The sequence below is a fragment of the Clostridium sp. SHJSY1 genome, assembly GCF_031626875.1.
Classification (GTDB): Bacteria; Bacillota; Clostridia; order Clostridiales; family Clostridiaceae; genus Clostridium.
Map to the genome: position 1 here is coordinate 1 of NZ_JANDMF010000027.1, position 57,671 is coordinate 57,671.

63 protein-coding genes and 2 riboswitches are annotated in these 57,671 nt (G+C 29.8%); of the genes, 3 read left to right on the forward strand and 60 right to left on the reverse strand.

Annotation, left to right across the window (positions count from 1 at the left end):
• Positions 1–182: 182 nt before the first annotated feature.
• The 25 genes from NNC19_RS12735 to NNC19_RS12850 all read right to left on the reverse strand — a co-directional run bounded on the left by NNC19_RS12735 (position 183) and on the right by NNC19_RS12850 (position 20,598).
• On the reverse strand, positions 183–551 hold the full coding sequence (locus tag NNC19_RS12735) for a cyclic-phosphate processing receiver domain-containing protein (protein WP_310939042.1): 369 nt from the start codon (positions 549–551) through the stop codon (positions 183–185).
• Between the two features lie 81 nt (positions 552–632).
• Positions 633–932: a hypothetical protein gene (locus NNC19_RS12740; RefSeq protein WP_310939043.1), complete on the reverse strand. Its 300-nt coding sequence runs from the start codon at positions 930–932 to the stop codon at positions 633–635.
• A gap of 93 nt (positions 933–1,025) precedes the next feature.
• Positions 1,026–1,574: a hypothetical protein gene (locus NNC19_RS12745; protein WP_310939044.1), complete on the reverse strand. Its 549-nt coding sequence runs from the start codon at positions 1,572–1,574 to the stop codon at positions 1,026–1,028.
• 160 nt (positions 1,575–1,734) lie between these two features.
• Positions 1,735–2,628, reverse strand: coding sequence for a hypothetical protein (locus NNC19_RS12750; RefSeq protein WP_310939045.1), 894 nt, complete (start codon positions 2,626–2,628; stop codon positions 1,735–1,737).
• Between the two features lie 13 nt (positions 2,629–2,641).
• Positions 2,642–2,962: a hypothetical protein gene (locus NNC19_RS12755; protein ID WP_310939046.1), complete on the reverse strand. Its 321-nt coding sequence runs from the start codon at positions 2,960–2,962 to the stop codon at positions 2,642–2,644.
• Between the two features lie 255 nt (positions 2,963–3,217).
• Positions 3,218–3,472: a hypothetical protein gene (locus tag NNC19_RS12760; protein WP_310939047.1), complete on the reverse strand. Its 255-nt coding sequence runs from the start codon at positions 3,470–3,472 to the stop codon at positions 3,218–3,220.
• Positions 3,473–3,687: 215 nt separating this feature from the next.
• Positions 3,688–3,897 (reverse strand): hypothetical protein, encoded by a 210-nt coding sequence (locus tag NNC19_RS12765; RefSeq protein WP_310939048.1) that lies wholly within the window; start codon positions 3,895–3,897, stop codon positions 3,688–3,690.
• 27 nt (positions 3,898–3,924) lie between these two features.
• A complete protein-coding gene (locus tag NNC19_RS12770) occupies positions 3,925–4,419 on the reverse strand; it encodes a hypothetical protein (protein ID WP_310939049.1) in 495 nt (164 codons plus the stop codon).
• Positions 4,416–5,621 carry a peptidoglycan-binding domain-containing protein gene (locus NNC19_RS12775; RefSeq protein ID WP_310939050.1) on the reverse strand — a complete coding sequence of 402 codons (1,206 nt, stop codon included), beginning with the start codon at positions 5,619–5,621 and terminating at the stop codon, positions 4,416–4,418. The genes NNC19_RS12770 and NNC19_RS12775 overlap by 4 nt, the downstream gene beginning before the upstream one ends.
• Before the next feature lie 44 nt (positions 5,622–5,665).
• Positions 5,666–5,869 (reverse strand): SH3 domain-containing protein, encoded by a 204-nt coding sequence (locus NNC19_RS23510; protein ID WP_396136424.1) that lies wholly within the window; start codon positions 5,867–5,869, stop codon positions 5,666–5,668.
• Positions 5,870–5,901: 32 nt separating this feature from the next.
• Positions 5,902–6,354: a hypothetical protein gene (locus NNC19_RS12780; protein ID WP_310939051.1), complete on the reverse strand. Its 453-nt coding sequence runs from the start codon at positions 6,352–6,354 to the stop codon at positions 5,902–5,904.
• 32 nt (positions 6,355–6,386) lie between these two features.
• On the reverse strand, positions 6,387–7,733 hold the full coding sequence (locus NNC19_RS12785; protein ID WP_310939052.1) for a peptidoglycan-binding domain-containing protein: 1,347 nt from the start codon (positions 7,731–7,733) through the stop codon (positions 6,387–6,389).
• A gap of 429 nt (positions 7,734–8,162) precedes the next feature.
• Entirely contained in the window at positions 8,163–8,294 is a 132-nt protein-coding gene (locus tag NNC19_RS12790) for a hypothetical protein (protein ID WP_310939053.1), read from the reverse strand.
• 158 nt (positions 8,295–8,452) lie between these two features.
• Positions 8,453–8,821, reverse strand: coding sequence for a hypothetical protein (locus tag NNC19_RS12795; protein WP_310939054.1), 369 nt, complete (start codon positions 8,819–8,821; stop codon positions 8,453–8,455).
• Between the two features lie 12 nt (positions 8,822–8,833).
• Positions 8,834–13,603: an SH3 domain-containing protein gene (locus NNC19_RS12800; RefSeq protein ID WP_310939055.1), complete on the reverse strand. Its 4,770-nt coding sequence runs from the start codon at positions 13,601–13,603 to the stop codon at positions 8,834–8,836.
• An 8-nt stretch (positions 13,604–13,611) separates the two neighbouring features.
• A complete protein-coding gene (locus NNC19_RS12805) occupies positions 13,612–13,854 on the reverse strand; it encodes a hypothetical protein (protein WP_310939056.1) in 243 nt (80 codons plus the stop codon).
• A 267-nt stretch (positions 13,855–14,121) separates the two neighbouring features.
• Entirely contained in the window at positions 14,122–14,763 is a 642-nt protein-coding gene (locus NNC19_RS12810) for a precorrin-8X methylmutase (protein WP_310939057.1), read from the reverse strand.
• An 11-nt stretch (positions 14,764–14,774) separates the two neighbouring features.
• Positions 14,775–15,299: a cob(I)yrinic acid a,c-diamide adenosyltransferase gene (locus tag NNC19_RS12815; protein WP_310939058.1), complete on the reverse strand. Its 525-nt coding sequence runs from the start codon at positions 15,297–15,299 to the stop codon at positions 14,775–14,777.
• A complete protein-coding gene (locus NNC19_RS12820; RefSeq protein WP_310939059.1) occupies positions 15,296–16,801 on the reverse strand; it encodes a cobyric acid synthase in 1,506 nt (501 codons plus the stop codon). Before NNC19_RS12820 ends, NNC19_RS12815 begins: the two co-directional genes overlap by 4 nt.
• A gap of 86 nt (positions 16,802–16,887) precedes the next feature.
• Positions 16,888–17,220, reverse strand: coding sequence for a hypothetical protein (locus NNC19_RS12825; RefSeq protein WP_310939060.1), 333 nt, complete (start codon positions 17,218–17,220; stop codon positions 16,888–16,890).
• Between the two features lie 9 nt (positions 17,221–17,229).
• Positions 17,230–17,991, reverse strand: a complete 762-nt coding sequence (locus NNC19_RS12830) for a class I SAM-dependent methyltransferase (protein WP_310939061.1) — start codon at positions 17,989–17,991, stop codon at positions 17,230–17,232.
• A 58-nt stretch (positions 17,992–18,049) separates the two neighbouring features.
• Positions 18,050–18,556 (reverse strand): AAA family ATPase, encoded by a 507-nt coding sequence (locus NNC19_RS12835; protein ID WP_310939062.1) that lies wholly within the window; start codon positions 18,554–18,556, stop codon positions 18,050–18,052.
• A gap of 64 nt (positions 18,557–18,620) precedes the next feature.
• Positions 18,621–19,595, reverse strand: a complete 975-nt coding sequence (cbiB, locus tag NNC19_RS12840) for an adenosylcobinamide-phosphate synthase CbiB (protein ID WP_310939063.1) — start codon at positions 19,593–19,595, stop codon at positions 18,621–18,623.
• Positions 19,596–19,610: 15 nt separating this feature from the next.
• Positions 19,611–20,201 carry a histidine phosphatase family protein gene (locus tag NNC19_RS12845; protein WP_310939064.1) on the reverse strand — a complete coding sequence of 197 codons (591 nt, stop codon included), beginning with the start codon at positions 20,199–20,201 and terminating at the stop codon, positions 19,611–19,613.
• The gene (locus tag NNC19_RS12850) at positions 20,194–20,598 is read right to left on the reverse strand and encodes a bifunctional adenosylcobinamide kinase/adenosylcobinamide-phosphate guanylyltransferase (RefSeq protein ID WP_310939065.1); all 405 of its coding nucleotides are present in this window, start codon (positions 20,596–20,598) and stop codon (positions 20,194–20,196) included. Before NNC19_RS12850 ends, NNC19_RS12845 begins: the two co-directional genes overlap by 8 nt.
• A gap of 194 nt (positions 20,599–20,792) precedes the next feature.
• Here NNC19_RS12850 and NNC19_RS12855 point away from each other — a divergent pair, with 194 nt between their 5' ends.
• Positions 20,793–21,104, forward strand: coding sequence for a hypothetical protein (locus NNC19_RS12855; protein WP_310939066.1), 312 nt, complete (start codon positions 20,793–20,795; stop codon positions 21,102–21,104).
• A 30-nt stretch (positions 21,105–21,134) separates the two neighbouring features.
• Here NNC19_RS12855 and NNC19_RS12860 read toward each other — a convergent pair whose 3' ends face one another.
• The 16 genes from NNC19_RS12860 to NNC19_RS12935 all read right to left on the reverse strand — a co-directional run bounded on the left by NNC19_RS12860 (position 21,135) and on the right by NNC19_RS12935 (position 37,194).
• Positions 21,135–21,902: an adenosylcobinamide-GDP ribazoletransferase gene (locus NNC19_RS12860; RefSeq protein WP_310939067.1), complete on the reverse strand. Its 768-nt coding sequence runs from the start codon at positions 21,900–21,902 to the stop codon at positions 21,135–21,137.
• A gap of 63 nt (positions 21,903–21,965) precedes the next feature.
• A complete protein-coding gene (locus NNC19_RS12865) occupies positions 21,966–22,562 on the reverse strand; it encodes a hypothetical protein (RefSeq protein WP_310939068.1) in 597 nt (198 codons plus the stop codon).
• A 69-nt stretch (positions 22,563–22,631) separates the two neighbouring features.
• Positions 22,632–23,159: a bifunctional adenosylcobinamide kinase/adenosylcobinamide-phosphate guanylyltransferase gene (locus NNC19_RS12870; RefSeq protein ID WP_310939069.1), complete on the reverse strand. Its 528-nt coding sequence runs from the start codon at positions 23,157–23,159 to the stop codon at positions 22,632–22,634.
• Between the two features lie 10 nt (positions 23,160–23,169).
• Positions 23,170–24,258: a nicotinate-nucleotide--dimethylbenzimidazole phosphoribosyltransferase gene (cobT, locus tag NNC19_RS12875; protein WP_310939070.1), complete on the reverse strand. Its 1,089-nt coding sequence runs from the start codon at positions 24,256–24,258 to the stop codon at positions 23,170–23,172.
• A complete protein-coding gene (locus NNC19_RS12880) occupies positions 24,255–25,622 on the reverse strand; it encodes a cobyrinate a,c-diamide synthase (RefSeq protein WP_310939071.1) in 1,368 nt (455 codons plus the stop codon). Before NNC19_RS12880 ends, cobT begins: the two co-directional genes overlap by 4 nt.
• On the reverse strand, positions 25,598–27,601 hold the full coding sequence (gene cobK, locus NNC19_RS12885; RefSeq protein ID WP_310939072.1) for a precorrin-6A reductase: 2,004 nt from the start codon (positions 27,599–27,601) through the stop codon (positions 25,598–25,600). The genes NNC19_RS12880 and cobK overlap by 25 nt, the downstream gene beginning before the upstream one ends.
• On the reverse strand, positions 27,594–28,325 hold the full coding sequence (gene cobJ, locus NNC19_RS12890) for a precorrin-3B C(17)-methyltransferase (protein ID WP_310939073.1): 732 nt from the start codon (positions 28,323–28,325) through the stop codon (positions 27,594–27,596). The genes cobK and cobJ overlap by 8 nt, the downstream gene beginning before the upstream one ends.
• A complete protein-coding gene (locus NNC19_RS12895; protein ID WP_310939074.1) occupies positions 28,318–29,355 on the reverse strand; it encodes a cobalt-precorrin 5A hydrolase in 1,038 nt (345 codons plus the stop codon). Before NNC19_RS12895 ends, cobJ begins: the two co-directional genes overlap by 8 nt.
• The gene (gene cobM, locus NNC19_RS12900; protein ID WP_310939075.1) at positions 29,355–30,110 is read right to left on the reverse strand and encodes a precorrin-4 C(11)-methyltransferase; all 756 of its coding nucleotides are present in this window, start codon (positions 30,108–30,110) and stop codon (positions 29,355–29,357) included. The genes NNC19_RS12895 and cobM overlap by 1 nt, the downstream gene beginning before the upstream one ends.
• Positions 30,111–30,794: a precorrin-2 C(20)-methyltransferase gene (gene cobI / locus NNC19_RS12905; protein ID WP_310939076.1), complete on the reverse strand. Its 684-nt coding sequence runs from the start codon at positions 30,792–30,794 to the stop codon at positions 30,111–30,113. It abuts the gene before it with no gap.
• Positions 30,795–30,944: 150 nt separating this feature from the next.
• Complete coding sequence (cbiD, locus tag NNC19_RS12910) at positions 30,945–32,105, reverse strand: cobalt-precorrin-5B (C(1))-methyltransferase CbiD (protein ID WP_310939077.1); 1,161 nt, start codon at positions 32,103–32,105, stop codon at positions 30,945–30,947.
• A gap of 193 nt (positions 32,106–32,298) precedes the next feature.
• Positions 32,299–32,482: riboswitch (cobalamin riboswitch) on the reverse strand.
• A gap of 233 nt (positions 32,483–32,715) precedes the next feature.
• Positions 32,716–33,624 carry an MBL fold metallo-hydrolase gene (locus NNC19_RS12915; RefSeq protein WP_310939078.1) on the reverse strand — a complete coding sequence of 303 codons (909 nt, stop codon included), beginning with the start codon at positions 33,622–33,624 and terminating at the stop codon, positions 32,716–32,718.
• 137 nt (positions 33,625–33,761) lie between these two features.
• The gene (locus NNC19_RS12920) at positions 33,762–34,673 is read right to left on the reverse strand and encodes a cation diffusion facilitator family transporter (protein ID WP_310939079.1); all 912 of its coding nucleotides are present in this window, start codon (positions 34,671–34,673) and stop codon (positions 33,762–33,764) included.
• A 344-nt stretch (positions 34,674–35,017) separates the two neighbouring features.
• Complete coding sequence (locus NNC19_RS12925) at positions 35,018–35,815, reverse strand: peptidoglycan-binding protein (RefSeq protein WP_310939080.1); 798 nt, start codon at positions 35,813–35,815, stop codon at positions 35,018–35,020.
• 161 nt (positions 35,816–35,976) lie between these two features.
• Positions 35,977–36,717, reverse strand: a complete 741-nt coding sequence (locus NNC19_RS12930) for an NADPH-dependent oxidoreductase (RefSeq protein WP_310939081.1) — start codon at positions 36,715–36,717, stop codon at positions 35,977–35,979.
• A 105-nt stretch (positions 36,718–36,822) separates the two neighbouring features.
• Positions 36,823–37,194: a DUF1304 domain-containing protein gene (locus NNC19_RS12935; RefSeq protein ID WP_310939082.1), complete on the reverse strand. Its 372-nt coding sequence runs from the start codon at positions 37,192–37,194 to the stop codon at positions 36,823–36,825.
• 809 nt (positions 37,195–38,003) lie between these two features.
• Between NNC19_RS12935 and NNC19_RS12940 the strand changes: the two genes are divergently transcribed.
• Positions 38,004–38,324, forward strand: coding sequence for a hypothetical protein (locus NNC19_RS12940; protein ID WP_310939083.1), 321 nt, complete (start codon positions 38,004–38,006; stop codon positions 38,322–38,324).
• Positions 38,325–38,752: 428 nt separating this feature from the next.
• On the opposite strand, the gene NNC19_RS12945 is transcribed toward NNC19_RS12940, so the two are convergent.
• Positions 38,753–39,256: a hypothetical protein gene (locus NNC19_RS12945; protein ID WP_310939084.1), complete on the reverse strand. Its 504-nt coding sequence runs from the start codon at positions 39,254–39,256 to the stop codon at positions 38,753–38,755.
• A 524-nt stretch (positions 39,257–39,780) separates the two neighbouring features.
• Here NNC19_RS12945 and NNC19_RS12950 point away from each other — a divergent pair.
• On the forward strand, positions 39,781–40,782 hold the full coding sequence (locus tag NNC19_RS12950; RefSeq protein WP_310939085.1) for a choloylglycine hydrolase family protein: 1,002 nt from the start codon (positions 39,781–39,783) through the stop codon (positions 40,780–40,782).
• Between the two features lie 429 nt (positions 40,783–41,211).
• Here the strand turns inward: NNC19_RS12950 and NNC19_RS12955 are convergent, their stop codons facing one another.
• The 18 genes from NNC19_RS12955 to NNC19_RS13040 all read right to left on the reverse strand — a co-directional run bounded on the left by NNC19_RS12955 (position 41,212) and on the right by NNC19_RS13040 (position 57,599).
• A complete protein-coding gene (locus NNC19_RS12955; protein WP_310939124.1) occupies positions 41,212–41,319 on the reverse strand; it encodes a hypothetical protein in 108 nt (35 codons plus the stop codon).
• A 196-nt stretch (positions 41,320–41,515) separates the two neighbouring features.
• The gene (locus tag NNC19_RS12960) at positions 41,516–42,607 is read right to left on the reverse strand and encodes an AAA family ATPase (protein ID WP_310939086.1); all 1,092 of its coding nucleotides are present in this window, start codon (positions 42,605–42,607) and stop codon (positions 41,516–41,518) included.
• Entirely contained in the window at positions 42,607–43,935 is a 1,329-nt protein-coding gene (locus NNC19_RS12965) for a hypothetical protein (RefSeq protein ID WP_310939087.1), read from the reverse strand. Before NNC19_RS12965 ends, NNC19_RS12960 begins: the two co-directional genes overlap by 1 nt.
• A 9-nt stretch (positions 43,936–43,944) precedes the next feature.
• Positions 43,945–44,295, reverse strand: coding sequence for a hypothetical protein (locus tag NNC19_RS12970; protein ID WP_310939088.1), 351 nt, complete (start codon positions 44,293–44,295; stop codon positions 43,945–43,947).
• Between the two features lie 24 nt (positions 44,296–44,319).
• A complete protein-coding gene (locus NNC19_RS12975) occupies positions 44,320–45,993 on the reverse strand; it encodes a cation diffusion facilitator family transporter (protein ID WP_310939089.1) in 1,674 nt (557 codons plus the stop codon).
• Positions 45,994–46,926: 933 nt separating this feature from the next.
• On the reverse strand, positions 46,927–47,085 hold the full coding sequence (locus NNC19_RS12980; protein WP_310939090.1) for a hypothetical protein: 159 nt from the start codon (positions 47,083–47,085) through the stop codon (positions 46,927–46,929).
• A 159-nt stretch (positions 47,086–47,244) separates the two neighbouring features.
• Positions 47,245–47,748, reverse strand: a complete 504-nt coding sequence (locus NNC19_RS12985) for an Imm6 family immunity protein (protein ID WP_310939091.1) — start codon at positions 47,746–47,748, stop codon at positions 47,245–47,247.
• Between the two features lie 11 nt (positions 47,749–47,759).
• Positions 47,760–48,269: a hypothetical protein gene (locus tag NNC19_RS12990; RefSeq protein ID WP_310939092.1), complete on the reverse strand. Its 510-nt coding sequence runs from the start codon at positions 48,267–48,269 to the stop codon at positions 47,760–47,762.
• Between the two features lie 330 nt (positions 48,270–48,599).
• The gene (locus NNC19_RS12995; protein ID WP_310939093.1) at positions 48,600–49,037 is read right to left on the reverse strand and encodes an SMI1/KNR4 family protein; all 438 of its coding nucleotides are present in this window, start codon (positions 49,035–49,037) and stop codon (positions 48,600–48,602) included.
• Between the two features lie 212 nt (positions 49,038–49,249).
• Positions 49,250–49,603 (reverse strand): hypothetical protein, encoded by a 354-nt coding sequence (locus NNC19_RS13000; RefSeq protein WP_310939094.1) that lies wholly within the window; start codon positions 49,601–49,603, stop codon positions 49,250–49,252.
• Between the two features lie 45 nt (positions 49,604–49,648).
• Complete coding sequence (locus NNC19_RS13005) at positions 49,649–50,008, reverse strand: hypothetical protein (RefSeq protein ID WP_310939095.1); 360 nt, start codon at positions 50,006–50,008, stop codon at positions 49,649–49,651.
• A 57-nt stretch (positions 50,009–50,065) separates the two neighbouring features.
• Entirely contained in the window at positions 50,066–50,299 is a 234-nt protein-coding gene (locus tag NNC19_RS13010) for a bacteriocin immunity protein (protein WP_310939096.1), read from the reverse strand.
• Positions 50,296–51,159 (reverse strand): ATP-grasp domain-containing protein, encoded by an 864-nt coding sequence (locus NNC19_RS13015; protein ID WP_310939097.1) that lies wholly within the window; start codon positions 51,157–51,159, stop codon positions 50,296–50,298. Before NNC19_RS13015 ends, NNC19_RS13010 begins: the two co-directional genes overlap by 4 nt.
• Before the next feature lie 199 nt (positions 51,160–51,358).
• A complete protein-coding gene (locus tag NNC19_RS13020; RefSeq protein WP_310939098.1) occupies positions 51,359–51,580 on the reverse strand; it encodes a PC4/YdbC family ssDNA-binding protein in 222 nt (73 codons plus the stop codon).
• Positions 51,581–51,744: 164 nt separating this feature from the next.
• Positions 51,745–52,374, reverse strand: a complete 630-nt coding sequence (locus NNC19_RS13025) for a PilZ domain-containing protein (protein ID WP_310939099.1) — start codon at positions 52,372–52,374, stop codon at positions 51,745–51,747.
• A 410-nt stretch (positions 52,375–52,784) separates the two neighbouring features.
• Complete coding sequence (locus NNC19_RS13030; RefSeq protein ID WP_310939100.1) at positions 52,785–53,966, reverse strand: nucleoside transporter C-terminal domain-containing protein; 1,182 nt, start codon at positions 53,964–53,966, stop codon at positions 52,785–52,787.
• A 398-nt stretch (positions 53,967–54,364) separates the two neighbouring features.
• The gene (pflB, locus tag NNC19_RS13035; protein ID WP_310939101.1) at positions 54,365–56,593 is read right to left on the reverse strand and encodes a formate C-acetyltransferase; all 2,229 of its coding nucleotides are present in this window, start codon (positions 56,591–56,593) and stop codon (positions 54,365–54,367) included.
• 282 nt (positions 56,594–56,875) lie between these two features.
• Positions 56,876–56,956, reverse strand: a riboswitch (ZMP/ZTP riboswitch).
• A 181-nt stretch (positions 56,957–57,137) separates the two neighbouring features.
• Positions 57,138–57,599, reverse strand: a complete 462-nt coding sequence (locus tag NNC19_RS13040) for a ribonuclease H-like YkuK family protein (protein ID WP_310939102.1) — start codon at positions 57,597–57,599, stop codon at positions 57,138–57,140.
• Positions 57,600–57,671 lie beyond the last annotated feature (72 nt).

Genomic DNA, 57,671 nt, shown 5'->3' on the forward strand with positions numbered 1-57,671 from the left:
ATGCGCTAAAAAAGAGAATTCAATTTTGAATTCTCTTTTTTTATCGGATAGTATCAAATTTATTTTGATACAGCCCCCTTTTTTATTCAAGTCCATTTCCATCAGTTTCAGGAATATAGAATACAACATATTTAGATTTTTCTAATTGATATATATCCTTATTTAATGAAGTTCCTACAATTTTATTCTACATATCCTGAATATTGATTTGGTACAAGTGGATATTTATAAATTAAAACCTTGTCATCTATAAAGCCCCTTTTTTGTGCTCCTAACAAAGTATAGTACATATTTTCTCTTCCAACTGGATTATCAGTATGTATATATATTTTATCAATTTTCAATCCATTTTCACAAATGTATTTAACCAATTCATATCCTGTAGGTAAAAGATTTCCTTGCTCATCTACACCTAAATCATGATCAAGAGAAATTATTTCAATATCAAATTTAGCTAAGTAATATTTAGCTTGTTCTATATTTCTTGCTATTTGAAATCCTTCTGGACAATCTCGCAAATCATCGACATATAAATTAATCTTTTTATTCATATCTCTATCCTCCAAAATTAATAATATTCCTCAAAAGAAAATGCTGATATTTTTTCAGATTTACTCCTTGCTAATTTTACATCAATTGCCGCATTTATAGACATACTTTAATTCATTCCTTTTGTAATTGGTACAAATATTTTTCAAGCTTACATTCTGTAAAAATTTAAGCGTAACATCACCTGTCATCATTGAATTTAATACTTTTGTTTCTCTTCCATAAGAGCTCATTTTTTCAATTATACATGGAATTTTTTCCTCATATCTATTTTTAACATATAGGACATCTCCAACTCCTATGTCAATATATGCTCTTCCTCTAACAATCACATCTTCAATTTCTTCTACTATCTCTACAATCATAAATGCTTCAATTTCCATTATTATCTTCCTATTCTTCATTTAATTAATACTATCTAATACTTTCACATTGCTACTTTTTTTTCAAAAATTCTATTGTTTTTCACACATATTTTAAGATGAATGATTTAAGAGCTTTAGACAAATATCTATCTCTTCTAGAACTTCTCTGGAATTCTCATACTTAATTTTTAAGTTTTCTAGTATTTCTTTTGACTCAACTCCGCCAATTTGACTTAAAGCATCTACTAAAGCTATTATTTCATCATCACTTAAATTTTCTTCTAATAATAATGGTTTTAATAATTCAATTCCATCTATATCTTCTAAGCCACCTATTACGTCAATTATCAATGCTCTTGATTTAGAAAAATGAAGCATTTCTTTTAACTTTAGCAAAAATTTTTTTGTATCTTTTTTCCCAACAAAAGTTATAGCATCTACCAATTCACCAGTGAACTCGTCAAAAGGTATTGGCTTAATATCTTCATCTTTAGGAGGATTTAACAATATGTCAAATAACACATCTATTGAGCTTTCTTCAATAGTACTATATCTTTCATTATTTAAATTCACAAAATCTTCAAAAGTATCAATAGTTACAAATGGTCCTATTGGCCCAGCCCAATCTTTTATCTTATTAATCATTTCCGTTCTTTTCATATAAATCACCACCTCTAGTTGTATTTTTAAATTAAAGCTTTTATTCAAATACTAATTCATATATTGCCATCCATCTTCTTTAGCATGATAAACTCCATTTTTCCCCCCCAAAAAAATCCAAACTTTTCAAAGAATTTAAGTACTACAATTTCAATAATACTTAATTCTTATTCTCTAAAAAAATCAATTCATCATCTTTATCAATTATCATTCTCCTAAATCTAGCTTCAGATGTAAAAAACATTAATTGGGCTTTGGGTAATATAGGCTGAAAATATCTTTTTAATTTTCTTAAATCCTCATCTAAAACTTCATCTGCTTTCTCCGTTAATTGTAAATACACACCATTATCACTTAAGGTTTTAACTAAGAACACAGGAGCTTCTTTTTTAATTTTTTCTATTCCTCCCAACAATTCCACATGTTTTTTACTTAAGTAATTTCCCCAGCTATAACCTCTGAAATATTTATGAAAGTTCTCTGAAGCATTCATATATTCAAGTCCCATATGCCTTTCATGTGCACTAAATGAACAATATGCTGACATTGTATCAATTGTAATAAATCCCCCTACACAATCTATATTAGATATGACCTTCTCAATTATTTTTTCATATTCTGAGCAAATATATTGAGAATTATTCTTTGCACAAGTCCATTTATTTATTGAAAACTCTATAAGACTTGCCCTCTTAGTATTACTAACATTAGATAAAATGTTTAGGTTAATAAGCTCTGGAAATATGTTTGCCTCTGGACAATCTATTCCATTTATTCTTGCTTCAATTGTACTCTTATCAAAATGAACAAAACTAATTTTTTCTACTTTTCCTTCACTTATTAATTTTTTTGTTTTTTCCCAGTTAGAACTGTTATACTTATATTTCTTTTTCTCTAGATTAACCCTATATTTCAAATCTTTATCTATTGGTTTTACTATTTTTTCTATAAACTCCTCTATAATATCAATTATTACTGAGCCCTTAGTTAATAAAGAATCATATGTTGAGATACATCCATAAATGCTATTCGTATAATTTTCTATTTTATTCATGTTCAACCTCTTTTTATATATTTTTTTGTGGCACTGGTATAAAATTTCTTGGTGGAAATAATACCCTAGCCCCTTCTGATAGTACTAAATATGCTACTAGAGCTGCACCAGAAAGCCCTGTTATCTTTTCTAAAGTATCTTTTGATATTAGATTTTCATCAAGTTCTTTTACTGTAGAGGGACTTGGTTCTTCCTGCTCTTGTTTCCTTTTTCTTTCCCAATAATACAACATGCCAGGATTTTGTTCAAATGATGCAACTACAATCTCTGTTTTTTCATCTTTATTAAAAGAAAATGTACTTATAAATCCACCTGCTAATGCATAAGCACACATTTCAAATGCTCAAACAACTATTATATTAGGTAACGATCTAACCAAAAATAAGGAATGAATTGTAAAGATATAAAAAAATATGTTTGCTGCATTCCATTTTTTTAATGGCTCTACTACAAACATATTTCTTTTATATATACTTTATTTTTCTTTTAATATTTGTTTAAAAATAATCTAAACAAATATTAATTTCTTGTAATACTTCTAAAGGACCATCCTTATATTCACTCTTAATTTTTTTAGTATTTATTTTGCTTAAAATCCAGGTATTTCGCTTAAAGTATATGCTATATCCATTATTTCATCATCACTTAACTTTTCTTCTAATAATAATTTTAATAGATCAATTCCCTCTACATCTTTTAGCCCGCCTATTATGTCAACTATTAATACTCTTGATTTAGGAATGTCAATCACTTCTTTTAACTTTAGTAAAAATTTTTTTGTATCTTTTTGTCCAATAAAAGCTCGAATATCTACTAATTCAATATTGAAATCCTCAAAAGGCATTGGATTTATCTCATCATATCGGGGAGGATTTAATAATATATCAAATAATACATCTGTTGAACTTTCTTCAATAGTACTATATCTTTCATTATTTAGATTTACATAATCTTCAAAAGTATCAATATTTACAAATGGGCCTATTGTTCCAACCCAATATGAAGTATATTTTACTAAATCCTACTTTTACCATTAATTACTTGTTTTTAAGATCTGTTTTAATGTGATGGATTTGATATTCCTATGAATGGCATTATATCAAATCCTATTAAAGATAAAATTATTTGTTTTAGTACTACACCAACTATAAATATTATAATAATCGCAAAAGCATATTTCAATAAACGATAAACTCCTTCAAATATTGGAACATTTTTTGAACCATAATAAAATGTAGTTCCTAATCCCAATGCAGTAGCAATACTCAACCAAATAAAACTTCCATCTATCTTCTCTTATAATTCTTCTACTTTTATTGCTCCTGAAGCCAACAAAAGCCATTCTAGAGCCCCCCATGCGAAGGGATAATCTTCAGATTGTACAGTTACAATTAGTATATTTTCATCAATAATATTACTTTCCCACCAATACCACTGTTTTTCATTAGGGTTTAACCAATATATCCAAGAACTTAATGCCCATCCTTCGTTTTTACTAATCTTTATTCTTTCTTCTAATGATAAAGTTAACCTTTGTTCTGCTTCTTCTTGTGTAATCTCATCAGCACAACTCTCAATAAACCATTTAGGGAGTGTACACTTCCACTCTTCTACTGTTAACCATCTTTTTACATCTTGTTGTAGAACTATCTCTAAAACATCTTTAACTCTATTTAAAACGCCTTTTGAATTTCCATTACATTGTACTTCAAATCTTGTCAAAAATACTTGATCAATTTTATAGTTATTAACATTATTATTCATTAACCGTTTAAGTTCATCATTTATCATTTTATTATCACTCCTTTCGAAACTTTTCCTGATCCTCTAATAATTTCTTTTTCAAGTATCTTTATTTGCTCAGAGCGTAGTCCAAATTGATTTTCAGCTTTTGTAATATCTACCCTAAGTGGTCTTCCTGGAAATTTTGAAACCTCTGATTCTAGCACTGCTTCTGCATTGATTTTATCAAAAAACTCTTTTGGCACCTCAAAGGATTTTATACTTACATCACCCATACCTTGGCTTAAACGCTTTATAAGAAAATCATTAGCTCGTTGCTTATCTCCAAAGTTTAGGAATAAGGTCTTATTGCTATCCTGAATAACTACTTCTCCACTTTTCCCAATTGTAATTCTTTCATTAATTGTCCCTTCTGCACCATAAACTCGTACATTACTTGAATCATTAATCTCAATATTTTTTACCTGTCCAGCGATATAAGTTTCTCTAGCTGCCAATAAATTATCAAGTCTTTTATCTAAATCATATTGACTTACTCCTGCCATAATAAGAATTGATCCTGTTACTAACCCTTCTCCCACTAATTCATTTATAGCTTTTTGAAAAAGACGTAAAACCACGCTATCATCCGTATTATCTCTAATATCTTTTATCTTAGATTCTATATTAACTCTTTCACTTTGTGTTGCTGCATTAAGCCATTGTTCTGATAAATCTAATAATTTTATTTGTGTAGAAATTGCATACTTACTAGGAGCTTTATTAATATCATATAATATATTTGATATATCTATATTAATTGTCTTATTATTTTCACTTACTGGTATACCATTTAAAGCTGCCCAAGTATCAGATCCAACAACACCATCCTGCTCTAACTTATTAGCTTTTTGAAAGGCAATAACAGCATCATAAGTTCCTTGTCCAAAGTCACCATCAGCACCATATTTACCACAACTATATCCTTTATTAATTAATAAGTTTTGAAGTCTTTTTACTTCTTCTCCTTGACTTCCCATTCTTAAAGTTGAATTGTTTCCTGATGTCCCTGGGTTTGAGGGACTGCCTCCAGTTGAAGATCCTTGATTATTCTCTATCTTACTATTATTCTTATTAGAGAATCCAAAAAATGCATTTGCTTCATTTCTTATTGCTGTTTCACTTAGCAATATAAATCCATCATCTTTTACGTCATCAATTATTTCCCCATCATATATATAATATTCATTCCATCTATGAGGATCATACACTTTAAAATATACTTTACCATTAATTGTTGTCCATCCTGCAAGAACTATATAATGTCCTTGTCTTGTAACATGACCTGTCCTAGTATTGTTACTACTGTTCCATGTCTTAAGCTTCCTATTACGCTTGTATCCGTTGATGGTCCGCTTCTAAAGTTTAAGCTACTTGATGGATCTTGTAATCTTATTGTTCCTGTTCCACTTGCTGAACCTCCATTTATTAAATTAAATGTATCGAGTAATACATACAGGTATAGTTTTGTGGCAAATAATTATATTCAAACTAGCAATATTCCTCAAAAGAAAATGACTCTACAATGTAATTATTCTTTTGCAACAATGGAATTATTTTTTCTACATACCAATTTACATCAGTAATACTTCTATTATCTAAATTATTAAGTTTTTTTCTATTAATACTACAAGAAAACGATAGCTCCAATTCTGAATGAATAAGTAAGTTTACTCCTATTTCTGTTGTATCCCATAACATTATTAAACCAATTACTTCTCTTCGTTCCTCTTTTTTATCAACTATATCCATTAATTCATTTATTGATATTTCATCATACTGCCAATCAAAATCATCATCATCACCTAATGGTAAATATGATATTTTACCATTATCTTGTAGTCTCCACTTATCTGAAATTAATATACTAATTAGTTTTTTAGCAGATATCTTTTCATTATTATTCCTTGCTAATTTTACATCAATTGATGCACTTATAGACATGCTTTAATTCATTCCTTTCATATTTATACTTTTTAGTCTAACAATTCTGTAAAAGGTATTCCTTTCTTTGTTAACCAATCTTTTATAGATTGAGGTATTCGAGCGTTAGTTAACAATTCATATGTTGCTCCATTATCCTTAGCTATCCTTAATCTATCTCCCATTGAATCTTTGAATTTATTTAATTGTTTTTGGTTATTCATTATCATATCCCAATAACCTCCTGATTTTGCTTCCCACCATCTATTTCCTATTCCACCATCAAAATCTCGTCCACCTTTACTAAACGAGCCTTCTCCACCAATTATCTTAGTAAGATAATCTTCAAAATCTTTTCCTAGTAAACCTTTAGCTGAAGCATTTCCTGCCCCCTTAATAATACTTGCAGCTGCTTCATCAATAGCTACAGTAGTTTCAGTACATCCAACTTTTTTGGCAAATAAGCTTCCTACATATTTTGTAGCTCCACTAACAAAACTATCAATAGTTTTTCCTGCTGGAATTACAAATGGTGCTGTATTCAGAAACAGTTTGAAATTTGCTTTTAAATTCTCCAAAGTAAATGGCTTTGTTTCTGTTACTGCTTTAAATGAATCAAGTGTACCCAATGTCCAAAAATTTATTTCATCATATAAAATATTTCCTGAAGTTTGATGTTTTTTATATGCATCTATAAATTTCTGAAAAAATGAGGTTTCATCCTTTGAATTATCCGACTCCTGATTACCTGTACTAGTTCCTTGATTATTGTTACTTCCCCCTGAGTTTCCTGACCCTGATGAACCATTTAAAGCTGCCCAAGTATCAGATCCAACAACACCATCCTGCTCTAACTTATTAGCTTTTTGGAATGCAACAACAGCATCATAAGTACCTTGTCCAAAGTCGCCATCAGCACCATATGGACCACAACTATAACCTTTGGAAATTAATAAGTTTTGAAGTTTTTTTACTTCTTCTCCTTGACTTCCCATTCTTAAAGTTGAATTATTTTCTGATGAGCTTCCTGATGTTCCTGGATTTGAAGTACTGCCTCCAGTTGAAGATCCTTGACCATTGTCTATCTTACTATTATTTTTATTCGAAAATCCGAAAAGTTCAATTGCTTCATTCCTTATTGCTGTTTCACTTAGCAATATGAATCCATCATCTTTTACATCATCAATTATTTCTCCATCATACTTATAATATTCATTCCAGCAGTGAGGATCATATACCTTAAAATAAACTTTTCCATTTACTGTTACCCATCCTGAAAGTACAATAAAATGTCCTTGCCTAGTAACATGACCAGGTGCCATCCTAGCTATAACCAAATGTGCTCCATCTGATAATAAAGATTTTGCACCACTTGTCCCACTAACACCTTGACAATTCAAACTATACCTTGAAGAACTTGTTGCTGCAAGATTAAATAATAAGGAATCAAAAAAACCTTTTGAGTTAGGTTAATTACCATACTCAAAAGGCTTTAGATTCTATCTTGTATCGGTTTAAATTTACTAATAAAATTAGTAAATTTAAAAGTAACTTTTGTTACTGTGAAAGAAGTTCTTTTCTAACAGCTTTCTTGGCACGGCAAATACCTTGTAAAGTTTGGCTTATCAGTGTAACGGCAAATTACATTGATAAGAGTTAAATAAGAGCTTTTTTATATTCTTTTTTTATTAATGTTTTAATTCTAATGTTTAATTTACAATATTGCAAGAAAATTTTTCTATAAGTCATATAATTATGCTCTATTTCACTAAATTCTACTTTTATGGGGAGCACCAACATATTGATTTCAATTTTGAATGTCTTATGTTTTAATAACAATCAATAATCTTTTCAAAATCTTCTCTTATTTCTTGTAACAAATCATCAATATTATCAAACATCTTAGTCTTACTCGTAATAAGATTTTCACTTTCAAATTCAACAACCATTAAATCATACATATGCAAAAACATAAATATAAGAAATCTAATGATTTTAATTTAAAATCATTATTCATTAATATTTCCAATCTAAAAGAAATAAGCCATCAACTTTTTCTACAAGATTCTACACTCCTTAGCTTGACGGCTATGGGTTGTACCCGTATAACAATGAAAACTTACTTACTTTTTAAAATTTTAACTGTTTTATCTTCTTTAAAACAATCTTCTAATAGTCCTTCTAGATATTTACTTATATCATATTTATAAGATTCTACATTATTGCCAAATATATCATTAAAATATGGAACACGTATTTCAAGAATAAACCTCTCATCTTCACCATAGCCACTATATCCATTCAGTATTACACTTAACCCTAATATCTGATTTTTAATGAATATTGCTGGAACTTCCTCGTAAATACTTAATTCTTTTCCTTGAAATTCTAATCCTCCAAATAATTTTTTTGATATTATTTCTCCTGCTTCTTCTAAACTTTTATCTGTCTGAAAGGCAGCTCCACCTTTTATATCTGGAATTTTCATATTTTCATACTCCTAATCAATTAATTTTGCTCCATTTGGTTTTACTTTTTTTAAGTATTCTTCTTCTGTCCAAACCCTAAAAGTAAAAGGTTTTCCTGATTCAACTCTATATCCATCAAACCTACTTTTAAATATTGATTCCAATTCATTACAAACACTGGTAAACCCATCTAAATCTCGTGCATTTCTAAAGAATGTATTGGATGAAAATTTTGATGCAAGTTCATCACTTACAATAAATGCATCTACATCAAAATCTGTTGAGTCAAATGGCCCTCCAGTACTGTGCTTAATTCCTGTTGATAAAGAACCTCTATATCCTATCTTAACATCAGTATACTTTGTTCTTAGTTTATTAACTGCATCTAGCAAAATATCATCTACTTTTGCTGATATTATTTTCCAAGCATCACTGATCCCATCATTTAAATTGTTCCTAATCCAACTATAATAGGTATTTTTACCCGTTTCATCCGCTGCTTCAAGCATTTTAGCTTCATCAAATCTAAGTCTACCACATCCAGCAAACTCTACCTCTACAAAACCATCCGTTCTTGAATATACTTTAGTTATAATACTATTTAGGTTATCAACAGATGTTTTAATTCCATTTCGCATTTTAGTCATTGCTTCAGCCAGCATCTTATGTGTAATTACCTTTTCACCTACACCCACTGCACTTTTGACAATAGATACTCCAGCAGCTGCCATGTCAATGATTAAACTTGCTTGATCACCTAATTCATATTCAAATAAATTGCAAAGTTCATCAATAGATAAAACGCTCACATCAATTCCTTGCTGTGACATATACATCAACCTATTTTGAAACGCAGCTACAACAATTGCAGAATACCTTGGGTCATCAGCATACTTTATCCCTGGATGTGTATCCCACCATTTTGTATAAGCAATATCAACTTTTCTATCTCCTGTATCTACTGCTAGATTACTGTCACTACTACTTCCTTCTGATGAAGATGAACTACCTCCAGTACTTGACGTTGTAGAAGAAGATCCAGTTGATGAGCTTCCTGATGTTCCAGAGTTTGAAGAACTGTTTCCTTCTGTATTAGTTCCTTGATTATTGTTACTTTCGCCTGTACTTCCATTTCCACCTGTTGAAGAAGAATTATTTAAAGCTCCCCAAGTACCAGACCCAACAACACCATCCTGCTCTAAACTATTAGCTTTTTGGAAAGCAACAACAGCATCATAAGTGCCTTGACCAAAGTCACCATCAGCACCATATGGACCACAACTATAACCTTTGGAAATTAATAAGTTTTGAAGTTTTTTTACTTCTTCTCCTTGACTTCCCATTCTTAAAGTTGAATTATTTGATGATGAGCTTCCTGATGTTCCTGGGTTTGAAGGATTACTTCCAGATGAAGGATTACTTCCAGATGAAGTACTGCCTCCAGTTGAAGATCCTTGACCATTGTCTATCTTACTATTATTCTTATTTGAAAATCCAAAAAGTTCAATAGCTTCATTCCTTATTGCTGTTTCACTTAGCAATATGAATCCATCATCTTTTACATCATCAATTATTTCTCCATCATATATGTAGTATTCATTCCATCTATGAGGATCATACACTTTAAAATATACCTTACCATTTACTGTTACCCATCCTGAAAGTACAATAAAGTGTCCTTGCCTAGTAACATGGCCTGAAGCCATCCTAGCTATAACTAAATGTGCTCCATCTGACAATAAAGATTTTGCACCACTTGTACCACTAACACCTTGACAATTCAAACTATACCTTGAAGAACTTGTTGCTGCACGCTTAAACAAACTTGACTCTGTTCCATTGTTATCTGTTCTAAGTCCATTTGCTAATGCATATGCACACATTTCTGTTGGTGGAACATCTATATTATTTAATGTTGATACCACTATAGAAAATGCTGCTGGACCACAAGCTGAATTTGCTATAGTCTGAGTTGGATCACCATGATTACTATACATCACATTTCCATACCTTGGATCATCTTGAGCATAGTATCTTATATAAGATTCTTTAAGTGAAGCTCCATAAGTTCCTTCATATGATGCACTTCCACTTGATCCTCCTGGTACTAAGAAGTCATTTCTTACATAGCCTATTTGTCCATTATAACTTATCTTGTACCAATTGCTTTCTGTTCCTAGTATTGTTACTACTGTTCCATGTCTTAAGCTTCCTATTACGCTTGTATCCGTTGATGGTCCGCTTCTAAAGTTTAAACTGCTTGATGGATCTTGTAATCTTATTGTTCCTGTTCCACTCGCACTTCCACTTGCTGAACCTCCAGCTACTAAGAAGTCATTTCTTACATAACCTGTTTGTCCATTATAACTTATCTTGTACCAATTGCTTTCTGTTCCTAGTATTTGTACTACTGTTCCATGTCTTAAGCTTCCTATTACGCTTGTATCTGTTGATGGTCCACTTCTAAAGTTTAAGCTACTTGATGGATCTTGTAATCTTATTGTTCCTGTTCCACTCGCACTTCCACTTGCTGAACCTCCAGCTACTAAGAAGTCATTTCTTACATAACCTGTTTGTCCATTATAACTTATCTTGTACCAATTGCTTTCTGTTCCTAGTATTTGTACTACTGTTCCATGTCTTAAGCTTCCTATTACGCTTGTATCTGTTGATGGTCCACTTCTAAAGTTTAAACTGCTTGATTGGTCTTGCAGTCTTATTGTTCCTGTTCCACTTGCACTACTTCCTCCTGATGAACCTCCAAGTACTACAAAGTCATTTCTTACATATCCTATTGTTCCATTGTAATTTATCTTGTACCAGTTACTTTCTGTTCCTAGTATTGTTACTACTGTTCCATGTCTTAAGCTTCCTATTACGCTTGTACTTGTTGATGCCCCACTTCTAAAGTTTAAACTGCTTGATTGGTCTTGCAGTCTTATTGTTCCTGTTCCACTTGCACTACTTCCTCCTGATGAACCTCCAAGTACTACAAAGTCATTTCTTACATATCCTATTGTTCCATTGTAATTTATCTTGTACCAGTTACTTTCTGTTCCTAGTATTGTTACTACTGCACCATGAGTTAGGCTTCCTATCACACTTGTATCTGTTGATGGCCCACTTCTAAAGTTTAAACTGCTTGATGGATCTTGTAGTTTTATTGTTCCTGTTCCAGAAATTGAACCCGCTCCCTGGGTTAGGAAATCACCTCTAACATAACCACTAGTTCCATTGTATTCTACATTATACCAGTCACCACTTTGTCCCAAAATCTTTACTGAAGCTCCATGTGGTAAACTTCCTATTACACTAGTATCAGTAGATGGTCCACTTCTGAAATTTAAGCTGCTTGATGGGTCCTGCAATTTTACAGTTGCATAGGTTCCTGCTGCATATTCAAAAGGCTTCTCATTATAATCATCACTATATGAATTTTTATATTTGTTATAAGATTCTTCTATGTCTGTTAAATCTCTTAACTCTATATTAAGCTCTTTTCTAATCTCATTTTCTAAGTTTCCTGCATAAAGCTCTTCTTCTAACCTGTCTTTTTTACCTTGTTGACCTCTTAATCCATGTATAAGCTCATGAATTAAAACTATTGACATTTCACTATTTGAATTATTATCACTTAATATTACTAATTGATCTGTAGCTTTTCCCCCAATAGTAACACCTTTATTTTCAGCACTAAAGGTTTTGTGTACTACTTTTTGTGATACTGCATCATATTCATCCCATCCATCACTTCTGCCAATTATCAATAACTTATCACTACTTATAAGATTATCAATAATTTCAGAACTTGACTTAGATCCTGAATTTTTAGTTACTCCTTTTGATTTTAAAAATCCATTTTCATCTATGTAGTATTCCTTATCTGCAATTTGGTTAACTAGATTTAAAACAAAATCTCTATTTTCTTTTAATATCCATACTCCACTGCCTTCTGGAATTTTATTTTTTACTTTTAATATATTTTCATAAGTCAGCTCAGTATTCTTTTCTCCTAAAAGCCCTACTATAGCTGTATCAAACATATCAAAGTTTTTAATTACCTCTTTGTCCTTATCATCTACAATCTCATCTTTTGATTCTTTCTTTTCTTCTTCCAAAGGAGGTTGTTCTTTGTTTTGAATTTCTTCCTCTTTTGTATCTTTTTCTGTATCTTTTGTATTTACAATGTCTTTTTTAAGTTCTTCTGTAACTTTTTCTTTTACAGATTCAACATCTTTTCCTTTTAGTACATGAACAAGCTCATCGATTAAAACTAATGACATTTCATTGTTTAGGTTATTATCACTTAGTATTACTAATTGATTATTTGCATTTTCTTCAATATTAATTGCTTTTTTATCATTATCAAAAATTTTATAAACTACTTTTTTTGATTGTATGTCATATTCATTCCATCCATTACTTCTACCTATAATCAGCTTCTTATTGCTGTTTATAAGGTTGTCTATAATTTCAGAACATGATCTAGAACCTGTATTTTTAGTTATTTCTCTAGATTTTAAAAATCCATTTTGATCTATATAATATTCTTTATTGGCAATCTGGTTAATTAGATTTACAACAGCCTCTCTATTCTTTTCTAATACCCATATTCCATTACCATTTGGAATTTTATTTTTTACTTTTAATATATTTTCATAAGTTAGCTCAGAGTTTTCTTCTCCTAGAAGTCCTTCTATAGCAGTATCAAACATACTAAAGTTCTTAACTATATTTTTGTCCTTATCTTCAACAAGATTTTTATCTTTAACATTTAAAGTCTCATCTTTTGCTTTTTCCATTTCTTGAATTAAAGTTTTTGGTTTTTTTCAACTACTTTTTCTGATGGAGTTTCCTCTTTTTTAATATCATCAGTAACTTGTCCATCATAATGTAATACATTTCCTAAATCTAATTTTGGTCTAGTATTTTTTTCAGTTTTTAATAAAACTGCACCTTCTGCTATGTTTATAGGAATCACATTAATTATGAAAACTATAAACATAAGAATGGAAACAAGCCTAATCTTTGTACTTTTTTTAGTTTTTTCCATTTATTTCCTCACCCCGCTTTTTAGTATATATTCTCATTGGTTAGTAATATTAAATTATTTGTCGTTATCACTCCTTTTCTTGATTATATTGTAAATACTTGCAGATTATATCATGGATTATAATGGTTATCAATATATATTTTGCATTATTGATTAATAATTTATAAAATTATCAAAAAAAAACACTTATGAAATTACTCATAAGTGCTTTTATTATTAAAGTTTACATTTGATAAAACATTTTTATACCTTAAATATTTCCTTTTCCTATTCCCTATCATCATTTATCATATATAAAAGTGCATTGCAGATAGCAGCTGCTACATTGCTTCCACCCTTTCTGCCTCTTGCTACTATAAAATCTACTCCTGATTCCATAATAAGTTCCTTTGATTGAACTACATTTACAAAACCAACTGGCACTCCTATTACAAGCTTTGGATTAATTTTACCTTCTTTAATAAGTTCATATAATCTTACAAGAGCCGTTGGAGCATTTCCAATTGCAAATATTAATTCCCTATCAATCTGTGATGCTTTATCCATACTAGCAGTTGCCCTAGTTGTTCCATTCTCTTTTGCTATGGCAGCTACATCTTCATCAGACATAAAACAAAAAACTTCCCCACCATACTTTGCAAGTACTTTTTTATTTATTCCTGACTTAGCCATTTGAGTATCTGTAACTATACATGCTCCATTTTTTATGGCTTCCATAGCCTTCTTAGCAGCATCTTCTGAAAATTTCAAGCTATCTATATATTCAAAATCAGCAGTTGTATGAATGACTCTCTTTATAATTAATTCTTTATCTGGATCTAATTTTATGTCACCTAATTCTTCTGTTATAATTTCAAAACTTCTCTTTTCTATATCTCTTGGTAATACATTTTCAAGTTCAATTTTCATATTCATATCTCCTACATTTCTATTCCTTTTCTTGCAAAAATACCTTTGTCATAAGGATGTTTTATCTTTTGTATATTTGATACATAATCTGCAAGTTCAATAAGTTTTTCATCTGGATTTCTACCTGTCATAACCACTTCAAGCTTTTCAGGTTTATTTTTCAAAAATTCTATTAACTCATCTCTATCAACTAAGTTATAATTATAAGCAGCCATAATCTCATCTAAAACAAGCATATCATAATCTGATTCCTTACTTTTCTTTAAAACACTAGTTAATAAATTGCTATATACTTTTTTTGCCTCTACTTTTTGCTCATCAGTCATATTAAAGAAAAATCCAAAACTCTCTTCACAGGGTATTAAATCAATGTTTTCTATACTATTTAATATTTTTAACTCGCTTGAATCATTATTCTTTAAAAATTGTGTAAAGATAACCTTCATTCCATTACCTGCAGCCCTAACACTAAGACCAATTGATGTTGTAGTTTTTCCTTTACCTTCTCCACAGTAAATATGTACTAAGCCCCTCATACTCCTGCCTCCAAAATCTCATATATTTTTTTCATATCTAAACTTTCTCTTAAGCCTTTTGCTAGCAAATCATATTGCTCTTCTTTATAATTTGCAAAATCAAAGGTTTTAATATTTTCATAATCTAAGCCTTTATTTTTGAAAAGGATAGATATTATCCCCTTAACAACTTCCTCTTCATCAAAAATTCCATGCACATATGTGCCATATACATTATTTAAAGCTACTCCATCTACCTTTATTTTGCCTTCTATATCAGTAATCTCATTCATTGGAGCTGACTCATTTGATAATTCTGTTATTCCCATATGAATCTCATATCCTTGGAAATTAATATTTGTTAGTTCTTTTAATGGTCCATCTATATTTCTAAAACTTCCCTTTACTCTAGTTCTTGTTTTTTCTTTTTCAAAAGTAGTTTTAATAGGTAATAGTCCAAGTCCTTTTATACTTCCTCCAGATTCAACATGGTATGGATCAAGCAAGTTTTGTCCAAGCATCTGATATCCACCACAGACACCAAAAATTATTTTTCCTTTTGAAGCTTCTTTTAAGATGGCTGCTTCTACTCCTGATTGTCTCATCCACATTAAATCTTCCATTGTATTTTTAGTTCCTGGTACTATTATCATATCTGGATTTTTAATGTCTTCTGCTTTATTTACATATCTTAAAGATACTCCTTCTATATTTTCTAGCATATTAAAATCTGTAAAGTTTGATATTCTAGGAAGTTTTATTACTACTATATCAACAAGTCCTACACTTTTTCCTTTTGTAAATCTCTCTGATAAACTATCCTCATCTTCAATATCTACATGCATATAAGGTGTAACCCCTACTACTGAAATTTTACTCATATCTTCAAGCATTTCAATACCTGGGTCTAATATGGTTTTATCCCCTCTAAACTTATTAATTATAGTTCCCTTAATCATAGATTTTTCATCATCTTCAAGGAGCATTATAGTTCCAATAAGTTGAGCAAATACTCCACCTCTATCTATATCTCCTACTAATAAAACTGGGGATTCTGCAAGCTTTGCCATTCCCATATTTACAATATCATTCTCTTTCAAATTTATTTCTGCTGGGCTTCCAGCTCCTTCTATAACTATAATGTCATATTTTTTTGCTAATGCATTATAGGCTTTCATTACTTCTGGTACAAGACTTTTCTTATACTTAAAGTAATCTCTAGCATTCATATTCCCTAGAACTTCTCCATTCACTATTACTTGTGATCCTATATCATTTGTTGGCTTTAGTAAAATAGGATTCATTAAAACAGATGGTTTAATTTTTGCTGCTTCTGCTTGCACAACTTGAGCCCTTCCCATTTCTAAACCCTCTTCTGTTATATAAGAGTTTAAAGCCATGTTTTGTGATTTAAATGGTGCTACTTTGTATCCATCCTCTTTAAAAATCCTACATAGTCCTGCAACTACTAGGCTTTTACCTACATTAGACATAGTTCCTTGTATCATAATAGACTTTACCATATATTATCCTTAATGAGAGTACATTTTATAGATATAAAACTCTCACTAAATTCACCACCTTTCGCTTAATTTACTTTATAACAATATTACGATTTACGACTTATTAATAAAAAATCTTGTTTTAAATCAAAAATTATAGGCGAGCCTTTTTCTTCAGGATTCCACCCTTTATTTATGGCTTGAGAAATTATTACTTCTGCATCCTTAGGTTTAATAATCTTCAAATTCAATTCTTTAACACATGGGAAACTTCTCCAAAGCTTATTAATATCAGAATCTATATAAACTTCTAATCTTCTTCCTTTAAAATCATCTTGTTCAGCAACAAAAACTATATATCCATCATCAGGTGAAATTGTCCACCTATAAGTTTTATTTCCTATAACTATCTTTCTAGAGTTTTTATTTGGTATAGTCATATATTCCCTCTAATCTCTATAAATAATTTTAATTTTCTTAGCTCTTATAAATAAGAACTGTGGTCTTTTTGTTAATTTATCATATGTAGCTTGATTATTAATTTTAAATTCTTCTGTTGGCATTGGTTCTAACAACTTCTCTATTACAAAACCTGAACCAGTTACTGCTTCAATAATATTACTTAATGGTCTTCTGTAAAATTGTACTTTTACTTTTCCATTAGTAGTATTCCATTCATCTTCTAATAATTCTGTAAGAAAATAATTTTCTCTATTAAATACTGTAAAATCCATAAAAGGATGATGAACAGAAAAAATAAGTTGTCCCCCATCTTTTAGGATTCTGTGAAATTCACCCATTGCTATATCCCAACTTTTTAGATAATGAAGTGTTAATAATGATACTATAATATCTATGGATTTATCCTCAATAAAGTCTAATGTATTATTCAAATCCGCTCTTATGATCTCAGCTTTGTTTCCTACTCTTTTTTTAGTCATTTCTATCATATTTTCACTAAAATCTATTGAGATTACTTGTGCTCCATTATCTAATAACCATTTGGTATACCATCCAGCTGCACAACCTGCATCTAATACTCTTTTGCCTTTCACATCTGGAAGTAATGACAAAGTTCCTGGCCTTTCATAAAATGCGTTATGAGGCTTTGTATCCACATCATTAAAATAATACTCTGCCATTTCATCATAAGAATCAAGTGAAACTGAATCCTTATTTATAATCTGTTCTTGATTTGAAAAATTGCTCATCATAATCCCCCCATTAATCTAACTATTCCCTTAACCTTTTATTCCTGTAATATTATACTCATAATAAAAACTTATCATCTTGTATAATTTCCTTAACTGTTTCTTCTACGTTTAATAATGTTGTATCAAGATAGTATTTTTTACTATAGTCCATTGCTTTAAACTCATTCAATAATAGAACAGACCGTTCACCCATCTGACAATCTAACGGACGCATTTTATCACGTTTTATAATAGTTTCTTCATCAACCACTAAAATGCTTAATTTTATTTTTGTATTTCTAATTTTATTTCTTAAGTACTCCACATCTTCAGGCGTACATATATAATTAAAGACCACATCATATCCTCTATTAAGAAAATTCTTAATTATGTCTGTGCAATTTTCCCAAAACACTTCTAAATGATTGCCTTCAAGCCATGGTTTTACATAGCCTCCACACACTAAGTGATAGATATCATCACCTTCTATTAATGCTGACTTTTCCTTTTTTTCTGCTAGAACTTTAGAAATTGTTGATTTTCCCACCCCTGGAGGCCCAGTAATGATATATAAACAACTCATTTATTTTCTCCTTCTATTTATAATTTTTCATAGGAGTTTCCTTAATAGAATTCATCTTTTCCCCCTATTTAAGTACTAAATAAATAACCATAAGTTTGATAATTGAAAATAAAACAACTCCCATTGTTGATGTTATATATAACAATCTATTTGTTATTTTTATATCATCATACCTAATTTCCCTTATACAGTCCCCAATAGTCTTCTTCTTATAAAGTTCCCCAAAATAGTAAGCATCCCCAGCAAGTTGTACCTCTAATGCTCCTGCACAAACTGCTTCTGTTTGAGCTGAATTGGGACTTGCATGATTAAATCTATCTCTTTTAAAAATTCTATACGCATTTTTACTGTTTAGTTTCATAAATAAAGATGAAACTATCATTAAGTAGGCTGAAACCCTTGAAGGAATAAAATTTAAAACATCATCTAACTTCGCAGCTACTCTTCCAAAGTAAAGATATTTATCATTTTTATATCCAACCATTGAATCCATAGTATTTGCAGCTTTATAAAATACTCCAAGAGAACCTCCCCCTATTACCATAAATAGCATGGGAGCAATAATTCCATCTGAAATATTTTCAGCAATTGTCTCTACTGTAGCTTTAGTTACTCCTTCATTGCTCAAACTTTCAGTATCTCTTCCAACTATCATAGAAACCTTCTTCCTAGCCTCCACTAAGTCATCTTTTTCTAATTCTTTATAAACTTTCATACTTTCATCTTTTAAAGATTTTGTTGCTAAAAGCTGATAACAAATTAGACTTTCTATAAATAACTTAAAATAAATATTTATCTTTCCTGCTAAATATAAAATAAAAATAGAGATGCCAGTAGATATGGATAGTACAAATAAAACTAAAAATACTCCTCCTATAAGCTCACCTTCTCTATTCTTAGGAAATATTCTCCTTAATATTTTTTCTATTATACTTATTAAATTTCCTATTGCTCTAACAATATGTGGCATCCAAATTGGGTCTCCAAAAAGCAAGTCTAATATAAACCCTATTATTAATGCAACTAATGATAATAACATAAATCTTCTCCCATTCTAAATTTCAGATACAACCTTAACTTTTTTCTCTCCACTTATCCACAATTCTTCATTAATTTCTATAAGATATCCACAACAATTTTCCACCTGCCAGTTATAAAAATCTTTATGAGGATAAGAATACTTTTCTAAAATAGCCATAATAGTTCCACCATGAACAACCATTGCAGCCAAATTAAACTTTGACTCAGTAATATTATCCACAACTTCATCAAAAGCTCTTACACATCTTAGTTTAAAGGTTTCATGTTTTTCTCCTTTTGGAAAAGCTATTGTTCCATTACTATCAATCCATTTTTGATAGTATATATCATCTTTTAAATCTTCATAATTCTTATTTTCAAAATCACCAAAATCACATTCACTTAAATCATCATATATAATTGAATTCATATCTTTGTAGATTAACTTTGAAGTTTCTACACATCTTTTCATAGGACTTGAATAAACAACTTGAACCGCTGGAAACTCCTTAGATTTTATTATCTCTATTCCTTCTAGTGATAATTCTTCATCTGTTTTACCTATATATCTTTTATATAAATTCCCCTGTGTTTTTGAGTGACGAATCAATATAATTTTAATCATTTCTATCTTCCTTAATAATATTTCCTATTCCACAAACTACTCTATGTACTTCTTTTGCCTCTTTAGCAACTTCACAGCATATTCTGCCTGTAACCTCTCTATATTCCCTATCAAATTTTTCAATAGGGACAATTCCATATCCTATTTCATTAGATATTATGACAACTTCAGGATTATCTTTAATAATATCTCTAACTATACCTTTAATATATTCTATATCCTTTTTCTCACCTAAAAGTCTTCTAATGAATAAATGAAAATTATAAATAATAGGTTTTGAAAAAAACTTTTCTAGATCATCCTTTGAACCATCTGCTATGTTGCTTTCATCATACCCAGTCAAATCTAAAGCATATTGTAATTTTCCTTGAAATTTACCACCAATAATAAAAATCATTATTTATTTTCAATGAGAGACTGTACTCCCTCACCAAAACTCCCTTCTCTTTATACTATTTTTTTCATATAACATATTATTCACTTTATTAAAATTCACCATATTTTAATATTGTAAAATAAAAGTCTTATTATATTAATGAATGTATATTTTTATCAAAACTTCACAAAATATTGGACAGAGAGGTGTATAAAATGAAGTTAAGAATATTTATAATAGTTTTTTTAATATCTACATTTGCTTTTACTGAAAGTCCAAAAGCAATTTTTGTATCAAATACCTATAAACAAGGTATCTATAACATTTCTGAATCCAAAGAATTTTTGGCTACTGCTAAACTTATAAAAAACCCTCCTACAACCTTTATAATAATTGATTCAAATGGTAATCAAAAATATTTCAAAAAGTTTGATAATTTTGAGGAAACTATAAATCTAGGTTATATTAGGGATGGAGATCTTATCATAGTAGCTGGTAATGGAGAAATAGCTGTAAGTAGGTCATAATATTACATTGAATAATATACATATTATTCTTTACAAAAAAGCATAAATTAACTTACTTAAAATCACAACTGTAAAAGTCATTACAAGTTCACAAACTTGCAAAAAATATCCTGCTAAATCTCCTGTAATCCCTCCAAATTTTTTAATAGACATATTTTTATAATATATAAATGTTAATAATGCACTTAATAAACATACACTACCCAAAATCTTATTTACTAAAATCATGGATATACCACATAACACAATATACACATATGCAGCATACTTAACCCTATTCTTTTCAGAAGCCTTTGAAAAACTTGAGGCTAAACCACTATTCTTTGCACAAGGTATAGTTACAATTCCTAAGCTGCTTAAAGCTCTTGATAAAACAAATCCTATTCCAAGAATTATTAGAGAATCTCCCTTAACTTCACTCCATACTCCTAAAGATAATAAAAAATATATAACACAACTAATAAGTGCAAAAGCTCCAATATGTGAGTCCTTTAAGATTTCTAATTTTCTTTCTATTGGCTGATATGAATTTATAGCATCCATGGTATCTACAAATCCATCTAAATGAATTCCTCCTGTTACTAATACAGGTATAACAACATACCCAATCACTCTTAATATATCTCCTATGAGTAATTTTTCTGATATAAATGACCACAATACCAATAGCATTCCTATAACAAGCCCTACAAAAGGGAAAAATATCATTGCATATTTCATATTTTCCTTATTCCAATCTGTTTTTGGCATTGGAATCTTAGAATACATTGAAAATGCTATTTTAAATGAATTCCACATAATTTATATTTAGTGAAAGAGTGTATTACAAGTTACCAAACTCCCACTAGTTCACCACCTCTCTTATACTTCTTTATAATATGTTTCTGCAATAAACTCAAAATTAACATCTTCTTTACTTACAAAAATTGTACTATTATTATACTCACTTAAACAAATACCTGTAATTACATCAACTATCTCAATTTCAACTAAATCAAATTCAACTTTATGTGCTTCTTCAACATCAAGTCCTCCTGTTAAAAAGTGTCTTCCATCGCCAAAAGCTTTAAATACAAGCAATTTATTTAATAAGTCTTCTTGCCTTAATACATTCCAACTTCCATTTACTAATACTCTTAAATATAAGGATTTTGGTATACATTCTATATGATTAAATCTCTCATAACAACTAAATGGAATATTATAAGTATGACTTTCTTTCTCTAATACAGTTATCCCATATTTATATTGAAAAGTAACATAAACCATTTGATAAAACAAAGGTTCAACAATATCATCCCATGAATCATAAGCAAACGCAATTATTGGAATCAAATGTGGGTATAAACTTTTTAGAGTGTTACAGAAATTCAGTAAAATTTCTGTATCGCTTAAAAAGACTAGTGCTTCTTCTATCATTTCATAGTTATAATTTTTTATCTCTCTTCTATCAATCATTTATTTACTCCTCCCTTAAAATTTAAGAGAAATGATTTTCACTTAAATTTTATATATACTCTCTAATAATCAAGATTTCTCTTTCCATTTATGAAATATAGGAATAGAATAAACCACTTCAATTACGCTATCTGCTTGTTTACCAATTGAAGAATTTATTTCACCAATATTCTTTATATATTTTTGAGTTTCCTCATCATAGTTCATTCCATCCGAAAAAACTTCATTTGATACTATAACTAAGTTATCAGAGCATTCTTTAATCCATTCTACTCCCTTTAAAATCTCTGATACAGTTAACTCTTTTGCTCCATCTTCCAAATACATTTCATTAGCAACTAAATTAGATATACATTCTAATAGCACTGTTGAATTTTTGGGTATCTCTATTTCTTTTAAATTAATAGTTTTTTCTATTGTTAAGAAATTCTTTTCTTTTCTTAGTTCCCTATGCCTCTCTATTTTCTTCAAACATTCATCATCATAAGGAAACATAGTAGCTATATAAATTAAATTCTCAGATTTAAATGAAACAGAAATTTCTTCAGCTCTTTCTGATTTTCCACTTCCACTTCCACCAGTTATTAATACAAGCATCTCTACTCCTTTAAACTTTTGGTGTATATTCTTCTATTTCTATATCTCCAAAAGTACTCATCTTTTCATATACTTCACAAGCCATATTTAAAATAGGGAAAACTGCAACAGCACCTGTCCCCTCTCCTAAACACATTTCACATGTTATAAAAGGCTTTAATCCAAGAGATTCAATTAACATATTTCCTGCTGGCTCTTTAGATACATGAGATGGTAATATATAATCTATAACTAAAGGTTCTATCTTTACTGCAACAAGTGCTGCCACTGCTGATATAAATCCATCTATAACCACTGGAACTTTAGCTACAGCTCCACCGATAAACACTCCAACAAGCCCAGCTATATCATATCCACCAACCTTAGCTAATACATCTATAGCATCCTTAGAATTAGGCTTATTTATTTCTATTCCTCTTTTTATAGCATCTATTTTTCTTTCCAATCCTTTTGAAGATAATCCAGCACCTCTTCCAGTAACTGTTTCTACTGATTCATCTAAAAGAACAGAAGCTATAGCACTACTTGTTGTAGTATTTCCAATTCCCATTTCACCAGTTGCAATAATATTGTAGCCCTTACTCTTAAGTTCTATAGCTAAGTTTATACCAATCTCTATAGCTTTTATTGCTTGCTCTCTTGTCATAGCAGGCTCTTTAGCTAAATTCTTAGTTCCATAAGATATTTTTCTCTTTAAAACATGAAGAGGTTTTATCTCACTTTCTTCATCTAAAAACTCTTCTGTATCACTTACCATTCCAATATCAACAGGATAAAGATCTGTCCCAGCTAATTTTGCCATAATAGCTACACTTGTTTTTTCTTTAGTAAAATTCTCTGCAACTATTCTAGTTACTTCACTATCAGCTTGAGTAACCTTCTCTTCAACTACTCCATTATCTGCACACATAATAACCAAGGCTTTTTTCTTTAAACTTACATTGCTACTCCCTGTCATACCTGCTATTTTTATAATAGTTTCCTCTAATAGTCCAAGGCTTCTTAAAGGTTTTGCTATACTGTCCCAACGTCTTTGACTTTCTTCCATAACCACTTTATCTAGTGGAGTAATACTTTTTAATGCTTCTTCTAAATTCATGATAGACCCCCAAATTCTATACATCTTTTTATAAATTTCTGTGGTATTTCAATATTAGAATAATAATATAAATGCGGAAACCCAGCTAATAGATTATTAGTTGTATTTATACACTTCCAACTTCTTTTCCTTAAAGGCTTTTCTGCAACAAAGCTTTCTCCACAAGATTCACTATCCCAATAATGAAATTCATGAGCTTTTATAGACACACCTTCTTTGCAAAGAAAATTATCTTTTGTAGCTTTTAGATTTATGTATCCGAATCGTCCAAGCTTTGAAGTTTTATATGCCTTTCCTCTTATTGCACCTACCATATTATGAAATTTCTTTTCATTATCCTCCATACTTTCATGTAAATACATGAAACCTCCACATTCAGCTATACATGGAAGCCCTTTATCTATAGCATCTTTTATCTCTTCCTGCATTACCTTATTATTACTTAAAGCTTCTGCATAAAGCTCAGGATACCCTCCCCCTAAGATTAATCCACTAATATTTTTTGGTAGTTTTTTATCTCTTATAGGGCTAAAATACTCTATTGTAGCTCCCATTTCCTTTAGTATCTCTATATTTTCTTCATAGTAAAAACAAAAAGCTTCATCATATGCTACTGCCACTTTAGGGTTTCCTTCTAACTTTAAAATCTCTGGTTTATTATACTCCAATTCCTTTGTACTATTTGCAAGGTTAATTATTTCTTCTATATTTATAGTCTTCTCCAATTGATTAGAAAGTTTATTTAATTTCTCTTTTAAATCTACTATCTCATTTGGCGTTACAAGACCTAAATGTCTACTTTCAATAACTAAATCCTTTAATACTGGAACATACCCAAATACCTTTATACTTAAATTTTCTTCTATTAATTTCTTAATCTGAGGATACATCATTTCAGAAATTTGATTAAGTATAACTCCTTTAATCCAGCTGTTTTCTTTAAACTCTAAAAAACCTTTGATTATAGGAAGAATAGAAAGGCTCATACCTCTACAATTAACAACCAAGATAACTGGAGTATTAGTAACATTTGCAACATCATATGAACTAGCCTCAGTTGATATTCCAGCAAGGCCATCATAATAACCCATTACACCTTCTATAACTGATATATCCATATCTTTTGTAGCTTTATTTATCAAATAATAAATTGTATTTTTATCTGCAAAGAAAGTATCTATATTTCTTGATTTTGTTCCAATTACTTTTGAATGAAACATTGGATCAATATAATCTGGTCCACATTTAAAAGATGTAACTTTCATTTTTCTATTAACAAGTGCTTGCAACAATCCACATGTAATCATAGTTTTTCCACTTCCACTTGAAGTGGCTGCAATCATAACTCTTGGACTTCTCCCCACTTCATATCATCCCCTTTACATGTGATTATGTATATTGGATTTTGTCCAATCATCATATTATACTTTCCTAAGGCTTTTCCTTTTGATATAGCAACTTGCACTATTTCTACATCTACCAAGTTAAATTCTTTAATACACTCAATAGATTCTGAAATAGTCTCTAAAGTAATAGCATTAATAACTATTTTAACCTTTGGATTCTTTTCTAATAATTTTCCTATTATACTTCTTAAATTACCTGATGTTCCTCCAATAAAAGCTCTAGTTGGAGGAGGTAATTCTTCCATCATGTCAGGTGCAACCCCTTCTATAATCTCAAGATTAGAAGTCATAAACTTTTTCTTATTTTTCCTTAAAAGTTCAATTGCTTTAGGATTTTTTTCAATAGCAAATACCTTTCCTTTGCCAACCCTTAAAGCCATTTCTACAGAAACAGAACCTGTTCCAGCCCCTATATCATAAACAATAGACTCTTCCTTTAAACTCATTTTAGAGATAGAAATAGCTCTTACTTCACTTTTTGTCATTGGGACTTCACCACGTATAAATTCTTCATCTGTTAATCCATGAGTAGCTGAACTATCTATAAACTTATCATTATCTATAAGCATTACACTAAGTGAATCAAAATCTTGTGAAATAAAACTTCTTGCTAATCCTTTATGTATCTTTTCATTTTCATAGGATAAATTTTCTCCAATAGCTACCTCTAAATTTCCTAAACCATACTCTACTAACTCTTCACATATCTTTTTGGGACTATAATCTCCTCCAAGTAATAGAAATGTTTTCTTGTTATGCTTTACTGCATCTAAGAAATTTTCTTCTCTTCCATGCAAACTTAAAAGTTTAACATCATCCCAAGACGTACTGAGCTTTGAGCAAAAATATGAAAGAGAAGATATTCCACTAACAGTATGTACATCATAGTCTTTTAATTTTTCTAACAAACTCTTTGCTCCACTAAAAAATCCAATATCACCAGATAAAGCAATTGCAATTGAATTATATTCTAAGTGATCTTCAACAAAATTAACTATTTCATCATATTTGTATGAATTAAAAGTTGGCTTATTAAAGCTCTTTAAAGCTTCTAACATCCTTTTAGCTCCAATAATTACATCTGCTTCTTTAAATGCTTTCTGCCCTTCTCTAGTTAAAGAATCTAAACTTCCCATTCCAATTCCGACTAAATAAACTTTTCTCTTAGGCTTATTAACTAAAAATCTTTTGTTTATAATTTTTACAGTATCTGAGTAAGAAAACCCTTCTTCCTCCATTGGTCTACCTATTACTATAGATTTTGCACCTGCTTTACTTGCAGCCAATACCTTTTCACTAAATCCTCCAACTTTTCCTGATTCTTTAGTAACCATATATTTTGCTGATGTATGCTTTAACATCACATAATTTAGCTCTTCACTAAATGGTCCTTGCATACAGATTAAATGCTTACCTTCAAAGCCAAGCCTCGTACATTCATCAACAACCTTAGTTGTTGATAAAACTCTTGCATAGATTCTTTCCTTATAATTATCTATAGCTGCAAACTTAGCTAACTCCTTGCTTCCTGTTGCAACAAAAATATTACCAACAGTTTCTTTTAAATAATCCACAGCCTCATCCACAGAATTTACATAAACAATATTTTCACTTAATACTCCTTGTTCACTACTACGTATTAATCTTAAATACTCTGTTTTAGTGACCTTACAAGCTGAAATTACATTTTTTGAAACTTCAACTGCGTAAGGGTGAGTTGCATCTATGACTAAATCAAACTTTTCTCTTTCCATTAAACTTACCATTTCCTCTTCATTTAATGGTTTAGAGGAAACTTTTATATTATCTCCATCTACAAGAAGTTTTTCACCATATTCTGTTGCAACACAAGCATAAACATTTATATTATTTTTAACAAGATAACTAATTATTTCTCTTCCTTCAGTAGTTCCTGCAAAAACAAGGATATTATACATTTTTATATCCCCTTGGAGTTACCATTTTACCATTTATATTCTTTGTTTGAGAGTTACCAATATAAACTGTAGTGAACATGTCTACTTCTTTATCTCTTAATTCCTTAAGTGACATAACTTCCATAGCTTCACCTTCTCTTCCTATATTTCTAACAACTCCACAAACTGTATCTTCACTTGCAAATTTTAATACAATATCACAAGCTTTTTGCAGATAATCATGTCTCTTTTTACTTGAAGGATTATATAAACAAATTCCAAAATCAGCTTCTGCAGCACATTGTAATCTCTTTTCAATCTTTTCCATTGGAGTTAGTAAATCGCTTAAACTAATAACAGCAAAATCATGTATTAATGGTGCTCCAAGAACAGCTGCTCCACTTGAGGCTGCTGTGATTCCAGGTATAATTTCAACCTCTACACCTTCATACTTTTCACCTATTTCTAGTATTAATCCTGCCATTCCATATATTCCAGAATCTCCACTACATACTAATGAAACATTTTTACCTTTTTGTACTTCTTCAAAAGCAAGGATGCAACGATCAACTTCCTTTTTCATAGGTGTAGTTAAAAATTCTTTATCTCCAAAATGATTTTTAATTAAATCAACATAAACTGTATACCCAATAATAACTTCACTTTCTTTTAAAGCATTTATAGCTTTAATTGTCATTTGCTCATATTCACCTGGTCCAATTCCAACAACATATAATTTATTCAAAACTTACACTCCAATCTTCTTCAGATATGGCAACTGTAACGCCATTTTCTGCTCTCTTCTTTATTATTAATTTCCCATTATTACTGCCAAGTGTTGCTGCTCTTTCACATACATTACTTACACCAGTAACACTTTTAACAAAGGTAGACTCACTAAAATTACCTTCCAATGCATTCAATTCATCAGCAGTATATGTTATAAACTTAAATCCATACTTTTCTACAAATTGAATTAGTCCCTTTTCATCTTTTTTTAAATCAATACTTGCTACATTTTTAACTGCACTAATTGAAATATTATTTTCATCTAAAACTTTCATAACAAGATTTTCTATTTTGTCTATACTTGTATCTCTTCTACAACCAATCCCTAAAGTCAAAATCTTAGGAATTAAATTTAGAGTATTTACAAAAGGACTTTTCCTTTGTACTGAGATACAAACTCCAATTTCACCATTTTCTAAAATCTTGAGTTCTTTAGGCACTTTACCTTTTATTTTATAATCACTAGCTACACCTATATCCACATTATCCAAAATTTCACTAGAAATCTTCTTTGCCATAGTCATATCACTTATATAAAGATTCTCTTTCTTTGCAAAAACATCAACTGAGAACTTATCATTAATATCTGTTGCTGTAGTTATTACTGGAGTTGAATTTAAAATACTTGAAATTTTCTCTGTTAAAGAATTTGCTCCACCTATATGTCCAGATAAAATAGGAATAGTAAACTTCCCTAATTCATCTATAACAACTATAGCTGGATCTGTTGTTTTTGACTTAACAAAAGGTGCTATGGCTCTTACTGCAATCCCTATAGCTCCTATAAATATAATTGCCTCTTTTTTATAAAAATGTTCTTCTGTCCAATTCTTTAATCCATTTTTCAAAGAAAATAATTCAAGCTCTTCAGCTGATTTATAAGTTGTGAAAGACTCACAATTATATCCAAGTTCACTCAAACTACAGCTTAATTTCTTATTTAATAAACTCCCTTTTTGAGTAAAACTAATTAATGATATTTCCACTACTCTATACCTTTTCTAAATTCAGTAGTAAACTTTGGATTATATAAATCTGAACGGCTATACTCTGAGTTAAGAACATCTCCAACAATAATAAGTGCTGTTTTTGTTATTCCATTTTCCTTTGCAGATTCAGCTAAAGTTCTTACAGTACATCTTACTACCTTCTCATCATCCCAAGTAGCTTTATAAACTATTGCTGCAGGGGTATCTTCTTTATACCCACCAACTACTAATCTTTCTTGTAGCTTTTCTAATAAACCTGTACTTAAAAAAACAACCATAGTTGCATTATGGGTTGCAAGTTTTGCTATCTCTTCTTTCTCAGGAACACCAGTCCTTCCAGCCATTCTAGTAATTATTACTGTTTGAGATACGTCTGGCAGTGTATATTCTAAGTTTAAGGCTGATGCTGCACCACAAAATGAACTTACTCCTGGACAAACTTTATACTCTATATTATGTTTATCTAATATATCCATTTGTTCTCTGATAGCACCATAAATACTTGGATCACCTGTATGTAATCTTACTGTCATTTTATTTTCTTTTTCAGCATTTAAAATAACTTCAATAACTTCTTCTAAAGTCATCTTTGCACTATTATGTACTTCACAACCTTCTTTTTTATACTCTAAAAGTTCTGGATTAACCAAAGATCCTGCATATATAATTACATCTGCCTCTGATAATAATTTTTGTCCTCTAACTGTAATTAAATCAACTGCCCCTGAGCCAGCTCCAACAAAATTAACCATCTATTTCTCCTTTACTATTATTAAAGAATAATAACTTGAATCATCTTTAATATCATTTATATCTCTATATACTTTTTCATTTTCCATACCACAATTTTCAATCATAACTGCATTACATTTTACACTATTTAAAATTTCTCTAACCTCATTCATCTTTTTACCTGATTTCATAAGTACCTTTGTCCCTGGTAAACTAAGAGCATCACTAATTTGGTAAGATGCTGGAATTACATGAAGTTCATCAGAGTTTTCTACTAACCCCTCATTTATCCTAGCTGCTGCTGCACAAAAAGAAGGAATTCCACTTATTATCTCGGTATCATAACCTTCTCCCAAAACAAGCCTATGAATATATAAATATGTAGAATAAATTGTTGGGTCCCCTAAAGTTATAAATGAAATTTTCTTTCCCTGATTAAGCTTTTCTATAATAGCTTTAGCCCCTTCTTCATGGCTCTTTTTTAATATATTTTTATCCTTTGTCATAGGCATTGATATGTAAAGTATTTCTTTTTCTTCTAAACTTGGTACAGATTGAACTGCTATTTTATATGCAACACATCTTTCTTTCTTAGTGCTTGGAATAGCAATAATATCACTACTTTCTAATATTTTTACAGCCTTTAATGTAAGTAATTCTGGATCTCCTGGTCCTACTCCAACTCCATATAATTTTCCTTCCATTACTTTTGTTCCCCCTCATCTGAGGCATATTCCAGAAAATAATAAGTCAGCATGCTGGTCTATTTTCTGTCATACTTTGTCAGCATGTTCACCTAATAGCCCACTATTAGGTGAACATACTTCCTTGTCTGACAAAAAATATACATCGCATCAGAGCCTTATTATTTCCCTCCATATGCCTAATTTATTTAATATTTCTTTTACATCTTTTGTTTCTCCAAGAAGCCCATGTTCATTAGAAAACATTATAGCTCCTACTAATAGTCTTTTATCTGCCCTTTTATTTAAATAAAAATCTATCTTCTCCATTACAAGATTCATAGTTTCATTCTTAATTTTTCCCTCTTCAAGGATATTCAAAGCTTCATCTGTAGTTATGCATCCCATAACTTTCTTTAAGAGGCTACCTTCCCCCCCTGTTAAAAGAGCATTTGCAGTAATTATCTCCATCCTGGCATCTGCATTTTTAGAATGGGTGTTCATAATGCCTCCAGCCAGTTTAATAAGCTTTCCAATATGACCAATAAGCAAAATTCCTTTAAGATTAAACTCATTAGCTATATCTATAGTATCTCCAATAAAATTGCTACATTTAACAGATTTGCTTATATTAATTTTCATATTATTATGTAAAAAGTTTTCACCATAATTTCCTGGAGTAACTACTAAATATTCAGTTCCATTAGCTGCTAACTGTTTAATTTCTACTCTAATGGTATCAATAAGTGCTGCTTCACTCATAGGCTCAACTATACCTGTTGTTCCTAAAATAGAGATTCCACCTACTATACCCAGTCTAGGATTAAAAGTTTTTTCAGCTATTTTTTCACCCTCTGGAATAGAAACCTCCACATCTATACCACCTTGATAGTCATTTTCCTCACAAATTTCCTTAACTGCATTATGAATCATACTATATGGAACTTTATTAATAGCTGCACTACCAACTGGACATTCTAATCCTTTTCTTGTTACCCTTCCTACTCCAATGCCTCCATCTATAACTATTTTTTCACAAGTATTTTGGGACACTTTAGCATAAACTAACATTCCATGAGTAACATCAGGATCATCTCCACTGTCTTTTTTAATAGCACACTTTACATAATCTTTGCCTTTTTCTATCTCTAATACTTGTAAGTTTAGTAGCATTCCCTTGGGTGTCATAAGTTCAATATTGTTTATTAAATTATTTCTTAAAAGCATTATAGTAGCTGCTTTAGCTGCTGCTGCTGCACAAGATCCTGTTGTATATCCATATTTTAGTCTTTTATTATTTTTGTATATGTACTTTTCATCATCTTTTACCATATCACACTACCTATACTCAAAATATTTTTATAAAAAAATACCATTGCCCTTTAATATAAGACTAAATCTAATATTAATTAGGTCAATGGTATTATATGTATGAGAGCTATATTCTCCAAAATTGTATTACAAAAAAGTGGTATATCCACATCTCTTTGTATAAATTTAAACATATAACTCCGGTAACCGCAGGGTTATTGAATAAAATACAAGCAGGTATTCTGGCTTATAGATCATCATATGAACTTACCTTCCCAAGAAATTTTTCAAAGTGGTCTAAAAATTAGCTCATACTCCTTATTTACAGCAACGGACTTGCGTGGGATTTACACCCAACTTCCCTATTAATCTATTGAACTTGCATTCCATACTAATTAAGGAACATGAAAATAAATAACGAGTCCAAATTTGCCATGAATATTTTTCATCAGTCAAGGAAGCAGATTGGTCTCATAGCTGGCTATTAGGGCAACCTGCTGACACAGGATGATGGAAAATAGTCTGGCAGATTGACTTGTTATTTTTTGATTGTCCCTTAAGTATAGTTTATACTAAATTTATTCTTTTTATTTGATTATAGTATTGAATTTATACTACGTCAATGTGAATCTTAATTCTTTGTCTTCTTGCTCTTAGTGTCCTCTTTAGTTTTTTTATCTGAATAAACATATACTTTTTTACCATCTGAGTAAGCCCTTACTGTTCCATTCAAATCTGTTCTAAATACTTTTTTAGATTTTAATTTTTTTAATGTACTATCTGTTGGATGTCCATACTTATTATCCTTTCCAACACTTATTATGGCATATGTTGGACTTACCTTTTTCAAAAAGTTATTACTTGTAGAACTATTGCTTCCATGATGCCCAACCTTCAACACATCAGTACTTACATCCAATCCATTTTTAAGAATTTCACTTTCACTTAACTCTTCAGCATCTCCCATAAATAAAAATGAATTACTTCCATACGTTACTTTAACTACTATAGAATAGTCATTTAATTCTTTATAATTATCTCCATTTGGTGCTAAAAAAGTTAACTTAGCCTTTCCTACATTTATCTCTTCACCAACTTTTGGAGCCTTCATTTGAAGATTTTTCTTTTTAAGTGAATTAACCATATTTTCAAAAGTTTTTGTATTTGTTGTTATCTTAGGAGCATAAAAAGTTCCTACGTTCATCTCATCAATGACTTTATCCATTCCTCCAATATGGTCCTCATGAGGATGAGTTGCTATTATGTAATCTAAAGTTGTAACACCTAATTTTTTCAAATAATAATATGCATCATCTTTATTATCTCCAGCATCTATCAAAATGTTTTTCCCATCTACTTGAATTAATTCAGAATCGCCTTGTCCAACATCAATATAATGTATTACTAAGTCACTATTTGAATCAACTTTTGCAGAAATATCCTCTTCATTACTAAAATTACTGCTTGTCCCACATGAGGTTATAAATACTGAAAATAGAACCATTATTAATAGAGATAGTATTTTTTTTACCTTTTTCATAAGTCTCCTCCTTCTTAACATGCTATATTTTAACATAAACAACAATTCTATCAAAATCTAAATTACCCTAATGATAATTTATCAACTAAAAAAATCGTAATTATTACTAAATACGATTTTTTATAGTTATTTATTATTTAATCATTTTTACAATTTGTTTTATTTGAATAGTTACACTCACCACAACCACTTGTACATGATTCTAAGTGTATCATAACTTCAGTCTTTTTTAATGAAGATTCTAAATCATATTCTATTTTATCACATATATCATGAGCTGATTTTACAGACATATTCTCTGGAAATACCAGATGCAAATCAATATACTTTATATTTCCCGATTTTCTTGTTCTTAAATTATGAAAATCACAATATATTGAACTATATTTAGCAATAGAACTCTCTATTCTTTTAATTTCTTGATCAGATAATTTATAATCTAATAAAGGATTAAATGCAGATTTCAAAAGATCAAATGCTTCTTTTAATATAAATAAAGCTACTAAAATTGCAACTACAGGATCTAAAAAATCAAGTTTTGTTACCCATATAAGTAATAGTCCAACACCAACACCTAAAGCCGTATATACATCAGTTTTTAAATGAAGAGCATCAGCCTCTAATGCTACTGAATCTTCTTGCTTAGCTACTTTATATAATTTTCTTGAAACAATAAAATTAACAGCAGCAGAAATGAACATAACAATAAATCCAAGAGCAAATGATCCAACTTCCTCACTAGGAGATATAATCTTTTTAACTGATTCATATATTATCCATATTGAAGCCACAAAAATTAATAACGCTTCTATAACCCCAGAAATATTTTCAACCTTTCCATGTCCATAAGGATGATTTTCATCTGCAGGCATATCTGATATTCTAACTGAAAAGAAGGCAATTATAGCTGCTATTAAATCCATGGTGGAATGAATAGCTTCAGATATTATACTTACAGAACCTGTTATAGTTCCTACAGCTAACTTCATAGCTATTAAAATTGTATTTGACATTACTGAAAGTCTTGCAACCTTTGTTTTATTATTCATCAAAACCTCTCCCAAAATTTTACTTATATTCTCATTTGAAATATTTATTAGACTAATAATAATCCATAATCCCTTTAAAGTCAACGATTAGTTTTATGAAGTTTATTATCAATTGATATTAATAGTTACTACTGTAAAATTTAATTTCTAATTTACAAATATAAGAAATATTAATATTAAGTTTTCCCCTATTATTTCATAAGTATAACCTATTTTATTAAAGTTAGAAGATTTATTAACTTTTGTACATACTAAAAAAGAAGACTAAAACCTTTATTCTAATTATTTTTTCACTCAATAATTAAAGTTTTATTCATCACAATTATATTTTAAATAAATAACATTTATCGGAAAGGTCTTGCCCCTTCTAAAAGTTGCTCTGTGCTTAATCCAAAAGTATATTGAAAATGTGGTCTATCTACAAGTTTGATTGCATAAGAGGTCCAATTACCTCCCCATTCTAACCCTACTTTCTGTCCCAGAACACCCATTTTATTAAATTCATTTATATCATTCCAATTAATTCTACCATTTTCTACTGGGACACAATCAAATGCTAATCCCCAGTTATGATATGAATCTCCTCCCTGGGCATTAGTTACTATATTTCCTGCAGCAGTTCTCCCTTGAGCATACAGTACATCCTGCCTATCCCAACTTCTAAAGGCTTCTACTACAGCAACATTTAGTCCATTAATACTACATAAATTAAAAAATTGTTGTGCTAATAATGCTACATATGGATTTAATGAGTTTAAGTCTAATGAACTTGGACGTTTACTATAATCATCTAAAGGATTATGGTTAAATAATTGCTGTCTTGTTCTTGGACCTAAAACCCCATTCATTTCAAGCCTATTGGCACTTTGAAATCTAGCTACAGCATTTGCAGTTTTCGGGCCAAATATGCCATCTGGAACAACAGGAATTAAATATATAAAATTTAGTTGTTCTTGTATCTTCTTAACCTCTGCTAATAAAACGCTCCAAGTAATTGGTCCAACAATACCATCTCCTATTAACTTGTGTTCAACCTGAAAATCTCTTACTACCTCATCAGTTAATAAGTCGAATACACCTGTAACTTGAAGACTATTATATCTATAATTTAATCCATATAAATTCATCTGAAGTATTCTCACCGAGGTTCCCCCATAATATAATCTTAGAGTGGGCAATGTAGGCATTAAATCTCTCCTAAAAAAGTATTTTCAAACCTATGTTATGTTACTATTAAATATTTTGTGCAAAAGTTTACCTACCATTTTTATTTTCAATGGTAGGTATAACTCTAAAATGTTGATTATTTAATTTTTAATCCTTGTTTATTAATAGCATCTTTAACTTTAGGATAATAAACTGATTGATAAACCCTTGAAGTAAAAGTACTCCAATTTGTTTCTTGCTCAGCTCTTCCAATTTCATTTAAATATTTATTCATTTGTTCATCATAAACATTAACTGAATCTTCAACAGCTTTTATATCATAACTTTCATCATGCTTAAAACTTTCAAAAGGAACTCTAGGTTTTTTATGTGATTCATCAGCTGGATATCCAACTACTAATCCTACCATTGGAAAAGTATACTTAGGTAATCCTAAGAGTTCTATAACTTCTTCTGGATTTTTTCTGATACCACCAATAGGTACTGTGCCAAGTCCAAGGGATTCGGCAGCAACAACAGAAGCTCCTAAAGCTATTCCAACATCTGTAGCTCCTGCAAGAATACCCTCTATATCTTCATGAATTACCTGCTTCATACCAGTTTTTTCACCTGCAAGATAAGTTCTATAAAAATCCATCACAAATACTAAGAATACTGGAGCTTTTGCAACATATTCTTGATTACCAACAAGTTCTGCTAATTTTTCTCTCTTCTTTTTATCTCTTACAACTATAACAGATGTTTGTTGTCCATTGATTGAGTTAGGCATAGCCTGAGCACTTTTAACAATTTCATCGATTAATTCATTTGAAACCTCTTTATCTAGATATTGTCTTATTGATCTATGATTTTTTATTGTTTCTATTGTATTATTCATAATTAAATATCCTCCTAGTTTAAATTATTTTATATAGTGCAATTTACTTTGTAAATTGTTATTTTTAAATTTATATGTTATATCATCATAATTATTTATAACTAATTATGATGTAGTTGAAACTAATAGAATTATTGCTAATATGGCTAAACCACCTTGCTTTACAAGAATGTTTTTATTAGATGTAATTGCTCCATATATAGCAGCAATAATTACACATCCTAAAAAGAAAAATCTTAATTGAGTTGACATTGCTTCTGGTACAAAAAAGCTCCAAAATAATCCTGCAGCTAAGAAGCCATTATATAATCCTTGATTTGCAAACATAACTCCTACTTCTTTTCTATCAAGAAGTTTACTATCTATATTAAAAGTTCTTCTATCAACTGATGATTTAATAAAGAACATCTCAAGCAACATTATAAAAACATGTTCAACCGCTACTGCAATGACTAAAATATCTGAGATAGCCTTCATAATATCCTCCTTTACACATTCATAATATAATTTCCTTATAAGTCTCTATCTTTTATATAAACATCTGCCTAAAATTATAAACAACAGACTTTTGTAAAAATATAACAACTAAAATTCATCTTTTTAAAGTATTAAAAATTCTGCACAAAATTAAATTTCTTACAATCAAATTGTACTCTATTTAATTGTAGCTGTCAATATATTCTTACCTTAAAAATAATAAATAGAAACCATTAACCAAAAAGTTTATCCTCCTAGCAAAAAATGCACCTGGTTGGTGCATTTACTCTATATAAATTGAAAAGATGAACTCTCTTCAATTTCTTTATTTTCTTCTGATTGTAGTATTTCAGCATTATTATTTAAAAATTCATAATAAAATACTAACTGGTTTACTTTAAAGGTTCAATATATATATGTAAAAATGAACATAAAAGTTATAGTTTAAAAGATATATCTTTGTAAATATTGTAATTCTACCCACATTTAAGATATAATAATGATGAACACTTGTACATATATGTCCAATAGTAAAAAATTATAGATTAGGAATTGTTTATCATACCGATAAATAGGAATTTGAAGAGTAAATTATGAATATTTTAAGAGGCTGAAAGTTATGATAATTTATCAGATACTTTCTTAAGTTAAGACTATACTAAAATAGGAGGGTAATGAAAATGAAAATAAAAAAACTGGCGATAATTGGCCTTTGCGTGGCTCTGCTCATAACAATATTTACTGGGTGTAGCTCCACGCCGACAAGCAATGACAATGGTAGTAATACCACTAAAAAGCAAATACCTGACTTGACGGGTGAATGGAAACAAGAAAATAGTAAATCTGCTGACTCTTATCAAGTTGCGACAATAAGTGGTGATACGATTACAATTTACTGGGTAAGTGATAAGGACAATACAAAATCACTTTATTGGGCTGGTTCTTTTGATGCTCCAACAACTGCTGACGAGCCTTATTCATGGACTTCGAAAAATGACCATAGTAAAACTAAGGGTGCTTTGCTAGCTTCAAGTGATGATACTAAAACTATCAAATACCAAAACGATGAATTAAGCTATGAAGCTTCTGCTATGGGAACCACTACAACGGTTAAACTCAAAAAGCAATAATAATGACAACAAAAGAGTGGAGGGCCTTCATGCATAATCCACCAAATAAGCATAATGCTACAGTTAAATTCCAATATGTAGTGTAACTATTGAGCATGATTCTTATATTGTTCAGCAAAACTAAATAAATGTAAAAACCTATGCTAAAACTGATGTTAAGCATAGGTTTTTTGTTGCAAAAGTTCCTGTAAAAATGTCCATTATTTTTGAGTTTGCACCTCTAGTAAACCCATTATTGAATCACTGAGCTTGTAAGAAGCCTTTGACTACACCCTCAGTTAATTTTTCAGAACGCTGGTCCTGTTTTTGTACAAATAAATACCTTTGTTCCTACTTTTATATTTTTTCGTATCGTTCCATCCATAATATTAATTATCTCCTATAAATTAAGCTTTTTCAACTTACCATTAATTTAAATTAATTTTCATCTATTTACTGCATCTTTTTATGCGTCTATATCTGATCATAATTGATATGGCCACTGCTATAAGTGACATAAGAAAATAGATAATTCCGTTACAATCCAAAAACTTTTGTAATATACATGCAATAATTATATTACATATAATTAAACCAATTGAAGCCTTAATATTATCAAAAAGTTTTTCATGCAGTTTAATAAATAACGATATTATTACTGAGTGCAAAATAAAAATTGCCATAACTACACCTAAAATAATTTCTTTAAATATTGCTATAAATAAAACTGAAATAAATGCAGCAAGTATGGATATGAATGCCACAGCCCACCCACCAGTATCGGTTTTACCAGCCTCTCCACACATTCCGGAATAAATTCCATTTAGTAACAATAAAATAATTAATCCAATTGCAGAAATAATCATAAGACTTCCAATAAAAATTAGCATTATTTTAATATTATTTATTATACACTCTTTTGTATCATGTTCTATAAATTGTCTTTTCCTCATTTCTTCTATATCCTTTCTTCATTTGTATGGAAGTATTTTACATTTAATTTATTAATCACTTAATTTTTGCCCCCAAATACAGCATGTCCATTTCCAATACATAGTCTATCGCAGACCATAGTCCAATAATATCCATATACGATACTTCTCCTTATATAATAAGAAAATTATATACACTCATATAAAAACTTACAACTTATAAAAGTCTTCTACCAAAATTAATACTTTATGAAAACTGTTCAAAATAGACATTATCTTCTTCTTTTAATGTAAAAGAAATTTTTTCTCTTATCTTTCTTATAATTTAAAATGTTTATTCTAGACCTTACGTAGTTTTATATACAAACTGGAACTTTATTACCTATGGAAGTATATCTATAAATATATAGCCATTTTATTTATAGGATTTATTCTTTTCAAAGCATAAGTTTATATTCTTAAATGTCACATACAACATACCGACATGTCTAAACCTTAGTACTAGATGTGGTTATTTAATAAAGTATAGGAGGCAGAGGATTAACATGTGCACAGCAATAACGTTACAATCAAAACAATTGGTAAACTTTTTTGGCAGAACCATGGATTTTTCTTATAATATTGATCCAGAGCTTTATATTGTACCTAAATATTATGTATGGAACAATGTTTTTAACATGCATAAATATTATGATTGCTATAGTTTTATAGGAATTGGACAAGAAAGCGATGGAATGCTTGGTTTTTTTGATGGTGTAAATGAAAAAGGATTTGCAGCTGCAACATTATATTTTGCAGGTTATGCAAAATATAAAACCCAGTCAAACTATATTGATAAGGAACCTATTTCATCTTTAGATTTTCTCCATTATATTTTAGGAAGATGTGGATCAATAGAAGAACTTAAAGAAAACCTACTAAAGATATGTATTGTAGGTCTTGAAGACCCAGTAACACAAACAGTTGCACCTTTACATTGGATTGCCACAGATAAAAGCGGCGAATGTGTTGTTATTGAACAAACTGAAAAAGGTCTAGCGATATTCGAAAATCAAATTGGAGTTATGACCAACAGTCCTGATTTTCAGTGGCATATGACTAATTTAAGAAATTACATGGATGTATCACCAACACAATCCAGTGATGCATACTGGGGAAAAATTCATTTAAAACCATTCGGTCAGGCAGTAGGAACCATGCAGTTGCCTGGAGGCTATACCTCCCCAGAAAGATTTGTAAGAACAGCATATCAAAAAACACATATTGAGACACCTAACAACAGTTTAGAGGCAATAAACACGTGCTTTCACATTATGGAAAGTGTTACTATTCCAAAAGGAATTGTAATTACAAATAGAGATACTTATGATTATACAAAATATACTACCTTTATTAATACAAATACTTGTGAATATTTCTTTAAAACTTATGACAATACTCTTATTACAAATGCAAGCCTTTGGGATAACTATACAAATGGTGCTCAGCCAGTCTCTTTAGGAAAGTTAATGCGTCCAGTTAAATTTGAAAAAATAAAACAATCTTGAGCTTGCAAGTGCAAATTCAGAAAAAGTTTTAATATGAAATCTGTACACACTCAAATCATATAAGAAAATATTCCTTAAGAGTAAGCGTAAAAGATACAGTTAGATATTAAGATGAGCCAACATCAAATCCATAGGATTCAATATTGGCTCATTTTTACATATATTAAATTTCCATTTTAGGGTGTACTTTAAGCAAACATATACTCTAAATATCATATACTTCTTGAGTTCGCTATGAAACATTCATTTACTCATTCTATATTCAAACTTAAATCTTACTTACAAATGTATCAAATAACAACTTATCCCCCCCAATTGAATGAGATGCAAAATTTAATACATTCTTTTGCTATTTTAGTTCAAAAGGAAAAAACTATTTTTACAAATTAAAATCTTTAAAAATAGGCTCATTTTTTATTCATTTGTAATCTATAATTTTTTATATTTGCCATTACCTAAGAACTTAATCAAACCTAAGTCCCCCAGCTCTTGTAGGTTTCTTCTTATACTACCCTTATCTCTACTTCTTCTAAATATTTTTCAATAACACCATATTTATCATTAGTTAGATTTAATGGCCCATCTTCTAAATATAAACATAAAAGAACAGATTTCAGTTTTCTCCTATCGTTTTCCGACGTATTACCAATTCTTTCCCAAATGTATTTCTCATTATCAAATTGTTCTTTAGTTATAGATAAATCTACAATTAATCTTTTATATTTATCTATAACTAAAGAATGAAATCTCTATCAGTTATTATTGATAATTCTTCACGGCTTACATTTTCAATATCTACAACTCTTCTTGCATGATTCATTACTAAATCATCATAAATATTTCTTACCATTCGTCCGTTTGCGAAATTTTCATCTTTATTAGTAACTTGTTTTTCTAAAAAACTTCTAATATTTATTTTTAATTTCTCGCTTAACGCATAGTCGTTATTCCTACACATTGTAATTAGTATTTCTTCTAATTCTTCAGCTTTATAATCCTCAAACTCAATAAATGTATTAAAACGAGACTTGAGTCCGAGATTAGAATCGAAAAACTTATTCATAGGCTCTGTATAACCAGCAACAATAACAACTAAATCATCTCTATAATCTTCTAATGCCTTGGTCAATTCAGTTAAACATTCACGTCCATAGGAATCACTGTGGTCATTCTCGGTTATACTGTATGCCTCATCTATAAACAATACTCCTCCTTTAGCCTTTTCGATAACTTTTTTTACTTTTAATGCCGTTTGCCCTTGATAGCCTGCTATCAAATCGGTTCTAGACACTTCAACAAAATTTCCTATCGATAATAATCCAATTTGTTTATATATTCGTCCCACTATTCTGGCAACGGTAGTTTTTCCTGTTCCCGGGTTTCCTGTAAAAGCTAAATGCAAGGTGCTTTTTGTGGTATGTAAGTTCTTATCTCTGCGCATTTTTTGTACCTTTTGGAGAATTATCAAATCGTTTATCTTTTCTTTGACATTTTTCAAACCAATTAACTCATTTAAGTCATTTAGTAATTCTGGCAAAGTTCTTAAATCTTCTTCTAATTTATCCTGATTACAGATATCCAATACTCTCAAATAGCCATAATACTCTATCAAACTTTCCTTTATGACATTGGCCATTTTCTTTATTTCTATTGGATATTTATTTGAATTTACCAAATTTGAGATTTTTCTAAGTAATGTGATAGTAGACTCCTGACTGTTCTCTTCTACAATGGCTGTTGCATATTTTGTAATCTCACCACAGCCATCCACTAGTGCATCTAATTTTGAAGAATAATTCAATAAATTATTTTTATATTTATCCATTATATTATCCTCAACATAAGCAAAACAAACTCTATAATTGCAATACCAATCGAACTGCCAGCTAATGCATATGAAATTTTTAACTTTTTAGAGAACATTTGACTTCTTTCATCATTTTGTTTTTGCATTTCTTGCAAACAGTTTTTCAAAACATATATTTGTTCTTCATGTGTATTAACAATATCTTTTGTCGATGTAATATACACTTCAAAATCATTGAATTTGTTCCATGTTTCATCAATATCACCAAGATGCTCATATCCATCTAATCTATCCTTAAATTGCTTCAACGAACCTATCGATTGTGCTTGACTCTCAATAGAAATAACTGTGTCATCCAGTTTTTTATTAATACCTGAAATTTCTTTCCTGAAACTTTCAGATTGATTCCACAACATATCTATATCTTTTAAATGCTCACATTCTTCGAGTGTAGTCTTAAATTGGTTTAATGTTTCAATTGCCTGAATCTGGTTCTTGGCTGATGCATTGATGTTTTTTATATCATTATTTATTGACGAAATTTCCTCTCGGATTTTAAGAGAAGCATCCCATAACTTATCTACGTCTCCAAGATGTTCATAGCTTTCAATCTTTTCTTTAAACCGAGTTAAAGTATCCAGTGTTTGCAATTGATTTTCTAATGACACAATAATATTATCTATTTTATCATCTATCGATAAAATTTCTTTTTTCAAATATTGCGAATCATTCCAAAGTTCATCTATATTTTTTATGTGCTTTATTTTTTCAATCTGCTCTTTAAATTTATTCAGTGATTTTAGTTCCTGTGTATTACCTTTTATAGATACTGTTGCAGCATCAACATTACTAGAAATAGTTTTTATATCTTTCTGTAATCTTTGTGAATCACTCCACATCTTATCGATGTCCTCAAGGTGTTTATAGCTTTCAACCTTCTCCTTAAACTGCTTTAATACAGTAATTATCTTCTTCTGAAGTTCTATAGTCTTAGTTATGTCGCTTTGGGCAACCTTTACTTCATTGTTTGCTTTTTCTGCCGCCTTAATTGCTATAAGTATAGCCTGGATATAGTCCTTATCTAACGCTTCCAGAGCATTATAGACCTGTCCGAATTCTTTTAAAAATTTTGTATGTAACGAATTAAAATCAATTAAATAGTCTTGAATTTGAGTTGTTAAACTATTCAATTCGTATCCAGTAACTTTATGGTCTCCTAAGCCCAAAAAACCTCCCCTAATATCTACCTTGTGTAATTCTAAATCTGTCGGAGTTTGTTCTGAAAATACTTTTAATTGGTTTTTAGATGATTCAAAATCATGCGTTTTTATGCTTAGCTCTCCCATTTTCTACCTCTATTCTGATAACATATCTAGTTCTTCAAGCATACTATAAAATTCTTCTTCATGCTCGCTAGGCAAGTCCGGATTTTCATTTATTTTTTCCATAGACTCTTTTACAACTTGTGCTGCTGCTTTATGCCTATCATACATAGAATTAGCTGATTGCATTTTTATTTCATCCAAATCAACTGCATTGTCTTCTGTTATATGTTCTGGCGAAATATCCATTGAATCTTTTTCGTTTAACAACTCTTCATTATGCTTATTAACTGAATCTTTATTAACAGACTTAATCACCAAATATATCGTAGCACCTATCAGCAATCCACAACCTATTATTCCAAATAACGATTTTTTCTTCATATGCGTCTCTCCTTGTGTGTAAACTTATTCTAGTAATTCGTCTAAGAGTGAGTTCATTTCATCAAATTTATCTTGATTACTATTCTGTTCAACCTCATCATCGAAAATACTATCCATTGATTCTTTAATATAATTTGCAGCCTCCGCATGTCTTTCTTTAATAGTTGATGCAACCTGTTCTTTGTTATGTGCGAGTTTTTCTTCATTCAAATGACGAATCTCACGCTGGACAACCAATATCTCGTTTCCTTTGTCTACCTGTTCACTAACTATTTCCGCTTTATGCTGCTTTTCGATTGCTTTTTCAATCAGGTTAATAGCAATAGCTCCAATGATTCCTGCTACTACTGCACCCATAAAAATCCCTAATATATTAGCTAAGCTACCAATCAAAGGGATATCTACTGCAAGAATAGGTATTGTCATTAACCCTTTTTCAATAACTTCACCTAGTACAATAGCTCCAGCAGCACTTAATCCCGCCATTACAATTTTTCCGGTTTCAAGAAGCAATTGGTCAATCGGCTTTCCTTTATTTTCTGGACTTTTGATATAATTAACAGCTTCTTTTAGAGATTTCCAGCCTTGTTTCAATAATGTCCATACTTTTTTTATAGTACCTACAACCGGACCAATTATTGATGTTGCAATTGTTGTAAGCACTGTACTACCAGCATTAATTAGATGAGTTTTCATCTTTCCTACAAATGAACTTATTGCATCTTTAATACTGGACAATAAAGACGCTAAATTTCTTTGTGCTGACTTGAACCACTTCACAAGCTTTGCAATTATTTCCTTTACCAAATCTGCAAGGAGCTGCATAATCACAGCTCTTAGAGCTTTACCGGTAATTCGAAAAGCTTCTTCTTTTTGAGATTGCTTGCCAGCTTCTATAGATTTTTTCTTTCCTTCTTCTTTTAATTTTTCATATTCCTCACGAGCAACTTTATCTCTCTCCCTTAATTCTTCTTCATTAATGTTAAACCTATCAGCAGGTTTTTCACCGCTCCGCTCGCTATCCAACCAATCATTCATTTTTCTGTCACCTTTTGATTTGTTGGCTGAAGCATCCATGTCCTTAAGGTTTTTATCACTATTTGCAAAATCAATTTGTTCTTGTTTTTCAAGATGGGCATTCGCTTTAGGATCCCTGATAATTTCCGCAGCTGACACAGTATGATCCTTATTGACGGCTGCCGACCCCATAGCTCTGCCTTTATCAAAGGATTTACGAGCTTTCTCTTTTAATACTTTTTGATAGTCGCCAGTTTTGTATTTATCTTTTACACTAATATTGCCATCATCATCTCTTTGGAAATTATCTTGCCAATCGTCGTATCGCTTTTGGTAATAAATTTTAGTGTTATGTGTTGCAATTTTACCATTTTCAAAATTCTCTGTTGTTTGAATATGTGATTCATCTCGCAAATCCAATTTTAGTCCATTATTTTCTTTGATAAAATCTTCGTCAGCAGTAACGGCTATCTGATTAATAAACTGTTCCCAGACAACATTTTTAATTGCTTCTCCTAAATTATCTAGGTTTCCAATTTTCCCCTTTTCCGTTTCAAGAAAATCTAACTCAGACAATTGTAAGTCTAATTGACTTTGCAATCTTTCTTCCAAATCATCAAAATCAAATGAATCCTCACTGTATTCTTCTTTCTCTTCTAAGATTGCATTTTCCTTAGCCATATATGTATCTTCCTCTCACACAAATATAAATTTCTAACATATATCCTATAGTCTTCAAAAAGCCTGACCACACAACTATACCTTTGGACATCTATCTTAACTTCTAAACTGAAAGCTGTAATAAAATTTCATGCAATACGGTATATCTACTAAATTTAAACACTTTATGATTCCTAATGTTTTCTTAAATATATTTTTTCACATCATATATTAGTTCATTATTGTTTCTATATTCAGATTAGATCCTCCATATATGCTCATTCTCAATTATACAAAACTCTTTTTATGATTAATTCGATTGATATCACAAAATTTTTTTATGCAAAATATATTTTTTATAGTTATAATTTATTTTCTTGTTAACATAACATATTATGTACATTATGCCAGATGATCATCATGTAAAAAATAACAGTAGCCTACTCTACTATTTAAAGTTGTCTACCATTATCTTACTACTTTTTTTAACACAATTCCATTATTCCTCCTATATTATTTCGTCAATATTCAATCCTGACTTAACCCTAAATTCTACCTTAACTATAGAAATCACCGTTACCCTCTCAATCACTTCTCTAAACAACTCCTCATCAAATCCCTTTACTAATTCCTGTTTTTTAATAATCTCTGCTATCTGTTCTGATCTATTTTTATTTATAGTATCATCAAGCTTTGCTTGCTGAACTCTTTGTTTCTTTTCCCTTATCCTTTCTATTTCTTTAGCTATTCTTCCATACTTTCCGTATTATAACTCCACATGAAATTCTAGTATTAATATTTAGCCTTACTAAACTCATTAATCCCTGCTATAGTTTTTCCTATTTCATCAATACTCAAATCTTATTAAACATCTGGCACTACTTCTTCTTATCTAAAAATGATAAGTCAGTCAAAACCACTGATTTTACTCCTATCAGTGGCTTTTAATCCTAATTACAAATCTAGTTTATTCAATAATTCTTTCAATTGTTTTAACTCATCAATACTTAATGTAACATCTATAATAAGATTTGTATATCTCAAACTTAATTGCCTTATAACACCAACATTTCTTGCTGGATTCCCTAAACCGCTTAAACATGTTGTACACACACCTGCAGGATTTTATTGCCCTATTTAGATTTGCAATATCATAGTCCTTAAATCCTGCTTCGGTCCAACTCCTGTTATATACAGAAAGCCAGCTACACTTTACATAATAGCTGACTCTATATTTATGTTATTTAATTTTAATTACTTAATCTATAACATTTAAATTATATCTTGTTTTATTATTGCTTTATGTGACGAATCATCAGTGGCTGGATAATTCTTCAATAGATATTCCTTAACAGCATTTATACTTTCTATTTCAAACATTCCAGTTTCAAGTGCTGTTTCAATCATTGTTGCTAATAAATTGTCATTAGTATTGTCTAACGATTCAGGAGGATATCCATCTTCTTTATAAGCTCGCCAAGACACATAAGATACTGCATAAAGGATTACACCCCATGCACATATTTGCTCTTTTCCTACAGCTGTATAACAAAATTCTGATATATCTGTTTCACCATCTGGATGGTCTACATAGTCACATAAATCATTGGCTTCGATTTCTTTACTCTCAAGCCATCTCCAACAATCATCTAATGCGCTTCTACCTAATTCATAACCTTCATCACTTATTTCAATAATTTCAAATATCTTTTCAGCTATTGCTAAACTCATAGCAACCTTTCCATCATTATTAACACTTTTTGTGAAGTTTTCCAAAATTCTCACCTCTATTCTTTCACATAGAATACTTTCATTTTTCCATTTGGAAAATTACCTTCCCAACCACATGGCCATCCCCCTGATAAGTAGACCTCAAAAATTTTCTCAAATAGGAAATTACTTTGCCTTGCTATAGCTCTAGTCTTTATACAATTAACTAAATCACTATATACATCATCCAATATTTCCTCACACTCATTGCTCAATATTATTTCACTTATATCTTTTATTCCTATCTCCCTTAATTTCTCATTTATGCTTTTGTAATCTTCATATTTGTATACTTCTTCTTTAACATTAGCCATTTGAAGATCCTTTATGTCTTGCCAAGTAAAATACTCATTTTCAATCAAGTATTCATCAGAATCATATGCAAATTCTTTACACTTTTCAAAATCATAATATTCCACAATTCCTTCTACATTTTTCTGTTTGGTAGTAAATAATTTCATAGACTCTACTAAACTTAAGCTTTCTTTTACTAATTTATCTATTCTTTCATTTTCTTTAACATACATAGGTAACTCTTCCTCTATTAGTTCCTTTGATTCTTGTTGCAATTCATGTATACATTTATTAATATCTATGTTATATAATAATACATCCTTTTTTTCATCTTTAATAGAAATATAAAGCCAACTCTTTTCCTATTAAAGTTGGCTTTATACAAATCTTTTTTACCTTATTAATTTTAGTATAATACTAGTTATCATCATTTTTAATTACTATAAAAAGTGGATGTCCTGTTTCTTGATTTTGTAATACACTTGGAGTTCGATATCTTTGACTTGATTTTAGTCAATATCCCTATTTAGCCCCCCTTAAAATGGCTAAGCTTTTAAAAATAATTAGTCCAATAAATCAATATAGTAATTATCATCTTTTTGCAAATTAATCAAAAACTCTTTTAATGAACTCGCTATCTTTGTATCATAATAATAAACATTACTTGTATCATCATTACTTATCTCTATGGATAATAATGTTGTTTCATTTCCTTCAAAGAATATTATTTTTCCTTCTTCAAACTCATCATATATTTCAATATCAGGGTAATATTCAAAATCGTTCTTTCTTAATCTAAAATCTCTAATAGAATACGGATCCATAATACGATTTATATTGCCTTCTGTTCCACTAATAAATCCATATCCAAATTCTTTGTAAAATTTCTTTAGCTCCTTTGGAATTTCTAGTTTTATTGAGTCTTCAACTTCCTTTATTTCATCCTCACTTACAGGATAAAATTTATTTTCATTTTCTCTTAAAATAAATGTATCATTCATTTTTTATATTTTTAATCATCTCCATATATAATATCATCTAAATCTTCTCGTTCTCTTTCTATTTCCACATATGTATTTATTAGATTCTTTAAGCCACCTTAATTGTTAATTACAGGTTCACCTACTAAACTACTTCTATAACTTCCTCCGTGCCAGTCTTAAATTGATTCTTTATTAATAATACTACTACCAAAAGATCTATATTTGCTAGTTTATTGACTGTCCTCTTTAAACTTTTTATACTCATTGCACCATATCTCAATTAGTTCTCTTAATTCAGCAGTTTGAATTTCACACCAGTTTTCCATTCCATCCTCCGCCAAATTATCATATATCTGTGTTTTATCCCTATGAATTTCTACACCACATATATTACCGTTTATCTCTTCATATTCACTCATACCACTTAATACATTATCTATAGCTTCAAAAATATATGTGCTAAACGGTTGAACATCAGCTGACAAAAACGTTGATAGAATCTCATACTTTTTTTCGAATTCAAATACTATATCATCTTTTTTACCATTATATATTATCTCTCTAATTTCATATTTCAAATTCATTTAATTTCACCTTATATATCTAACTCAATATCTTTAAATGATATATTATCCATAATGATTTTGCTTTCTAAACTCAGCTAATTTAGTTGTCCATATATCTACTAATTCTTTTAGTTCTCTAGTTTCAATTTCACACCAATTTCCCATTCCATCTTCCGCTAAATTATCATAAACTGTAGTTTTTTCTTTTCTTATCTCTAATCCACATACATTCCCATTTAGTTCTTCATATTCACTTTGCCCATTTAATACAGACTCTAATGCTTCCATTGCATAATCTGGATATCCTTGAACATCTGACATTAAAAAAGTTGCAACTAATTCTACTTCCTTCTCTAAAATTATTACTAAATCTTTTTGTCCACTATTAAAATTTATTTCACTAAATTCAAAATTGTATTTCATAACTACATCCTTCTAAATAAATTTATTTATTTATAAATGCATTATCATTTTAGCTTACTAAAGTTGTATCGGTTTATAAGCTAGTGCTATATTTACTATTTGCTCTGAAGTAAAGTCTTCTTCGTTCCAGTATATTAGATTACTTACTTCTGGATGTGGAACATTTCTTTTCACAATTTTTATCATTTCTTCAATCTCTTCTTCTGTTCCTTCACATTCAACTATTCTACTTACTAAACTTACTAGTTCTTTTCTTGTCAATTTTTCTACCATATATTTAACAAACTTCATTTCGATTCTTTAATAATAGCTCTTATCTCATCATAAAATTTAAATATATACTGATTGGGAGATAATCCTGATACTTGTCCATCTCCTGTTTCAACTACTATCCAATCTCCATTTTCTAATTCTGCAAAATCTACAGTGTAAAAATTACTATCTAAACAATTGAACTTTTCTACAAATTCAATTGGAACTACTGGACACTTATCTGGCTGACTAGAATTTTTACTAACAGTAACTAACTTTCCATTTAAATAAAAGGCTCTATATTCATTTGTTCTTTCTCCATATTTTTTAAAATCTACAAACTCTTTAATTACTATTCCTTCTGTAAAAAGTGCACCTCGTAAATTAATAAATTCCTCTATATAACTATCCATTACATCTTTTCTTACTGGTGTTTCAAAATAACGTGGAAATTTAGATCCTTTAACAGATTTAACATAATCTTTTATCATAAATCTTTCAAACTCAATGTTGATATCATTCCAATCAATCTCTTTATAATCTTCATACCATTTTGTTTTAGGCGTATAGCCTTTTATATTATCATAAGTACTAGGAAATAGATGACAATTATTATACTTATCCGCATCATTAATTAAACTTATACCCTTAATCTTAAGTCTTTCATATAGCTCTTTATATTTATCAGGTTTTAACATCCATCCACGATAAATACATATTCCTTCATCTAAATTATTAGGATAACATTTTAGATTTCCACTTGAAACAAACTCTTCATAATTATATAAGATAACTTCAAACTCCGGAAACTTACTTGCTATTTCATATTCTTCCTCATAATCAGCATCTACACTTTTAATATCAAAAAAATCTGATGGGTATAACAATTTGATTTTCATATCCTTTGCCTCCTTAAGTACTTACCACTATATTTTTATTAGTACAAATTACAATTATATTCTAGATTTAATAATACCATAGTAGAAATATAATTTTCTCTCAACATAAGTAATAACTTTTTCTTTTCAAAATATTGAATTAAATTTAGGATAGTTAAAAGCCACTGATTTTACTGCTATCAGTGGCTTTTACCCTAAATTATAAATCTAGTTTATTCAATAATTCTTTTAGTTGTTTTAACTCATCAACACTTAAAGTAACACCTTTTCCCATCTTCTCATGTTCAGGTGCCCAATCCCTTAAATCATACTTAGCTTCTTTTCCATTCCAGCTTATTAGATTTAATTCTTTAGTCCAGCCTTTTGCTGATTCTGATATTTTTCCTAGTTCTTTTTCTATTTCAAATTTAATATCTGCCATATTCCTTTTCACCTAACTTTCTATACTAAATAATCTGCCCCATTTTCAGCAACTCTATCATTAGCTATTTCATCCATGTAGACATTTCCACACTTAATCACTGCTTATTTCATAACAACTTCTAATGCATGTTTTTTTGTTCTGGTGATAAACTTATATATGGATTAAAATTGTTTACTATAATATTTAAAAAACTTGTTGTTAAAATTTTTAAGTATAAATTTTTCTAACAAGTAATTTTGAGCTGTATCTTTTATCATAAATTCACATCCATAATAATATAAATTATCTTTTTTATATTTTCTTTTAGTAATAGCTTGTATATATATTTTTTCATCTTCTATAGGTAATTCAATAAAAAAATTAATATCTTCAGGAATATCTAAAGCACATTCTAATAGTATTCCTTTAATACTTAGATTTCTACATGTCATAAAAATAGGTTTATTTAATTCAATTACTTTTTCAGAGACATCAACTATTTTACTTACCTCTAAGTGTATCTTTACAATAATTCTATTTTTATTTCGTCTTTCTTGATTAAAGAGAAATGTTACATTTTTAACTACTATCATATTTTCTAATATATCAGATATAACACCACTATATATAAAAATCCCCTTATCTTTATTAATTGTATTTATTAAAACTTCTTCATCAATTTTTAATTTAATTTCTTCATTAGCATATATACTTAGCATATCTTTTTGAAATTTTTTAACTATTCCAGTAGTTACTATTTTATCATCAGCAGACGTTAGTTTTATTGTTGAATATTCAATTAAATTCTTCATAAGTTAAATTATAAAATTCCTCCTAATATTATATTTTAGTGAATATAATGGATATAATTGATTTTATAATATTCACTATTATATTTTCGCACTAAATTTTACTAACCTTATAGTAATTTTTTTACCAATATTAGGTTGAAATATAAAATACATATTAGCTTTTCTTATATATCTTGTTGCATTATCATCTAATTAAAATTCATGATAAGTGGAGCTACCCATAACAATAAAAAAACACGACCACCTGTAAGCAGCTACTCAAGCCACATACAAATGATCGTGGATTTTATGGTGAAGGCGAGACGTTACCTTTAAATAAAAGAATTCTACCATATAGGGTTCTTCTATTTACAAAATGCTTGTCTTGTTTATCTTAACAACTTCTTTATACAATTGATTTTAAATATGCCTTAAATAATCAACCCAACAATTGTTCCTGTTAAAAGACTTACTAATGTTGCACCATATAACAATTTCAGTCCAAAACGTGCAACTACATTTGCTTGATCTTCATTAAGTGCTTTTACTGCTCCAGAAATAATTCCAATTGACGAGAAGTTTGCAAAAGAGACTAAGAATGTAGAAACAATAGCTGTTGCTCTTGTTGATAACTGTATGCTCCCGTTTGCTAATAAATTCATTGCAACAAATTCATTTGATACTAATTTAGTCGCCATTACACTTGCAGCTTTTATTGCTTCATTTAAAGGTATACCCATAAAAAATGCAAATGGAGAAAATACATAACCAAGCATATCTTGAAAACCTATTCCAAAAATCATCTTAAATACTGTATTAATCATGGTGATTATTGCCACAAATCCTACTAACATAGCACCAACTGTAATCGCAACTTTAAATCCATCCATAATATATTCACTAAGAACTTCAAAAAATGTTTGTTGTGATTTTTCATGAACTACTAAAATATCTTCTTCTTCTGTTACAGTATACGGATTTATAACTGATGTTATAATAAATCCACCAAATAAATTTAAAACAAGTGCCGCTACAACATATCTAGGTTGTAAAAGAACCATATAAGAGCCCACTACAGACATAGATACTGTTGACATAGCAGATGCACAAAGAGTATACAATCTATGTTTAGGTAATAAACCAAGTTGTTTTTTTACTGAAATAAATACTTCAGATTGTCCAAGAATAGCTGATGCTACTGCATTATAAGATTCTAATTCTCCCATTCCATTAACTTTACTTAAAGCTTTTCCTATATATTTCACTATAATAGGAAGTATTTTTATGTATTGTAAAATACCAATTAAAGCAGAAATAAAGATTATTGGTAAAAGAACACTAATAAAAAATGTATTCTGATTATCATTAACTAATCCACCAAATACAAAATTGACTCCTTCTCCAGCACAATTAAGTATTACTTGGAACCCATTTACTATACCACCTACTAAAAAATTTCCTATTTCAGTATTTAATATAACAAAGCCAAGTATGAATTGTAAAACAAGCATTGTTATTATAGGCTTGTACTTTATATTTTTCTTATCGCTACTTCCAACCCATGCAAGTACTAAAACAATAACTAATCCAATAATTCCAATAATATATTTCATATTTCATTCTCCTCTTCTCTCTAACAACAAATTTAATATTAGACAATGCAGATTTTCTTCTCAATTATTACAATATATGAATTATGTTGCATTTTTTCGACGTTACTTATTATATATTGCTTTTGCAAAATTATAAAGGGTTTTCCTATAATTTTCTTATTATAGCTTATAATTTTTTCCGTATACCCCTTTGTATTCTTTAAGTCTCATAGTTACACCACATTTTTAGAATGAAAAAAAGGCGGTTCATCTATATTACTTTAATCCATCTCATCTAATATATTCTGATAATTGATGAATTTATCTTTCTAAAGTAAAAGACCCACGAAAATCCGAATTCCAGATTTTCGTGGGTCTTATGGTGGAGGCGAGGTGTAACCTCCCCTCCCCTAATTTAATTAAATACTCTCATGGAATGTTCTACTAATAACTTCCAACTGTTGTTCCCTAGATAATCTACTAAAGTTAACAGCATATCCAGATACTCTTATAGTAAGTGTTGGATACTCTTCTGGGTTCTCCATTGCATCTATTAAAGTTTGTCTGTTAAGAACATTAACATTCAAGTGATGTGAGCCTTGAACAAAGTATCCATCTAAGATAGCAACTAAATTGCTAATTCTTTGATCTTCGTCTTTTCCAAGTGCATTTGGAACTATTGAGAAAGTGTTTGAAACTCCATCTTGGCAAATTTCGTTGTATGGTATTTTAGCTACTGAGTTTAGTGATGCTAAAGCTCCTTCTGCGTCTCTACCATGCATTGGATTTGCTCCTGGTGCAAGTGGTTCGCCTTTCTTTCTTCCATCTGGAGTTGTTCCAGTCTTCTTACCATACATTACATTTGAAGTAATAGTTAATACTGATAATGTATGTTTTGCATCTCTATATAAAGGATGTTTCTTAAGCTCATTTGAGAACTTAGTAACTAATTCTACTCCTAAATCATCTGCTCTATCATCATCATTTCCGTACTTAGGATATTCTCCTTCTACTTCGAAGTCTACTGTTATTCCTTCTTCATTTCTAATTGGTCTAACCTTTGCATACTTAATTGCAGATAATGAATCTATTGCAACAGAAAGTCCTGCTATACCAAATGCCATTAATCTTTCAACTGCTGTATCATGAAGTGCCATTTGACCTGCTTCATAAGCATATTTATCATGCATAAAGTGGATTATATTCATTGTATCTACATATACTTTTGCAACATATTCTAGAACCTTGAAGTAATTTTCCTTTACCTTTTTAAAGTCAAGAATTTCTCCATCTAGCTTTTCTATTCCTGGAACTACTTTCTTTCCTTTTAATTCGTCTACTCCACCATTAACAGCGTATAATAATGATTTAGCTATATTACATCTAGCTCCAAAGAATTGCATTTGCTTACCAACCTTCATAGCTGATACACAACAAGCTATAGCATAGTCATCTCCGTATATTGGTCTCATAACTTCATCATTTTCATATTGAATTGAATCTGTCTTTATTGAAATTTCTGCACAGTATTTCTTAAAGTTTTCTGGTAGCTTATCTGACCATAATACTGTTAAGTTTGGTTCTGCTGAAGTTCCAAGATTCATTAATGTATGAAGATATCTAAAGGAGTTCTTTGTAACAAGTGACTTACCATTTATACCTACACCACCAATTGATTCTGTTACCCAAGTTGGATCTCCTCCAAATAATTCGTTGTATTCTGGTGTTCTTAAATGTCTAACTAATCTTAGCTTGATTATAAGTTGGTCTATAATTTCTTGTGCTTCTTTTTCTGTAATTAGACCTGCTTCTAAATCTCTTTCTATGTATATATCTAAAAATGTTGAAGTTCTTCCAAAAGAAGTAGCTGCTCCATTATTTTCTTTTATTCCTGCTAGGTATCCAAAATATAGGCTTTGAGCCGCTTCTCTTGCATTTGATGCTGGCTTAGATATATCAACTCCATATTTAGATGCCATTGACTTGATTTCACCTAAAGCTCTAATTTGCATAGATACTTCTTCTCTTTTTCTCATAAGTTCGTCAAGCATGTCCCCACTAAGATTATCAAGGTCTCTTTTCTTTTCTTCTATAAGATAGTCTATTCCATATAATGCTACTCTTCTGTAGTCCCCTATTATTCTTCCTCTTCCATAAGCATCTGGTAGTCCTGTTAAAAGTCCTGCACTTCTTGCTGCTCTTATTTCATTTGTGTAAGCATCAAATACACCTTCATTATGAGTTTTTCTATATTGTGAAAAATGCTTTTCTATTTCTGGATCTAGTTCATATCCATATTCCTTTAATGAACTTTGAACCATTCTCATTCCACCAAATGGGTTTACAATTCTTTTAAGTGGTGCATCTGTTTGAAGGCCTACTATAACTTCATTTTCTTTATCTATATATCCAGGATCATAATTATCTATTCCAGATACTCTATCAGTAGCAACATCTATTATTCCTTTTTTAACTTCTTCAACAATTAAGTCATATGCTTTTTCCCATACCTTATTTGTCTTTTCAGTTTTACCTTCTAAGAAGCTTCCATCACCTTCATATAATTTGTAATTCTTTTGAATAAAGTTTCTTACGTCTATTCCTTCTTGCCAAGTTCCCTCTTTGAATCCATCCCATTCTTTAAACATACATTTTCCTCCCTGCTAATTATCTTGATTTTTAGGAATTCTACTACTTTTATTTACCTTATGACTACATTATAATTTCTTTAAACTTAATAGAATGTGATTCGAATCATAAACCGAATTATTCCATAACTTTTTTTTAAGGTAAAACAGTCTGTAAAAAACCAATGCTTGTAAATATTATTGAGTGTTATGATTTTTGATTTAATTATCCTTAAACTTTGTCCAGATATAACCACGAAGACCATTTTTATCTTATTAAAATTAAAACCGCCTGGATAAATACAATTTTACCCAGACGGTCGATAATTTTATAAACTATGCTCCCTATGGTTAATTCCATTGCCGCCAGTTGCATAATCTTTGTAGATGCAAAAACAACTACATATATCTATATAAGAATATAATCAACACTCTATTTTTATTTCTACTAGTATTATATCATAATTTTAAAAAATATCCATATACTTATTTTACTATATTGATGTAATACTCTCTTATTCACCATTCCCATTATTAAGCGTATATAACTTTCTATAATTCACTTCTATTTTGAATACCTATTTGCTATACTTGATGCTACATATGAATAAGGTTTTGTTTTACAATCAAACCCTAAGGAATTTATCCATGCTGTTATTTCAGGTATAAGCTTTGAAGAATCTCCACGTTCACCAGCATCTACATGTATGTCTATATTGTAATCAAAGTGTTCTTTATGAAATTTTTCTGAGATTTTTGTAGCTAAATTAAGACTTAGATCTGTTTCACAAAAAATTTTCTGATGTATATTAGTAATCTTTTTCACTCTTTTCACATCATAAAAAAATATTCCACCTTTTCCAACTCTATTAATAGCTACAACAATTACCACTTTAGTTAAATCAAAATTTTGAGAATCAGTACCAACAGAAATTTTATATTCATATTCTGGTTTTTCATTAACATACTTTCTAATTAACTCAAACATACAATCAAAATTAACTTCACCATAGGTCAAACTTTTCATAGGAAAACCATCCCCTCACAATATAGTTCAATTATAAGTTCATTTTCACATTAGATATATATTTAATAATTT

Coding starts and splice junctions, on each gene's coding strand:
- NNC19_RS12735 (WP_310939042.1), bottom strand. CDS start 551: ATGAATAAAAAGATTAATTTATATGTCGATGATTTGCGAGATTGTCCA.
- NNC19_RS12740 (WP_310939043.1), bottom strand. CDS start 932: ATGGAAATTGAAGCATTTATGATTGTAGAGATAGTAGAAGAAATTGAA.
- NNC19_RS12745 (WP_310939044.1), bottom strand. CDS start 1,574: ATGAAAAGAACGGAAATGATTAATAAGATAAAAGATTGGGCTGGGCCA.
- NNC19_RS12750 (WP_310939045.1), bottom strand. CDS start 2,628: ATGAATAAAATAGAAAATTATACGAATAGCATTTATGGATGTATCTCA.
- NNC19_RS12755 (WP_310939046.1), bottom strand. CDS start 2,962: ATGTGTGCTTATGCATTAGCAGGTGGATTTATAAGTACATTTTCTTTT.
- NNC19_RS12760 (WP_310939047.1), bottom strand. CDS start 3,472: ATGCCTTTTGAGGATTTCAATATTGAATTAGTAGATATTCGAGCTTTT.
- NNC19_RS12770 (WP_310939049.1), bottom strand. CDS start 4,419: ATGATAAATGATGAACTTAAACGGTTAATGAATAATAATGTTAATAAC.
- NNC19_RS12780 (WP_310939051.1), bottom strand. CDS start 6,354: ATGTCTATAAGTGCATCAATTGATGTAAAATTAGCAAGGAATAATAAT.
- NNC19_RS12790 (WP_310939053.1), bottom strand. CDS start 8,294: ATGTATGATTTAATGGTTGTTGAATTTGAAAGTGAAAATCTTATTACG.
- NNC19_RS12795 (WP_310939054.1), bottom strand. CDS start 8,821: ATGAAAATTCCAGATATAAAAGGTGGAGCTGCCTTTCAGACAGATAAA.
- NNC19_RS12800 (WP_310939055.1), bottom strand. CDS start 13,603: ATGGAAAAAGCAAAAGATGAGACTTTAAATGTTAAAGATAAAAATCTT.
- NNC19_RS12805 (WP_310939056.1), bottom strand. CDS start 13,854: ATGGAAAAAACTAAAAAAAGTACAAAGATTAGGCTTGTTTCCATTCTT.
- NNC19_RS12810 (WP_310939057.1), bottom strand. CDS start 14,763: ATGAAAATTGAACTTGAAAATGTATTACCAAGAGATATAGAAAAGAGA.
- NNC19_RS12815 (WP_310939058.1), bottom strand. CDS start 15,299: ATGAGGGGCTTAGTACATATTTACTGTGGAGAAGGTAAAGGAAAAACT.
- NNC19_RS12820 (WP_310939059.1), bottom strand. CDS start 16,801: ATGGTAAAGTCTATTATGATACAAGGAACTATGTCTAATGTAGGTAAA.
- NNC19_RS12825 (WP_310939060.1), bottom strand. CDS start 17,220: ATGACTATACCAAATAAAAACTCTAGAAAGATAGTTATAGGAAATAAA.
- NNC19_RS12830 (WP_310939061.1), bottom strand. CDS start 17,991: ATGAGCAATTTTTCAAATCAAGAACAGATTATAAATAAGGATTCAGTT.
- NNC19_RS12835 (WP_310939062.1), bottom strand. CDS start 18,556: ATGAGTTGTTTATATATCATTACTGGGCCTCCAGGGGTGGGAAAATCA.
- cbiB (WP_310939063.1), bottom strand. CDS start 19,595: ATGTTATTATCATTAGTTGCATTAATAATAGGGTTTATATTAGACTTG.
- NNC19_RS12845 (WP_310939064.1), bottom strand. CDS start 20,201: ATGATTAAAATTATATTGATTCGTCACTCAAAAACACAGGGGAATTTA.
- NNC19_RS12850 (WP_310939065.1), bottom strand. CDS start 20,598: ATGATTTTTATTATTGGTGGTAAATTTCAAGGAAAATTACAATATGCT.
- NNC19_RS12855 (WP_310939066.1), top strand. CDS start 20,793: ATGAAGTTAAGAATATTTATAATAGTTTTTTTAATATCTACATTTGCT.
- NNC19_RS12860 (WP_310939067.1), bottom strand. CDS start 21,902: ATGTGGAATTCATTTAAAATAGCATTTTCAATGTATTCTAAGATTCCA.
- NNC19_RS12865 (WP_310939068.1), bottom strand. CDS start 22,562: ATGATTGATAGAAGAGAGATAAAAAATTATAACTATGAAATGATAGAA.
- NNC19_RS12870 (WP_310939069.1), bottom strand. CDS start 23,159: ATGCTTGTATTAATAACTGGTGGAAGTGGAAGTGGAAAATCAGAAAGA.
- cobT (WP_310939070.1), bottom strand. CDS start 24,258: ATGAATTTAGAAGAAGCATTAAAAAGTATTACTCCACTAGATAAAGTG.
- cobK (WP_310939072.1), bottom strand. CDS start 27,601: ATGTATAATATCCTTGTTTTTGCAGGAACTACTGAAGGAAGAGAAATA.
- cobM (WP_310939075.1), bottom strand. CDS start 30,110: ATGGTTAATTTTGTTGGAGCTGGCTCAGGGGCAGTTGATTTAATTACA.
- cobI (WP_310939076.1), bottom strand. CDS start 30,794: ATGGAAGGAAAATTATATGGAGTTGGAGTAGGACCAGGAGATCCAGAA.
- cbiD (WP_310939077.1), bottom strand. CDS start 32,105: ATGGTAAAAGATGATGAAAAGTACATATACAAAAATAATAAAAGACTA.
- NNC19_RS12915 (WP_310939078.1), bottom strand. CDS start 33,624: ATGAAAAAGGTAAAAAAAATACTATCTCTATTAATAATGGTTCTATTT.
- NNC19_RS12920 (WP_310939079.1), bottom strand. CDS start 34,673: ATGAATAATAAAACAAAGGTTGCAAGACTTTCAGTAATGTCAAATACA.
- NNC19_RS12930 (WP_310939081.1), bottom strand. CDS start 36,717: ATGAATAATACAATAGAAACAATAAAAAATCATAGATCAATAAGACAA.
- NNC19_RS12935 (WP_310939082.1), bottom strand. CDS start 37,194: ATGAAGGCTATCTCAGATATTTTAGTCATTGCAGTAGCGGTTGAACAT.
- NNC19_RS12945 (WP_310939084.1), bottom strand. CDS start 39,256: ATGAGGAAAAGACAATTTATAGAACATGATACAAAAGAGTGTATAATA.
- NNC19_RS12950 (WP_310939085.1), top strand. CDS start 39,781: ATGTGCACAGCAATAACGTTACAATCAAAACAATTGGTAAACTTTTTT.
- NNC19_RS12960 (WP_310939086.1), bottom strand. CDS start 42,607: ATGGATAAATATAAAAATAATTTATTGAATTATTCTTCAAAATTAGAT.
- NNC19_RS12965 (WP_310939087.1), bottom strand. CDS start 43,935: ATGGGAGAGCTAAGCATAAAAACGCATGATTTTGAATCATCTAAAAAC.
- NNC19_RS12970 (WP_310939088.1), bottom strand. CDS start 44,295: ATGAAGAAAAAATCGTTATTTGGAATAATAGGTTGTGGATTGCTGATA.
- NNC19_RS12975 (WP_310939089.1), bottom strand. CDS start 45,993: ATGGCTAAGGAAAATGCAATCTTAGAAGAGAAAGAAGAATACAGTGAG.
- NNC19_RS12990 (WP_310939092.1), bottom strand. CDS start 48,269: ATGTATGTTAAAGAAAATGAAAGAATAGATAAATTAGTAAAAGAAAGC.
- NNC19_RS12995 (WP_310939093.1), bottom strand. CDS start 49,037: ATGAATGATACATTTATTTTAAGAGAAAATGAAAATAAATTTTATCCT.
- NNC19_RS13000 (WP_310939094.1), bottom strand. CDS start 49,603: ATGAATTTGAAATATGAAATTAGAGAGATAATATATAATGGTAAAAAA.
- NNC19_RS13005 (WP_310939095.1), bottom strand. CDS start 50,008: ATGAAATACAATTTTGAATTTAGTGAAATAAATTTTAATAGTGGACAA.
- NNC19_RS13010 (WP_310939096.1), bottom strand. CDS start 50,299: ATGAAGTTTGTTAAATATATGGTAGAAAAATTGACAAGAAAAGAACTA.
- NNC19_RS13015 (WP_310939097.1), bottom strand. CDS start 51,159: ATGAAAATCAAATTGTTATACCCATCAGATTTTTTTGATATTAAAAGT.
- NNC19_RS13020 (WP_310939098.1), bottom strand. CDS start 51,580: ATGGCAGATATTAAATTTGAAATAGAAAAAGAACTAGGAAAAATATCA.
- NNC19_RS13025 (WP_310939099.1), bottom strand. CDS start 52,374: ATGAAGAATTTAATTGAATATTCAACAATAAAACTAACGTCTGCTGAT.
- NNC19_RS13030 (WP_310939100.1), bottom strand. CDS start 53,966: ATGAAATATATTATTGGAATTATTGGATTAGTTATTGTTTTAGTACTT.
- pflB (WP_310939101.1), bottom strand. CDS start 56,593: ATGTTTAAAGAATGGGATGGATTCAAAGAGGGAACTTGGCAAGAAGGA.
- NNC19_RS13040 (WP_310939102.1), bottom strand. CDS start 57,599: ATGAAAAGTTTGACCTATGGTGAAGTTAATTTTGATTGTATGTTTGAG.